Raw genomic sequence first — 57,671 nt, forward strand, 5'->3', positions numbered from 1 at the left:
TGCGGATTGATCCGGATTTCAAGGTTGTCTTTAGAAACGTCGATGCCTGCGCAGGAAAACATAGCCAAACCCTCTTACACTCAAAGGTGAGAGCGCTCTGGCTGGGCTCCACGCTTGTAACTGTTCGAGGTAGGCTCGTTCAACTGTTCGGGCTCAATAACCAGAGTGGAGGGGTGAATGGCAGCGTGGGCTCCCACACGTGCTTTAAGCACTCCGGGCGTTCAGCTTGCCACTCACCGCTCTCATCACCAGTCTAATTCCTGCGCAAGACACAAGCGGGCTTGCTCGCGAAGGGGCCGGTCCAGTCTCCACATAATCTCCACATTCCCCCCATAAATCCCCCACACGGCCCTCCCAGACTCTCCCCATCCAAACAGGGAGAGTCCCATGAACCGCAGCCTGACCATTAAACTCGGGGCCATTGCCCTTCTGATTCTGTTGTTACTGATCCCGCTCTTGATGATCAACGGCATCATCCAGGACCGTCAGCTACTGCGTGACGGGGTGCTCGAAGACATCGCCCGCAGTTCCAGCTTCAGCCAGCAACTGAGCGGCCCGCTGATGGTGGTGCCGTATCGCAAAGTGGTGCGCACCTGGAAGCTCAACGAGAAAACCAACCAGCGCTACCAGGACGTCGGTGAAGAGCGCGGTCGTTTGTACTTCCTTCCAGAACGTTTCGAGCTCGATGGCCAGATCCAGACTGAACTGCGTTCGCGAGGCATTTATGAGGCGCGCCTGTTCCACGCAGAAAACCATATCAGCGGGCATTTCTCGGTTCCGGCGCAATTGGGCATCAAGGAAGACTTCGCGGATTACCGGTTCGACCAGCCGTTCCTTGCGGTGGGCATCAGCGACATTCGGGGCATCGAAAATGCGTTGAAACTGGACCTGAACGGCCAGGCTCTGGACTTCGTTCCGGGCAGTCAGGTGGGCTGGCTGGGTGAAGGCGTGCACGTGACGTTGCCAGCGCTGGACACAAAACAAATCACGGAGCTGGCCTTCGGTTTTGACCTGCGGTTGCAGGGCACCGGGCAGTTGCAGATTTTGCCGGTGGGCAAGACCAGCAAAGTTTCGCTGAGCGCGAACTGGCCGCATCCGAGCTTCATCGGCAACTTCCTGCCGGCCCAGCGTGAAGTCACCGATCAAGGTTTTACGGCCAACTGGCAGACCTCATTCTTCTCCACCAACCTGCAAGAAGCGCTGAGCAGTTGCGTGTCCGGCGGTGGTTGCGAGGCGTACAACGGGCGCAGCTTCGGCGTGAGCTTTATCGATCCGGTGGATCAGTATCTGAAGAGTGATCGGGCGATCAAATATGCCTTGCTGTTCATCGTCCTGACCTTCGCTGGCTTTTTCCTGTTCGAAGTGCTGAAAAGCCTGGCGGTACACCCGGTGCAATACGCGCTGGTTGGCGTGGCCTTGGCGTTTTTCTATTTGTTGTTGCTGTCGCTGTCTGAACACATCGGCTTTGCCTTGGCGTATCTGTTGTCGTCGGCGGGTTGTGTGTTGTTGATCGGATTTTATGTCTGCCACGTGCTGCGCAGCGTGCGGCATGGCCTGAGTTTTTCGGCGGGGTTGGCGGCGTTGTACGGCTTGCTCTACGGCTTGTTGAGTGCCGAGGATTACGCGCTGTTGATGGGTTCGTTGTTGCTGTTCGGGTTGCTCGGGGTGTTCATGGTGTTGACCCGCAAGCTGGACTGGTACGGGATTGGGCAGAAGAGTGCTAAGCCTCTGGCGTTTGATCTGGGGGCGGTGGAATGAGCCGGTCGATAGGGTTGCGTGAGGATCAGCGTCAGGGGGAGGTTTTGGCGACGCTGATTGCGGTGTTGTTTACAGTGGATCCGGTGTGGTCCATTCGCGAGCAAGTCGAATCGTCGCACCGCCGCTCCCACACTAGATCTCCAGTGAGCGCAAAAATTGCAGGCACGGACGATCAAATGTGGGAGCGGGCTTGCTCGCGAAGGGGCCCTGACAGTCAGCGAAGACCTAAACCTTAGGCATCGTCGCCAACATCGAAGGCCGCTGACTCGCCTCAAAGTACCAAGCCGCCAACTGCGGATTCGCCTCGCGCCATTCCAGATCCGGATGGCGCGAGTCGATGTAGCCCAACGCACAGGCAACGCTGATCGCCGCGACATCGAAATGGCTGGTCAGCTCGGCAATCGCGTCTTTTTCCAGCAACGCCAAGCCGCGACGAATCTTGTCGCGCTGGGCATCCAGATACTCGACCCAATGCTTCTGCGGGTCGCGCAGGACCATCTCGTAACGAACCAACACCGACGCGTCCATGATCCCGTCGGCCAAAGAGGCCAGGGTCAGGCGCCGCCAGCGGGCCGAGCCTTCGCGCGGAATCAGCGGGTTGCCGACGTGCTGGTGATCGAGGTAATCGAGGATCACCCGGCTGTCATGGATGACGTTGCCATCGGCCAGGCGCAGGGCGGGGATTTTGCCCAGCGGGTTGTCTTCGTTGAGTGACAGGTCCGGGTTGACCGGCGTGAGCACGCAGTCCTGCAGCGCCACGCGGCCGGTCTGACCGGTCTCGTGCAGCAGCACCATGACTTTACGAACGAAGGGCGATAACGCGTTGTGGTAAAGGGTCATGCTGGGGGCGGACATGGCAACGTCTCGGTCGGTGGCAGTGTCGGGCAGCATAGCGCGTTGACCCGATAGCTCAAGTTCACCCTAACCCTGTGGGAGCGGGTTTGCTCGCGAATGCAATCTGTCAGTCAGTACATCGGCGACTGACACACCGCTTTCGCGAGCAAGCCCGCTCCCACAAGGAGGGCGAATTCAGGCAGCAGGTTGCAATGTGCCTTGTGGGCCAGGAGCGGCCTGAGACTTGAGTTCACGGGCCACGGTCCAGACGATGAACGCCGCCACGATGTCGAAAATCGCCAGCACCACGAACAGCGGGCTGTAGCCGATCTTGGTCACCATCACGCCAAACACCAGGGTAAACGCCGCAGCGCCAAGGTAACCAAACATCCCGCCCATGCCGGTGGCCGTGGCCACTTCATTTTTGCCGAACGAATCGGAGGTGATCGCATACAACGCGCCGGACAGTGTCTGGTGCGCAAAACCACCGATGCACAGCAGCGCAATGGCAGTGTACGGGCTGGCCACCAGGCCGATGCAGGCCGGGCCGATCATGCACAAACAGCCGAACAACATGACCATTTTGCGCGAGGTAAACAGCGACACCTTGAGGTGCTTGTGGAAGAACGGGCTTAGGTAACCGCCGAGTACGCAACCCAGGTCGGCCGCCAGGAACGGTAGCCAGGCGAACATCGCGATCTCTTTGATGTTCATGTGGCGTTCGGTCATCAGGTACAGCGGGATCCACGCGTTGAATGTCTGCCAGGCCGGCTCGGAGAGCATCCTGGCGCTGGCGATGGCGTAGAAGTTGCGGCTGCCGATGATCTTCTTCCAGCTGCCTTTTTTCGGGGTCGCTTCTTTGAAGTGATCTTCCTGGCCGCTGAGGATGTAGTCGCGCTCGGTGTCACTCAGGAGCTTTTGGTCTCGTGGGTGCTTGTAGAGGATCATCCACAGAAAGGTCCAGGCCACGCCCAGGCCGCCGACAATCAGGAACGCCAGTTGCCAGCCGCTGTGCAGAATCGCCCAGACCACCAGAGGCGGCGCCAGCAAGGCGCCAAACGATGAGCCGATGTTGAACCAGCCGATCGCCACCGAGCGCTCTTTGGCCGGGAACCATTCGGTGGAGGTTTTGACCGCTGCGGGCAAGCCTGCCGCTTCTGTCAGACCGAGCAGGCCCCGGACAAATGCCAGTCCTTGCCAACCAGAGGCCAGCGCGGCGAGTGCACAGGCAATCGACCACGCGAAAGCGAAAATCGCGAAGCCCATTTTGGTGCCGATGGCGTCGATGATGTAGCCGGCCACCGGTTGCATCAGCGCATAGCACACCTGCCAGGCGACGACGATGTGCGAGTACTGCTCGGTGGAGATGTTCATTTCGCTCATCAGGGTCGGGGCGGCCACTGAGAGGGTATTGCGAGCCAGGTAGTTGACCATCAGGCCGGCCGTCACCAGACCGACCATCCACCAGCGGATGCCTTTGACTTTCATTGCTTCACCAGGATTATTTTTGGATTTTGGTGTTGAGTCATTTGTTGTAGGTTGTCGTACAACATGCGCCTTTATAGGAGCGCAAGGGTAAAACTGTCAACAAATATGTCAGGGGTTGTGAAGGGAGAAGCGGCGGGAGGGAGAGGGCGTCATCGTATGACTAAGTGAGTAAGCCTAGCCTGTAGGAGTGAGCCTGCTCGCGATGCGGGCAACGCGGTCTTTCAGATAAACCGAGGTGATGCCATCGCGAGCAGGCTCACTCCTACACAGATCAGTGGCGTTGCAAGAGGCCGCGCAGGGCGAAGAAGGCGGGCACGCCCAGGCCGAGCCAGCTCAGGGCATCCCACACGCCATCACCCAAAAGCGCAGCGAACAACCCGGCGGCGCTGAGCAGGGCGATCACTGTGGGGGTGCTGAAGACTTTCCAGAAGTTCGATTGCCGTGGCTTCATGCTTGAGCCTCGGTGGGTTCTAGCACAGGTTTTGCTGCTTTGCGCCGCACCACCCACAGGTAAACCCCGCTGCCGAGCACGATGATGGTCAGCACATCGAGCGTCGCCCACAGGATCTTCATCGGCATGCCGCCGTAATCGCCGAAGTGCAGCGGCTGCGACATACCCATGGCGTCCATGTACCACGGCCGTTCAGCCACGGCGGTGACTTGCAGGGTGCTGGCGTCGATCAGAACCGGTGTCAGCAAGTGCGACGTCAGGTGGGTGCTGCCTTTCATGAACACCGCGTAATGGTGTTCGCTGGAAAACCGCGTGCCGGGGAAGGCGATGAAGTCAGGCGTCATGTCTGGCGCAACTTCTTCGGCGATGTCGAGCAAACGGCTCGCCGGAGCGAGGTGCGTCAGCGGTGGTGCGTCGCGGTACGGTGCGACCATCGCGGTCAGGCTGTCGTTGCGCCAGGCGGCGATCAGCAGGTCGGCGCAGGCACTGATGACGCCTGTCACGCCGACAACCAGCGCCCAGGTCAGCGTCACCACACCGATCAGGTTGTGCAGATCCAGCCAGCGCAGGCGGGTGGATTTGTCCTGGCGCACGGTGGCGAACTTCAAGCGGCGCATGAACGGCAAATACAGCACGGTCCCGGAAACGATGGCGGCCACAAACATCAGCCCCATGAACGCCAGCAACAACTTGCCCGGCAGACCGGCAAACATGTCCACGTGCAGGCGCAGCATGACCATCATGAAACCGCCGTTGGCCGAGGGCATTTCCACGGCTTCGCCGGTGCGGGTGTCGAGCATGAAGGTGTGCGACGAGTTCGGCTCGGTGCCGGCGGTTGCCGCCATGATCGTAACGGCGCCGTTGGGCTCATCGTCTTCAAAACCGAAATACTGCATGACCTCGCCAGGGCGATGTTTTTCAGCCACCTGAACCAACTGCTGCAAATCCAGCCTCGGTGTGTCCGCCGGCATCGACTTCAACTCGGCAGCATCGCCCAGCAGGTGGTCGATCTCGTGGTGGAAGATCAACGGCAATCCGGTCAGTGCCAAGATCAGCAAAAAGACCGTGCAGATCAGGCTGGTCCAGGTGTGGACAAAGGACCAGCGGCGAATTGTTTTACTTTTCATTTCCAGGCCTTCAGAAAGACCAAAGCCGTCCTGAAGAGGACGGCCTGGTTTTGGGGCATGTCAGGTCAGACGATTACCATTTGTAGGTTGCACTGGCGACGACGCTGCGTTGGTCGCCGTAGTAGCAGTAGAAACTGTCGCACGTGGAGATGTAGTCCTTGTCGAACAGGTTGGTAGCGTTCAGGGCCAGGGACGCGCCTTTCAGGGTGTTGTCCAGGCGGCCGAGGTCGTAATGAACGGCGGCGTCGAACACGGTGTAGGCATCGGCCTTGCCCAGTTCGGTGTTGGCCTGGTCGCCGTAGGTATTGCCGGTGTAGCGAACGCCGGCACCAACGCCGAAGCCGTCCAGCACGCCGTTGTGCCAGGTGTAGTCAGTCCACAGCGAGGCCTGTTGGTTAGGCATCAGTTGCAAGCGATTGCCCTTGAAGTCGCCATCCTGCACTTCGGATTTGGCCAGGGTGTACGCGGCGATGAGCTTGAGGTTTTCCGTCACGTCGGAAATCGCTTCCAGTTCCAGGCCTTTGACGTTGACTTCACCGGTCTGGCTGGTGATCGGCGTGGCGCCGACGGTGGTGGTGACCGAGACGTTTTTCTGGGTCAGGTCGTAGATGGCAGCGGTCAGCAGGGTGTTGCTGCCAGGCGGCTGGTACTTGATGCCCAGTTCCCACTGCTTGCCTTCGGTGGGTTTGAACGATTCAGTGGACGAGGCCGCTGCACCGGTGGTCGGCTGGAAGGATTCGGCGTACGACAGGTACGGCACAAAGCCCGAGTCGAATACGTAGCTGATCGCCGCGTTGCCGCTGAAGTTCTTGTCGCGCTCGGTGTTGGTGGCATCGCCCTTGTTGAAGAACTTGGTGCCGGTGTGCACCCAGTCTTCACGGCCGCCGAGGGTCAGGCGCCATTGGTCGAGGGCCATTTGATCCTGCACGTACAGGCCGGTCTGGTAGGTCTTCTGGTCGTAATCGTAGAACGCGGTGGAACGCGCCGGACGCTCGATCGGCAAGCCATGGATCGGGTTGTTGACGTTGATCGGCGGCGCGCTGCCGAAGATCGAGGTGTAGTTGGTGTTGCTGCGCTGGTGGTCAAGACCCAGCAGCACGGTGTGATTCACTTCACCGGTCGCGAAGTCGGCCTGGAAGTTGTTGTCCACGGCGAACTGGCTGATGTCTTCATCGACGCTGGTGGTGGTGCGGTCGACGTTGCCGGCGTCATCCACCTGGAAGAATGGATACGAACCGACGGTGATGGCCTGGAACGACAGGTCCGACTTGGTGTAACGCAGGTTCTGCCGGAATTGCCAGACGTCGTTCAGGCCATGTTCAAACGCATAACCCAGCGCGTAGTAGGTGCGATCGTAATATTCCCAGTCCGGATCACCGAGGTTCTTGTGATGGGAAATATCGCCGAATGGCATGTCGATTTTGGTGCCTTGCACCGGCAGGAACTGGCTGGTGATGCCGGTATCGTCACGGGTGAACTGAGTGAGCAAGGTGAACCGGGTGTCTTCGTCGATGTTCCAGGTCAGGCTCGGCGCGATGTTGTAACGCTTGTTCTCGACGTGGTCGATCTGCGTGTCGCTGTCGCGCACCACACCGCTCAGGCCATAGAGAAACTGACCTTCGTCATCGATCTTGCCGGTACTGGCGAAGTTGATCTGACGCTGATTGTCGCTGCCGTATTGCACCTCGATCTCATGGCTATCCACGGCCGTCGGACGGCGGCTGACCATGTCGAGCAAGCCTCCCGGCGGGGTCTGGCCGTACACCGATGACGCCGGACCGCGCAGCACGGAGAGGCGATCTAGGTTCCAGGTTTCCTGTTTCGGGTTGGCATACACGCCTTTGGGCAGTGGCAGGCCGTCGAGGAACTGAGTCGGTTCAAAACCGCGCACCCGCAACCAGTCTGCGCGGGTGTCGCTGCCGTAGCTGCTGGCGGTGGTGCCGGGCATGTAGCGCACGGCGTCATCGAGGTTCTGGACGTTGCGGTCGTCCATTTGCTCGCGAGTCACGACGGAAATCGAGCGCGGTGCTTCGACCAGCGCGGTGTCGGTCTTGGTGCCGGCGGCGGTGCGTTTGGCGAGGTAGCCGTCTACCGGGCCCCAGGCGCTTTCGGTATTTTCCACACCGATCACGGCGGTTTCCGGCAGGGCCAGTGTGCCCTCGGGAATGGCCACCAGGCTGTAGGTGCCGGCGCTGCTTTGTTCCAGTTGCAGACCGGTGCCGCGCAAGGCTTCACGCAGGGCGGCGGCCGCGTCGAACTGACCTTTCACCGGCGCCGAGGTCTTGCCTGCGGCCAGGGATGGATTCAGCGACAGCGCCAGGCCGGCCTGACTGGCGATCTGGTTCAGGGTGCTGGCCAATGGCGCGGCCGGCAGGTTGTAGGCGTGAACGCTGGAGGCTTGTTCAGCGGCGATCAGCTGAGTGCTGGCCAGAGGGGTGCAAAGGGCAATGGCGATTGCCAGCAAACTGGGGCGCAACAAGGTGTCTAGCGAACGGGACATACGGCGGCTCCTGAATGGAAATATTTCTCAATTGCTTAGGTGCCGGACGAGAATTGAAAAGTGATAGGGCTGGATGAAAATAATTTCGATTCAGTAATTGATTGAGGCTGCCGGCCTCTTCGCGAGCAAGCCCGCTCCCACATTTGATCTCCTGTGACTACATATCTTGTGAACACTGGAGAACTCATGTGGGAGCGGGCTTGCTCGCGAAGGCGACCGCTCAGACACCGCAGGACTTAAGGCTTGGCATCAGCCTTCGCCACCGTCACCCACCACGGTGTGTGCTGTTCGATCTGCACCGGCAGCGTTGGCAACAGGGCGCTCAAGGCTTTATCGGTGTCATGCAGCGGGAAGCTCCCTGTGATCCGCAGGTCGGCAATCTCGGGGGCAATCCCCAGGTGCCCGCGCCGATAACGACCGAGTTCATGCACCAAGTCTTCCAGGCGGGCGTTGTCGACCACCAGCATGCCGCGAGTCCACGCATCGGCGCCGGCATTGACGGCAACAATCGGCCCCAGACCATTGCCGCGCATCAGCACTTGCTGGCCTTCGTGCAGAATCTGTTCTTCAGGACTCGACTCGGGATGCGCCGCGACAGCGGACTTCAACACGCTCAGGCGCGTGCCTTCTTCCTCGCGCTTGACCAGGAACAGCGTCCCGAGTGCGCGCATGCTGCCTTCGCGGGTTTCGACGATAAACGGCCGGGCATCGCCGTGACCGGTCTCGACGAGGATTTCGCCTTCCTGAAGGACGATTCGCCGTTGCTTCTCATCGAAACGGATGTCCACGGCGCTGTGGGTATTGAGGTTGAGCAGCGTGCCGTCCGCCAGGCGCAGGGTACGTTGCTCACCGGTGGCGGTGCGCTGGTCGGCCAGCCAATAGTTGACGGGCAGATATCGATCACCAGCGAACAGGGCCAGCCCGATCACCGCGACAACACTGGCGACGCCGCTGCCCAGTTTGCGAACGCGTCGGCGAATGCTTTCACGCGATTGCAGCAACGCCGTACGGGCCGGGCCGTTGGCAACGCTGAAGCGCTGGTCGAGCATGCCCAATTGGCGCCAGGCGCGGGCATGTTCCTCGTGGGCTGCGTGCCATTGGCTGAATGCTTCGCGCTCCACCGGGCTGCCGGAATCCAGGGATAATTGCCAGGCAATCGCCGCGTCCAGCACTTTGGCCGACACCGGTTTGGAACTGACCGGGCTCATACCGGCTCACCGTACAAGGCGATGTAGCATTGACGAATCCCTTGGGCCAGGTATTGCCGGACACGCGGCACCGAGACGCCGAGTCGTTCGGCGATTTCGGCATGGGTGAGGCCGTCGAGGCGGTTATAGAGAAACGCGGCGCGAGCCTTGCTCGACAGCTGACCCAGCAAGCGGTCGATGGCTTTGAGGTCTTCGAGGATCAACTGCTGCTCCTCGACCGACGGTTGTTCGCCTTCAGGGATCAGCATCAGTTCGGTGAGGTAGGCCTGTTCCAGCGCGGCGCGGCGGAAGTAGTCGAACAGCAGGCCCTTGGCAATCGCTACCAGGAACGCCCGCGGCTCGCGAGGTTCTTTCAGCTCATCGCGGCCCAGCAACCGCACAAAGGTGTCCTGGCTCAGGTCTTCGGCACGTTGCGGGCACGCTACGTTGCGTCGCAGCCAGGCCAATAGCCAACCTCGATGGTCGCGATATAACGCACCAACGAGCTCACTGTGGGGGCTTTGGATTGACGACACGCAGCATCACCGATTGGGAAGTGTTAACTAACGAGAATTGTTCGCGATTGTGGCAGAGGCGGGGAAGGTAAGCAATTGGCGCTGGTCGGGTGGATGGGGCGTTAAGTATCCAGTTCGACGGCGTTATCGTTCATCGCGGGCAAGCCATGCGCCTACGGTGGGGGGCGGTTGATCTGTAGGAGCATGGCTTGCCCGCGATGGGGCCAGAACAATCACTGCATTGTTAGAAGGAAGGCGCATGCTGCCGGCGTTTCCACTGGCTCACCCGCTGCTGCAAGTTCAACGGGCTATGAATCTGCTGCTGCCGCGCGCGACTGAACAGGATCAACGCCAACTCCGCCGTCGCCAACGCGTCGGCACTGGCGTTATGCCGCTCGAACACTTCCAGCTTGAACCAGTCGATCCACTCATCCAGCCCGGCCTCGCGAATCTGCGCCTGCGGGCATAGCAGCGGGGCGATGTCTGCGACATCCAGAAACGGATGGGCCAACTTGTAGCCCAAGTGGTCTTTCAGCGCGCGGCCCAGCATGTGCTGATCGAACGGTGCATGAAACGCCAACACCGGGCTGTCGCCGAGGAACTCCATGAAATCGAGCAAGGCCTGCGCCGGGTCGCTGCCGGCCGCAATGGCGCTGGGGCCGAGGCCATGAATCAGCACACTGGGCGCCAGCTTCATGTCAGCGCATTGCAGCGTGCGTTCGAACTGCTGGCTGAAGTCGATGGCGCCGTCCTCGATCACCACGGCACCAATGGACAACACCCGATCTCTGTTCAGGTTCAGCCCGGTGGTTTCCAGGTCGAGCACCACCCAGCGCTGTTCACGCAGGCTGCATTCACCCAGCTCGGCCACCACCGGCAAGCGCTTGAGTCGTTGCTGCAACTCCTCCGTCAACAGCGGGGTGGCCGGGCGCAGCCATGAAAACAGGCTCATAACTGATACCGCAGGGTCAGGCTGCTTTGCAGACGTTGAGCCTGGCGCAGGGATTCGCGCAGGATCCGTCGGTCCAGATGATTGAGGCTGTCCGGATCGACCCGGTTGGAGTAGGGCAAGTTCTCCCGCGTTTGCAGTTGATGCTGCTGCATGCGGGTTTGCTGGATGAAGTGATACGCCTCTTCATAGGCGGCCCCGTCCAGCGGCTGAATGATTTCCTTGGCCACCAGTTGGCGAAATCGCTCCAGGGTATTGTTGGTCTCGATTCCGTGGGCCAATGCCAGCAAACGTGCGCCATCGACGAACGGTGTCAGCCCCTGCACCTTGAGGTCCAGCGTGGCTTTTTCACCGTTCTTGCGCGCCAGCACGAACTCACGGAAACGCCCCACCGGCGGCCGATTGCGCAAGGCGTTCTCGGCCAGCATCCGCTGGAACAGCCGGTTAGCACCGACCTGATCAAGGATCCCGCGACGCAGTTGCTCGCACCCTTGCTCGTCGCCCCAGACCACGCGCAGGTCGAAGTAAATGCTCGAACCCAGCAGGCTCTCCGGTGTCGCTTCGCGGATAAACGCCGCAAACCGTCGCGCCCATTCGGCCCGCGACAAACACAACTCCGGGTTGCCGGCCATGATGTTGCCCTTGCACAACGTGAAGCCGCAGAGCGCCAGGCTCTGGTTGATCTGCTGGGCAATCGGCAACAGCTTGCCGCGAATCTCGGCGGCATGCGCGGCGTCCCGGGCCTCGAACAGAATGCCGTTATCCTGATCGGTGTGCAGCGTTTGCTCACGGCGGCCTTCGCTGCCGAAGCACAACCAACTGAACGGCACGCCGGGGTCGCCTTTGTCGGCGAGGGTCAGCTCGATCACCCGGCACACGGTGTGGTCGTTGAGCAGGGTAATAATGTGGGTGATCTGCGTCGACGACGCGCCATGGGCCAGCATTCGTTCGACCAGTTGGCCGATCTCGCCGCGCATCAGCACCAGGTTTTCTATGCGCTGGGCACTGCGAATCGTCCGCGCCAGGTGCACCAGATCCACCCGTTGCAGGGAAAACAGGTCGCGTTCCGAGACCACACCGCACAGGCGCTGATCTTTCACCAGGCAGACGTGAGCGATGTGCCGCTCGGTCATGGCGATGGCCGCGTCGAAGGCGCTGTGGTCCGGCGACAGGAAAAACGGCGCCTGGGTCATGTGCCGCTCGATGGCTTCGTTGAAGTCGTTGGTGCCGGCCGCCACCACATGGCGCAGGTCGCGTAGGGTGAAGATCCCCAGCGGGGCTTTGTGTTCATCGACCACGACGATGCTGCCGACCTGTTGCTCGTGCATCAGCGTCACCGCTTCACGCAGCGGCGTCGCCGGGTTGCAGGTCACCGGGTGGCGCATGGCCAATTCGCCCAGGCGCGTGTTCAGCGAGTACTGCGTGCCGAGGGTTTCCACGGCTTTTTGCTGGACTTGCTGGTTGACCTGGTCAAGCAAGCTACTGACGCCGCGCAGGGCAAAGTCGCGAAAGGTGCTGGAAAGCGCGAACAGTTTGATGAACGCCAATTTGTTCAGTTGAAGGCAAAACGTGTCTTCGGCGGCCAAGTGCTCAGTTCGGGTCGCCCGTTCACCCAGCAACGCGGCCAAGGGGAAGCATTCCCCCGTGGTGATTTCAAACGTGGTTTCGGTGCCACCCTTGGCCGTGTGCGGGCGTTCGCCAACGACACGGCCCTGTTTGACGATGTAGAAATGTTCAACCGGGCCATCGGCGGGCTTGATGATGCTGTCGCCGGGGGCATAAAAACGCAGCTGACATTGTTCAACCAGGTACGCCAGGTGAGCGTGTTCCATCTGATTGAAGGGCGGGAAACGCTGAAGGAATTGCAAAGTGCCCTGGATGTTTTGCAATACGGCGGTTTTCCCTGCCTGTGTGAAGGCGTCCGCTTTACTCATAACCATTACCGCAGTCTTTTTGAATTGTTGTTGTCGGATGACGCTGCCATCGTCCGCCCCTGCGTGCGGAGTGCCCATTGGACGTAAGTCTAGGTAGGCGATGCGGGTGTCGGAAGTTAGGAAATGTCTGACACATTTGCGCGAAAAAAACCCTACATTGGGTATAGGAAAATTTTCCGACGAAGTGCACATTGATGGTCTGCTTAGCGGTGTCTGACGATTGAGCTAGGGGATTGAATTGAAACTGTAGAGAACGCCATGTCCGACCAAGATATTTTGAGTGATGCCGAGCGCGAGGCGCTGAGTGCCGTCATGCTCGAACCCGATTTGCCGCCGCAGCGAGTGCTGATCGTCGACGACGATAAAGATGCACGCGAGTTGTTGTCGCAGATTCTTGGACTGGTCGGTATTCGCTGCATGACCGCTGCCAGTGGTGAAAGCGCACTCAAGTTGCTGGTTGCGGAAGAGGAAGTGAAAAAGCCTTCAATCGGTCTGGTGATCACCGACTTGCGCATGGGCAATGTCGATGGCCTGGACCTTATCCGTCAGGTGCGAGAGTCGGTTCGTGCGGCCTTGCCCATCATCATTGTTTCCGGCGATGCAGACGTGAAAGACGCCATTGCGGCGATGCATTTGAGCGTGGTGGATTTTCTGCTCAAGCCTATCGACACCGAGATGTTGTTGGGGCTGGTCAAGCGTGAGCTGGGAATCGAGCCTTGAATCACACATCCCCCCTGTAGGGGTGAGCCTGCTCGCGATGAGGCCGTACCAGTCGATATAAATGTTTACTGACACACCGCCATCGCGAGCAGGCTCACTCCTACAAGGAATCGAATTTGCAAATAAAAAGGCCCTGATCTTTCGATCAGGGCCTTTTTTTTGTCCCGCGTCAGCGACTAGTTACAGGCCATTGGCAGCCTTGAACTCGCGACGACGACGGTGCAGAACCGGCTCGGTGTAGCCGTTCGGCTGTTTCGTGCCTTCAACCACCAGTTCGACCGCCGCCTGGAAGGCGATGTTGCTGTCGAAGTTCGGGGCCAGAGGGCGGTACAGCGCGTCATTGGCGTTCTGACGGTCAACCACCGGCGCCATGCGCTTGAGGCTTTCCATCACTTGCGCTTCGGTGACGATGCCGTGACGCAGCCAGTTGGCGATGTGCTGGCTGGAAATACGCAGCGTTGCACGGTCTTCCATCAGGCCGACGTCGTTGATGTCCGGCACTTTCGAGCAACCCACACCCTGGTCGATCCAGCGCACCACATAACCGAGAATGCCCTGGCTGTTGTTGTCCAGTTCGTTCTTGATCTGTTCTGCAGTCCACTGCGGGTTGACTGCCAACGGAATGGTCAGGATGTCGTCCACCGAGGCGCGCGCACGTTTGGCCAGTTCAGCCTGCCGGGCGAACACGTCGACCTTGTGGTAGTGCAACGCGTGCAGCGCTGCGGCGGTCGGCGATGGAACCCAGGCAGTGTTCGCGCCGGCCAGTGGGTGGGCGATTTTCTGTTCGAGCATCGCCGCCATCAGGTCGGGCATCGCCCACATGCCTTTACCGATCTGCGCGCGACCTTGCAGGCCGGTGCTCAAACCGATATCGACGTTCCAGTTCTCGTAGGCACCGATCCATTTTTCGGCCTTCATGTCGGCCTTGCGCACCATCGGGCCGGCTTCCATGGAGGTGTGGATTTCATCGCCCGTACGGTCGAGGAAACCGGTATTGATGAACACTACGCGTTCGCTGGCCGCCTTGATGCAGGCTTTGAGGTTGACCGTGGTGCGGCGCTCCTCGTCCATGATCCCGACTTTCAGCGTGTTGCGCGGCAGACCGAGTACGTCTTCGATGCGACCGAACAGCTCGTTGGTGAACGCGGCTTCTTCCGGGCCGTGCATCTTCGGTTTCACGATGTAGACCGAACCGGTGCGGCTGTTCTTGCGCGAGCTGTTGCCGTTCAGGCTGTGGATCGCGGCAAGGCTGGTCACCAGACCGTCGAGAATGCCTTCCGGCACTTCGTTGCCGTCTTTGTCGACGATGGCGTCGATGGTCATCAAGTGGCCAACGTTACGCACGAACAGCAGCGAACGACCGTGCAGGCTCAGTTCGTTGCCATCGACACCGGTGTAGGTGCGGTCGGCGTTCATGGTTCGGGTAAAGGTCTGACCACCCTTGGAGACTTCTTCTGACAGGTCGCCCTTCATCAGGCCGAGCCAGTTACGGTAGATCACCACTTTGTCATTGGCATCAACGGCGGCGACGGAGTCTTCGCAGTCCATGATGGTGGTCAGCGCGGCTTCCATCAGGATGTCTTTGACGCCGGCAGCATCGGTCTGGCCGACCGGGGTGCTGGCATCGATCTGGATTTCGAAGTGCAGGCCGTTGTTCTTCAGCAGGATCGCGGTCGGCGCGCTGGCGTCGCCGTGGAAGCCGATCAGCTGAGCGTCGTTGCGCAGGCCGGTGTTGCTGCCGCCTCTAAGGGCGACCACCAGTTTTCCATCAACGATTTTGTAGCCGGTAGAATCGACGTGGGAGCCGGCCGCCAATGGCGCGGCTTCGTCGAGGAAGGCGCGGGCGAAGGCGATCACTTTGTCGCCGCGAACCTTGTTGTAGCCTTTGCCTTTTTCCGCGCCGTCAGCTTCGCTGATGGCGTCGGTGCCGTAGAGCGCGTCGTACAGCGAACCCCAGCGGGCGTTCGAGGCGTTCAGTGCGAAACGGGCATTCATGACCGGGACCACGAGCTGTGGGCCGGCCATGCGGGCGATTTCGTCATCGACGTTTTGCGTCGTTGCCTGGAAATCGGCCGCTTCTGGCAGCAGATAACCGATGTCTTGCAGGAAGGCTTTATAGGCCACGGCGTCGTGCGGTTGACCGGAACGGGATTGGTGCCAGCCGTCGATACGAGCCTGGAAATCATCGCGTTTGGCGAGTAGGGCTTTGTTCTTCGGCGCCAGGTCATGAATGACCTTGTCAGCACCGGCCCAGAACTTATCGGCGGTGAGGCCGGTACCGGGAATGGCTTCGTTGTTCACGAAGTCGAACAGGACTTTGGCGACCTGCAGGCCACCGACTTGAACGTGTTCAGTCATTGCTTGCCTCACTCTGCTCAGCTATTTCGCTTTTCAGCTCTTCAATTTTGACAATGAAGCCTCTGGCCATTTAAACCACAAACCCGTCCGCCAGTACATGCCCTTGCGGGCGGCTGGGTTCGGTCCGATCAACGGCTTGGAGGCCTTGCTGACAGGGCTTTTCAGGGTTGCGAGTGTGCCGGTGGCAGACATCGATCCAACGTTATGTAGTGCGCGCTGCGGCATACTACATGATGAATTGCGCTTGTGAAAATTAGACTAATTACGTCGTTCTGCGACCCCATGACGCATTGCAGTCATGTCGGGGGGCGGGATGTTCTCAAAAAACCATTGGATTGTTCCAGTTAAATATAAAAACTTGTACACATAATCTTCGTGGCGCTGCTATGGCGCTTTGAATTTGTTGGCTGAACGCTGACCTTTTGTGGCGAGGGGGCTTGCCCCCGTTCGGCTGCGCAGCAGTCGTCAGGTGTATCTGGATAAATGCAGGGGGTCGCTTCGCGCCCCAACGGGGGCAAGCCCCCTCGCCACAATGTTCCCCTTGCCTATACTTCTGTTTCTATAACAAAAGAGGGCTGCGCCATGGACCACCTCGTACTCACAGTGTTTGCTCCGGACAAGGCTGGGCAGGTCGAGCGCATCGCCCAGTGCATTGCCGAGCACGGCGGCAACTGGCTGGAAAGCCGTATGTCGCGCATGGCCGGGCAGTTCGCCGGGATTCTTCGGGTGGGGGTGCCGGCCGAGGCCTACGATGAATTGGTCGATGCCCTACAGGCATTGTCCGCTCAAGGCATTCGCGTCCTGATTGCCGAAAGCGGCATCGAACAGTCCTGCACCTGGAAGCCGATCGCAATGGAACTGGTGGGCAACGATCGTCCGGGGATCGTGCGCGACATCACCCGTCTGCTCAGCGAGCAAGGGGTGAACCTGGAAAGGCTGGTGACTGAAGTGCGGCCGGCGCCGATGAGCAGCGAGCCGCTGTTCCATGCCGAGGCGATTCTCGCCGTGCCACTGACCTTGTCGCTGGACGTCTTGCAGTCGCGCCTGGAAACCCTGGCGGACGATTTAATGGTCGAACTGGTGTTGCGCAGCGAGCCTTGACAGGCTTATCCAAGATAAACGTGCACCTGCCTGTGGATAACCTGTAGAGACAGCCCGCCAGCCCACGCCGGCCGGGCCTCTTCAGGATCTGATCAAAAAACCATCAGTTTCAACGAGTTGCGCACAAACGCCGGGGATCACGCTGTGGATAACCTTGGGAAGGATCGATGCAGGCCACGAGGAACGTGGTCTGTAGAGTTTTGTGTGTTTTTTGATCAGCTGCGACGGCGCAGACTTATCCACGCATCAACGCTGTAAACCGCCAGGCCTGCCCAAATAAAGATGAACGCGACCAGTGTGCTGGAATTCAAGTGTTCGTCGAACAGCAGAACGGCTTGCAGCAGCACCAGTGTTGGCGCCAGGTACTGGAGGAATCCCAAGGTTGTGTAGGGTATATGCCGCGCGGCGGCGTTGAAACAGATCAGCGGCACCAGCGTGACCGGGCCAGCGGCGACCAGCCACCAGGCTTCGGAGGTGGTCCAGAACTCCGGTTGCGCACTGGCCGCCGTCGGGTTGAACAGCAGCCATGCGACCGCAATCGGCACCAGCATCCACGTTTCCACTACCAGCCCGGGCAGTGCTTTGACCGGTGCCTGTTTGCGGATCAATCCATAGAAACCAAACGTCAACGCCAGCACCAGCGACACCCATGGCAGGCTGCCGACTTGCCACACCTGTTGCGCCACGCCGACCGCCGCCAGACCCACCGCCAGCCACTGCATGCGCCGCAGCCGTTCGCCGAGGATCAACATCCCCAGCAACACGTTCACCAACGGGTTGATGTAGTAACCGAGGCTGGCCTCAAGCATCCGCCCGTTGTTCACCGACCACACATAAGTCAGCCAGTTGGCCGCGATCAGCGTGCCGCTCAGGGCCAGGATCGCCAAGCGTTTCGGGTTGTCACGCAACTCGCGCCACCAGCCGGGATGTTTCCACACCATCAGCAACAGGGCGCCGAACAACGCGGACCAGAGCACGCGGTGGATGATGATCTCCACGGCGGGCACGCTGGCGATGGCTTTGAAATAGAGCGGGAACAGTCCCCAGATGATGTAGGCACTCAGGCCCAGAATGTACCCGCGACGCGGGTTGGCAGCTTGCATGCAGAATCCTTGCTTAGGCAGCTAACAAAGAGGGGGATTGTAAGGAGATTTCCAGGAATGGTCGCGGACCAATGTGGGAGCGGGCTTGCTCGCGAAGGCGTCAGTACAGTCGACATCATCGGTGAATGACCGTCCGTCTTCGCGAGCAAGCCCGCTCCCACAGGGGATCTGTGGTTGTCAGAAAAGTTTGAGTGGTTCTTCGTTGAGTGCTGCAAGTTGCTCACGCAACGCCAGCACCTGGTCACCCCAATACCGTTCACTGCCGAACCACGGAAAGCTGTGCGGGAACGCCGGATCGTCCCAGCGACGGGCGAGCCAGGCGCTGTAGTGCATCAGGCGCAAGGCGCGCAGCGGTTCGATCAACGCCAGTTCTCGTGGATCGAAATCGTGAAACTCGTTGTAGCCGTCCATCAATTCCGACAATTGGCCGAGGCATTCCTGGCGGTCACCAGCCAGCATCATCCAAATGTCCTGCACTGCCGGGCCCATGCGGCAGTCATCGAGGTCGACGATGTGGAACATTTCGTCGCGGCACATCATGTTGCCGGGGTGGCAGTCGCCGTGCATGCGGATGTTCTGGTGCGGCGTGGCCTTGTAGACCTCTTCGACTCGCTTAAGCAGATCGCGGGCCACGGACTCGTAGGCGGGTAGCAAACTCTTGGGGACAAAGTTGCCTTCGAGCAGGGTGGTCAGCGAGTCGTGACCGAAGTTCTTCACGCCCAGCGCCTCACGGTGCTCGAACGGTTTGGTGGAACCCACGGCGTGCAGGCGACCGAGCAACTGGCCCAGGCGATAGAGTTGATCGAGATTGCCCGGCTCCGGCGCACGGCCACCACGGCGCGGGAACAGGGTGAAACGAAAGCCGTTGTGTTCGTGCAGGCTGGCGCCGTTGTGAATCATCGGCGCGACCACGGGCACGTCGCATTCGGCGAGTTCGAAGGTGAACTGGTGTTCTTCGAGAATTGCTTCGTTGGTCCAGCGCTGCGGGCGGTAGAACTTGGCGATCAGCGGCTCGGAGTCTTCGATGCCGACTTGATAGACGCGGTTCTCGTAGCTGTTGAGCGCCAGAATGCGCGCGTCGCTGAGAAAGCCGATGCTTTCGACGGCATCGAGTACGAGGTCTGGGGTGAGGGTTGCAAACGGGTGGGCCATGCTGACTCCTGCGCGCAGCAGGCTGCCGCGTCCGGCCAAGCATGGTAGCGCAGACGGGGGGGCTTTAGGGGGTGGGCTTGAGATGAGTGGTGTTTGGGAGGCCGCCTTCGCGAGCAAGCCCGCTCCCACATTTGATCGAGGGTGTGTCACAAATAGTGTGAACAACAAGGTCCAATGTGGGAGCGGGCTTGCTCGCGAAGAAGCCAGATCAGGCGCCGACGACCCCGCCATCTTCACGGGAAATCGCCATCACCGAAGACCTCGGCTTGCCATTCGGCAGATGCTCCGGGAACGTCGACCCGCCGTTCTCCCCCGGGTGCTGAATCCCGACAAACAACGTCTTCTGATCCGGCGAGAAACTGATCCCGGTCACTTCACAACCAATCGGCCCGACCATGAACCGACGGATCTCCCCGGTCACCGGGTCCGCACACAGCATCTGGTTGTTACCCATGCCGGCAAAATCACCGGCATTGCTCGAGTCGCCATCGGTGAGAATCCACAACCGCCCGGCCTTGTCGAAGCCCAAGCCATCCGGGCTGTTGAACATGTTCTGCGGCGTGATGTTTGCCGAACCACCCTTCGGCGTGTCGGCGTGGACACCTGGGTTGCCGGCGACCACAAACAGGTCCCAGGCAAAGCTTTTCGAGCCGTGATCATCGCGGTCGGTGCGCCAGCGCAGGATCTGCCCGTAGACGTTCTTCTCGCGCGGGTTTGGCCCGCCCACCGGTTGGCCATCCTCGCCGCGCTTGGCGTTGTTGGTCAGGGTGCAATAGACCTGGCCGTCCTTGGGGCTGACCACGATCCATTCCGGACGGTCCATGCGTGTGGCTTTCACCACGCTGGCGGCGAGGCGTGCGTGGATCAGCACTTCGGCCTGATCGGCAAAACCGCTGCTGGCGTCGATGCCGTTTTTGCCATGGGTCAGCTCGACCCACTCACCTTGGCCTTTCGGATGATCGGCATGGCCGTCGCCGGCGTCGAAGCGCGCTACGTACAAGGTGCCGTGGTCGAGCAGGTCGCGGTTGGCCTTGGGGTTTTTATGGTTGATCTTGTCGCGGCTGACGAACTTGTAGATGAACTCGCCGCGTTCATCGTCGCCCATGTACACCACGGCGTGGCCGTCATGGGTTTCTGCCAGGGCGGCGTTTTCATGCTTGAAGCGGCCCAGGGCCGTGCGCTTGACCGGGGTTGATTGCGGATCAAACGGGTCGATTTCCACCACCCAGCCGTGACGGTTGAGTTCGTTCGGGTTCTTCGCCAGGTCGAAACGCTCGTCGTGCTGGTGCCAGTTGATCTCTTTACTGGCCGCCACCGCGCCGTAGCGTTTTTGTGCTGCGTCGAATTTCTGTTCTGCGTTACTGCTGCCGAAGCAGTCGGTGAAGTTTTCTTCGCAGGTCAGGTACGTACCCCACGGCGTCTTGCCGTTGGCGCAGTTCTGGAAGGTGCCGAGGACATTCTTGCCGTGCGGGTCGGTGCTGGTTTTCAGCAGTTCATGGCCGGCGGCCGGTCCGCTCAGGCTGATCGGCGCGTTGCCGTGAATACGACGGTTGTAGCGCGAGCCCTGGACGAACTGCCATTGGCCATTCTTGCGCTGCACTTCGATCACCGACACGCCTTCGCAGGCCAGCGCCTTGCGCACTTCTTCGGCCGATTGCGGCATGCCGCCATGCGCGTAGAGGTAGCGATAGTTGGTGTATTCGTTATTGATCGCCATCAGCGCCCGGTCTTTTTCACCGGGAAACTCGAACAGGCTCATGCCGTCGTTGTTGTCACCGAACTGGACTTCCTGATGCTCGGCCGTGGCATTGCCACTCGGGTCGAAGGCTGGACCGTTCTTTTGCAGCGGCTGGCCCCAGCTGATCAGCACCGAGGATTTGTAACCGGCCGGCAAAGTAATGGCGTCGCTGGTGGCGGCGGGGATGCTGTCGAAACCCAACAGTTTGCTGGTGCCGGCGCTGACGCTCGCGGCCATGACGCTGCGGCTCAGCAGGTTGCCCCCGAGGAACATGGCGGCACCGCAAAGGGCGCCGGCGCTGATGAAGCCACGGCGGCTGAGGCCGACCATTTTTTCGAGGTCGGTGGACTGGTTTTCTTCTAATAGGCTCACATCAGGCTCCCTGCGGGTTTTTGCAGTCACCTTAGTGAGCCGACATGACGCTTTTGTTTCAGAGCGGAGTGCCCAGCAGGACGTTGGAGGGCGAAAACTGCACCAGCACCGGTTTGTCAGCGGTCAGCCCGTGGGTGTGCAAGTGCAGCGGTTCGGCCAAGGCGCACAGCGTCTGGCCATTGGGCAGGCTGATGCGTACTTCGCTAGGCCCGTCTTCGGCGTCGAGAATTTCTTCGATAACGCCGGCGAGGCAATTGTTGCCGGGTGTTGCGTGTTGCTCGATAGCCAGCACGTCCAGCCAACCGGCCTTGATCAAGGCGACCACCTCGGTGCCGGTTTCCAGCTCCAGGCGCAGGGTGCTGTCGTGGGTGATCTGCGCATCAATATTCAACCCTTCGGCCAGCTCGAGGCGGATCCGGTCGTTGCGCCCCTGAGTTTCAATCTCGACAACCTTGCCGTGCAGTTGATTGCGCGCGCTGGTCCGGAGCATCAGGCGACCGAGCAGGTCCAGATCGCTGGCATCTTCGGCTGCCTCCAGCACTTGGGTCTGGAGGACTTGCAGCTTTTGATAAAGGCGCAACACGCGCAGTCCTTCGCTGGAAAGTTTTGCGCCACCGCCGCCCTTGCCGCCGACGCTACGTTCCACCAGCGGCTTCTGCGCCAGGTTGTTCAGCTCGTCGATGGCGTCCCACGCCGCTTTGTAGCTCAGGCCCGCGCTTTTCGCGGCACGGGTGATCGAGCCTTGTTCGGCGATGTGTTGCAGCAACGCGATGCGCTGCGGACGACGGACAATGTGCTGGGACAACAACGTAGGCAAGGACATGGCGAGGTGCTTTGGATGGTGACAATGATGAAGACGTTGGCCGCTTGCAACTCGGTAGTCAAGTCAGGCGCAAAACCCTGTGGGAGCGGGCTTGCTCGCGAAGGCGGTGGGTCAGTCACATTGACGTTGAATGTGACGGCCTCTTCGCGAGCAAGCCCGCTCCCACACTGGAAAGCATTCAGTCAGCCGTCACCCGGTTTGGGTGTACGGGCCAGGCAGTAGACGTCGACTCGCGCGGCCCCTGCGTCCATCAGCAGCCGGGCAAGGGCTTGCGCCGTGGCGCCGGTGGTCAGCACGTCATCCACCAACGCCAAATGGCGGCCCTTGATCTGCGCGCCGGGTGTCAGGGAGAACGCGTTGCGCAGGTTCTTTTTGCGGGCCTCGGCATTCAAATCCTGCTGTGCGCTGGTGTCTTGAATCCTCAGCAGCAGCGTTTCGTCGCAAGGAATGTCCAGATGGGCGCCGAGCCAGCGGGCGAGCATCGCGGCTTGATTGAAACCCCGTTGACGCAGTCGTTTAGCGGCCAGCGGCACCGGGACCAGTGCGTCGGGTCGATTCAGGTCTTCGTCGAAGCGATGTTGCAGGTATTGCGCGAGAAGATCGGCGAGCAGGCGGCCAAACGGCCACTTTGCCGAATGCTTGAAGCGTGTGATCAGCGTGTCCAGCGGAAAGCTGTACGACCATGGTGCGGCGACTTGTTCGAAGGCGGGCGGTTGTTTCAGACACTGGCCGCAGGTCAAGCCTGTGCCGGGCAAGGGCAGGGCGCAGGTCTGGCAGTGATCGCCAAGCCAGGGCAGTTCCGTTTCGCAGGCCATGCAGATCGGGATGTGCTCCTCGGCCGGTTCAGCACAGAGCAAACAGCGCTGTATGTTTTTTAACCAGATGTAAACCGGTCCATCGTATTGTGGTTGACAGCGCATGAGTCTTCCTTAAATATGCCGAACATCCGTGTCGCGTCTGTGGGTATTCCGTCCCCCCAGCCGCTTGCCAAGCATAAAACAAAGGAAACGCCCATGAGCGCCAGCACCTCTGCAACCCTGCGTCATGACTGGTCTTTGGCCGAAGTCAAAGCACTCTTCGTTCAGCCATTCAACGACCTGTTATTCCAGGCACAGACGGTGCACCGCGCGCATTTCGATGCCAACCGCGTCCAGGTTTCCACACTGCTCTCGATCAAGACCGGCGCCTGCCCGGAAGACTGCAAATATTGCCCACAGTCCGGTCACTACAACACCGGCCTGGAAAAAGAAAAACTGATGGAAGTGCAGAAGGTCCTCGAAGAGGCCGCTCGGGCCAAGGCCATCGGCTCGACCCGTTTCTGCATGGGCGCGGCGTGGAAACACCCGTCGGCCAAAGACATGCCGTACGTGCTGGAAATGGTCAAAGGTGTGAAGGCCATGGGCCTGGAAACCTGCATGACCCTCGGCCGTCTCGATCAGGACCAGACCGTTGCACTGGCCGACGCCGGCCTCGACTACTACAACCACAACCTCGATACGTCGCCTGAGTTCTACGGCAGCATCATCACCACCCGCACCTACGGCGAGCGCCTGCAAACCCTGGCTTACGTGCGTGAATCGGGGATGAAGATCTGCTCCGGCGGTATTCTCGGCATGGGCGAGTCCCTCGACGACCGCGCCAATCTGCTGATCCAGCTGGCCAACCTGCCGGAGCATCCGGAGTCGGTGCCCATCAACATGCTGGTGAAAGTTGCCGGCACGCCGCTGGAAAATGCCGAAGACATCGATCCGTTCGACTTCATCCGCATGCTCGCCGTCGCACGCATCCTGATGCCGCAATCCCACGTGCGCCTGTCCGCTGGCCGCGAAGCGATGAACGAGCAGATGCAGGCCCTGGCGTTCTTCGCTGGTGCGAACTCGATTTTCTACGGCGAAAAACTGCTGACCACCGCCAACCCGCAAGCTGACAAGGACATGCAACTGTTCTCGCGCCTGGGGATTCTGCCGGAAGCGCGCGAAGAGCACGCGGACGAGGTGCATCAGGCGGCTATTGAGCAGGCACTGGTTGAGCAGAAGAGCAGCGAGCAGTTCTATAACGCCGCTGTTTGACCCGACACAAATCCAATGTGGGAGCGGGCTTGCTCGCGAAGACGGAGTGACATTCAACATTGATGTCGACTGTGCAGACGCCTTCGCGAGCAAGCCCGCTCCCACATTGATTGTGTAACTTTCGCACTCTGTGAACTGACCGCCCGAGGCCTGCATGTCTTTCGATCTCGCCGCACGCCTTGCTGCCCGTCGTGCCGAAAACCTCTACCGCCAGCGTCCGTTGCTCGACAGTCCTCAAGGACCGGAAGTGGTGGTCGATGGCCAGCCGTTGCTGGCGTTCTGCAACAACGATTACCTGGGCCTGGCCAATCACCCGCAAGTGATCGAAGCCTGGCGCGCCGGCGCTGCTCGTTGGGGCGTGGGTGGCGGGGCGTCGCATTTGGTCATCGGTCACAGCACGCCGCACCATGAACTGGAAGAAGCCTTGGCTGATCTGACCGGGCGCCCGCGTGCGTTGCTGTTCACCACCGGTTACATGGCCAATCTCGGCGCAGTCACCGCGCTGGTCGGACAGGGCGATACGGTGCTTGAAGACCGGCTCAATCATGCTTCGCTGCTGGATGCCGGTCTTCTGTCCGGTGCGCGCTTCAATCGCTACCTGCACAACGACGCGGTCAGCCTGGCCAAGCGCCTGGAGAAAGCCACCGGCAATACGCTGGTGGTCACCGACGGCGTGTTCAGCATGGACGGCGACATTGCCGACCTGCCGGCGCTGGCCCGCGAAGCCAAGGCCAAGGGCGCGTGGTTGATGGTCGATGACGCTCACGGGTTTGGCCCGCTGGGTGCCAATGGCGGCGGGATCGTCGAGCATTTCGGCCTGAGTCAGGACGATGTGCCGGTGTTGGTCGGTACGCTGGGCAAGGCTTTCGGTACGGCCGGGGCCTTTGTTGCGGGTAGCGAGGAGTTGATCGAGAGCCTGATCCAGTTCGCCCGCCCCTACATTTACACCACCAGCCAACCACCGGCGCTAGCCTGCGCGACACTTAAAAGCCTCGAACTGCTGCGCACCGAACACTGGCGACGTGAGCATCTGAAGACGTTGATCCGCCAGTTCCGCCGAGGCGCCGAGCAAATCGGCCTGGAGCTGATGGACAGCTTCACGCCGATTCAACCGATCATGATTGGCGATGCCGGGCGTGCGGTTCGACTGTCGCAGATGCTGCGCGAGCGCGGTTTGATGGTGACCGCGATCCGTCCTCCGACTGTGCCGGCTGGCAGCGCCCGTTTGCGGGTGACCCTGACCGCCGCTCACAGCGAGGCACAGGTACAACTATTGTTAAACGGACTGGCCGATTGTTTTGCCCAACTGAAACCGGAGCCAAGCCATGCGTGATCGACTGATTCTGCTGCCCGGCTGGGGCCTCGGGATTTCGCCATTGGAACCTTTGGCGGCGGCCTTGCAGGGGCTGGATGAACACCTGCGCGTCGAGATCGAGCCGTTGCCGGACCTGGAGTCGAGCGATCTGGAGGAGTGGCTCGATGAGCTCGATTCCACAGTGCCGCAGGATGCGTGGCTCGGCGGCTGGTCTTTGGGTGGCATGTTGGCGGCAGAATTGGCGGCACGTCGTGGTGATCGTTGCTGCGGCTTGCTGACCCTGGCGAGTAATCCTTCGTTTGTCGCCCATGAGCAATGGCCGAATGCGATGTCTGGCGAGACGTTCGATGCGTTCCTGGCTGGCTGCAAGGCTGATCCGCGCATGACGTTGAAACGCTTTTCGTTGCTGTGCGCGCAAGGCGCCGAGGACCCGCGCGGGTTGTCGAGATTGCTGCTGGGTGGCGCGCCAAACGCTTCTGCATCGATATTGATGAGTGGTCTGGAAGTCCTCGCACAACTGGATACCCGTCAGGCTTTGCAGGCATTCCGCGGTCCGCAACTGCATGTGTTCGCCGGCCTCGACGGCCTGGTCCCGGCCGAAGCGGCGGGGGACTTGCTGGCACTGCTGCCGGATGTCGAAATCGGTCTGATTGAACAGGCCGGCCACGCGTTTCTTCTGGAAGACCCCCACGGTGTGGCGGGGGCGATTCAGGCCTTTTTGCACGAGTCTGGTGATGACTGATTTATCCCTTCACAACCTGTCCGGCGGTTTGCCCGACAAGCGCCAGGTGGCAGCCTCTTTTTCTCGCGCTGCGGCGAGCTACGACAGCGTGGCTGAATTGCAGCGTGATGTTGGCAGCCAGTTGTTGAGCCGCTTGTCCGCAGATTTTGTCCCAGGTCGCTGGCTCGACCTGGGCTGCGGCACCGGGTATTTCAGTCGGGCGCTGGGTGAGCGTTTTCCGGCCGGTCAGGGTGTCGCCCTCGACATTGCCGAAGGCATGCTCAATCACGCCCGGCCATTGGGCGGTGCCACCCATTTCATCGCCGGCGATGCGGAGCGGTTGCCACTGCAGGATTCGACCTGCGATCTGATCTTCTCCAGCCTTGCTGTGCAGTGGTGCGCAGACTTTGAATCGGTGCTCAGTGAAGCGTATCGGGTGCTGAAACCGGGCGCGATTTTCGCGTTTGCTAGTCTTTGTGTAGGGACGTTGTTTGAGCTGCGTGACAGTTGGCGTCAGGTCGATGGCATGGTCCATGTCAACCGGTTCCGCGAGCTGGGTGTTTATCAGCAACTGTGTGCAGCCAGCGGCTTGAAAACCGTCAGCCTGCAAACCCGTCCTCATGTGTTGCATTACCCGGATGTGCGCAGCCTGACCCATGAACTCAAGGCATTGGGTGCGCACAACTTGAACCCTGGGCGGCCGGGTGGTTTGACTGGCCGGGCGCGGATCCTCGGTTTGATCGAGGCGTATGAGCAGTTTCGTCAGGCGGAAGGTTTGCCGGCGACTTACCAGGTGGTCTATGCCGTATTGGAGAAGCCTTTATGAGCGCAGCCTATTTCATCACCGGCACTGACACTGACGTCGGCAAGACCACCGTTGCCGCCGGATTACTGCATGCCGCGCGGTCGGCAGGCTTGAGCACTGCGGCGGGAAAACCGGTTGCCTCGGGTTGCGACGTGACGCCCAAGGGGTTGCGTAACGCCGATGCGCTGGCGCTGTTGGCCGAGTGCTCGTTGCCGTTGACGTATGCACAGGTCAACCCGGTGGCGTTCGAGCCAGCCATCGCGCCGCACCTGGCCGCGCGGGAAGCTGGCGTGGCGCTGACGGTGCAATCGCTGTTGACGCCCATGCGCGAGATTCTCGATATGCAGGCCGATTTCACCCTGATTGAAGGGGCGGGCGGCTGGCGTGTGCCGTTGGCGGATCAGGACAATCTGTCTGACCTGGCGATGGCGCTGGGTTTGCCGGTCATTCTGGTGGTCGGTGTGCGCCTGGGCTGTATCAATCATGCGCTGTTGACGGCCGAAGCGATTGCCCTGGATGGATTGCAGCTGGCGGGTTGGGTGGCCAATATCATTGATCCCAAAACCTCGCGGCTGGAGGAGAACCTCGCGACACTCGCCGAGCGTATCCCCGCACCGTGTCTTGGGCGGGTGCCGAAACTCAAGTCGGTCACGGCTGAATCGGTGGCGGAGCATTTGCAGCTGGATTTGCTGGACTAGGTTTTAGCTATCACAAGGCACTGTGCCATTAGTGTTTTTGTCGGGCGTTTTGCCATCATGTCTGATTCAATGCCCGCTATTGATCCCCTTGCCGGACGAGTTCTCCCATGCAGATTTCAGGTAACACTGCTTTTTATGCGGGTCTGAGCACCATTCAGACCGGGCAGAACCGTGTCGATCAAGCTGCCGGACAGATTGCCAACAACACCATTGAGCGTTCGGTGACCAGCCAGTCTTCCGAGGTTCAGGTGGATCGCCTGCTCTCGGTTGATCGCAGTCAGCGATCCGACCTGACCAGTAATGTCGTCGAGATGGTTCAAGGCAAATTTCAGGTGGAAGCGGGCGCTAAAGTCGCCAAGGCTTCAGACGAAATGCTCGGTACGTTGATCGATACATTCGCCTGATCCCTCGCTGAATCCGCTTCTTGAACGCCGCGACTTTTCGCGGCGTTTTTCTGCGTAAGTCCTTCTCCCTCAACTAATCTTTTCTACACGGCACCTTTGCTTGAGCATCGGTGGTGCGCTGCTGCGTGCCCGGCAAATTGAAGAGTCGAGGACAAACGGCCAAAGATCGACGCTTGACAAGATTTGGGCGTAAACGTATGTTTCAAACAACTGTTTGACCGCCACAACAAATCCACGCGGTCGTTCATTCCCGGTTACATCAGCAGAGGTTTATCGCTATGCCTGACTACAAGGCCCCCTTGCGTGATATTCGCTTCGTTCGTGACGAACTGCTCGGCTACGAAGCGCACTATCAGAGCCTTCCGGCTTGTGCGGACGCAACTCCGGACATGGTTGACGCCATTCTCGAGGAAGGCGCCAAGTTTTGTGAGCAGGTACTGGCCCCGCTGAACCGCGTGGGTGACACCGAAGGCTGCACCTGGAGCGAGTCCGGCGTTAAAACCCCGACGGGTTTCAAAGAAGCCTACAAACAATTCGTTGAAGGCGGCTGGCCTAGCCTGGCGCACGACGTAGAGCACGGTGGCCAAGGCCTGCCGGAGTCTTTGGGTCTGGCTGTCAGCGAAATGGTTGGCGAGGCCAACTGGTCGTGGGGCATGTACCCAGGCCTGTCCCATGGCGCGATGAACACCATTTCCGAACACGGCACGCCTGAGCAACAAGACGCGTACCTGACCAAGCTGGTATCCGGCGAATGGACCGGCACCATGTGCCTGACCGAACCGCACTGCGGCACCGACCTGGGCATGTTGCGCACCAAGGCTGAACCTCAGGCCGACGGTTCCTACAAAGTCTCCGGCACCAAGATCTTCATCTCGGCCGGTGAACACGACATGGCCGACAACATCGTCCACATCGTACTGGCCCGCCTGCCGGACGCACCGGCTGGCACCAAAGGCATTTCGCTGTTCATCGTGCCGAAGTTCATGCCGAACGCGAACGGTTCGATCGGCGCTCGCAACGCAGTGAGCTGTGGTTCCCTGGAACACAAGATGGGCATCCACGGCAACGCCACTTGCGTGATGAACTTCGACGCGGCCACCGGTTTCCTGATCGGCCCGGCGAACAAAGGCCTGAACTGCATGTTCACCTTTATGAACACCGCACGTCTGGGCACCGCGCTGCAAGGTCTGGCACACGCCGAGATCGGCTTCCAGGGCGGCCTGAAATACGCGCGTGATCGCCTGCAAATGCGTTCGCTGACTGGCCCGAAAGCGCCGGAAAAAGCCGCTGACCCGATCATCGTTCACCCAGACGTACGTCGCATGCTGTTGACCATGAAGGCATTCGCCGAAGGCAACCGTGCAATGGTTTACTTCACCGCCAAGCAAGTCGACATCGTCAAGTACGGCGTGGATGAAGAAGAGAAGAAGAAAGCCGACGCACTGCTGGCCTTCATGACGCCAATCGCTAAAGCCTTCATGACTGAAGTCGGTTTCGAATCCGCCAACCACGGCGTGCAAATCTACGGCGGCCACGGCTTCATCGCCGAGTGGGGCATGGAGCAGAACGTTCGCGACAGCCGCATTTCGATGCTGTACGAAGGCACCACTGGTATCCAGGCACTCGACCTGTTGGGCCGTAAAGTGCTGATGACCCAAGGCGAGGCCCTGAAAGGCTTCACCAAGATCGTCCACAAGTTCTGCCAGACCAACGAAGGCAACGAAGCGGTTCAAGAGTTCGTCGCACCGCTGGCTGCACTGAACAAGGAATGGGGCGAGCTGACCATGAAGGTCGGTATGGCCGCCATGAAGGATCGCGAAGAAGTCGGCGCGGCTTCCGTGGACTACCTGATGTACTCCGGTTACGCCTGCCTGGCCTATTTTTGGGCTGACATGGCGCGTCTGGCTGCCGAGAAACTGGCTGCCGGCACTTCCGAAGAGGCGTTCTACACCGCCAAGCTGCAGACTGCGCGCTTCTACTTCCAGCGCATCCTGCCGCGTACCCGCACTCACGTTGTAACCATGCTGTCGGGCGCCAACAACCTGATGGACATGAAAGAAGAAAACTTCGACCTGGGCTACTAAGCCTTCACGCGGTCCTTCAAAAAAACCGCCGCTTCCTCCGGGAGCGGCGGTTTTTTTTGCGCTGAGGTCAGGCCTTGATCACCATGGCGTCGGATCCAGGGGGCCGACGCCAGTCGGGGTGCTCACGCCTTCGCCATTACGTATGAACGGCAGATGCCAGAAGTCGTTAGGCACTACAGGATCGCCAGGCTTGACGCCTTCCGGAAAGATGAACTCAAACACCGGCGCCACATACTGGCCGGCAATCAGTCCATTGGCGACGGTCAGCCTGCCCGCATTTTGGAGGCAACTGTCCACGGCGGTCTGGGACAAGCTCTGCTGTGGAACGCAAAGTGACCGCGCAACGACGCGCAAGGTGCGTGTCGGCTGGCTAAGAAGCCCAGCGGGCGCTTTGGTCGCACGTAATCTGGCGCGTTGTGGCTGAGGACCTGTGTTCTGTGTGGTAATACCACCCGAGGCTCCCAGGCAACTGGTCGCAAGGCCCAGCGCAGGGTTGCATTCACCCGTCATTTCATAGGGTGTAACCCAGCGATTGGTTTGCACACCTGTCGATGGATTGACATCTATCAGATAGATGTCGACCGGGGTCTTGATGTCGGTGGTCGAGGCCTCAAGGAAAATCCGGTCCTGCGTCTCCTGGGCTACTCCGTTGATGGCCGTTGCAGCCGGGTCGGCCGTGCCGACGCCAAATTCCCCGATAGACAGGTAGCTGGGCTGCGAACCAGGCTGAGTGTAGATCCCGATGTTCGCCTCGATCGTGTGTGCAGAGATGAAGTCCGGGAGGCCCGTTGTTGTTGACTTGAATAGGGTACCGGACCAACTGATGAAGTCGCCGACTTCGAAGGGGGCCTGTTGCGTCGGGTCGGGGTCCGTCGCGGTGCGGCTAGCATCGCTGAATCTCTTCATGACGTACTGGCTGCAATAGACCTGCCCCACCGCTGGACCCGAGAGCTCCCCACTGGTCGGAGGCGTGACACCTGCCTGACTGAAATTGCGGCAGTTGTTGGTCGTGGTCGGGGTGACCACTTTTGGCCGGTTTTTCTGTGGGCAGAATGCATCGTCCCCGGAAATCGTGCGCGGCACGCACATCGGGTAGCCGGTTGCGGCATGGATGGTCGGGTTGGCATCATCGACGGAGAAGCGTGGGTCGGGGCTTTGGGGACGGCCAAAACGTCCGCTCGGGTCGTTGATCTGAATAATCGTGGGTTGTGTCGGGTTCCCGCTGTCAACTTCGAGGTTGCCGTTGGTGTAGTCGATCCGGGTGATGAAACCGCTACCCGCGTTGGTTGATTGCTGGGAGACAAAGATCAGCCCGGCAATCTGCTTGTTGGAGATGCTATTGCCTACCACATGAATCTCGAACGAGGGATAGGCTGTAGCTGACTTTCCGAGCGCCAGGGTTCCACCCCTGACGAAGTCGGCCCAGGTCAGGGTGTTGGCCGGCATCTGCATGACGGTGTTGCAAGGAACAGTAATCGTGACGCCGTTTAATTGGACGGTCCCCCCAAAGCGGCCCGGGTCGCTGGTATTGGGGCAATTTGCATTGGTGGAGTCCAGCGTCATGTTCTGGATAAAACCGGTTACGTCAAACCCATGAATCGCAGTCGGGTTTGTAAAAACCGGGTCGGGCAGCGTGGGTGTCGTGAACGGCGAGGGCACACCCGGGGGCTTGGCAGTCCCGCCACCACCGTTTTTAGCAAAAGCAACTCCGCCACCACCAATGGTCAGTGCGACAGCGACGGCACTGGCGAGCAGTGCCTGGCGACTGAAGATGCCGTTGAATCGTTTTTGAGGCAGCGGCGGTATGGCGAGCGTTTTTTCGTACAAAGATAAGCTCATGGCTCACTCCAGTATCTTGCAAGACCAAATGCCGGCCAATCGAGCCCGTAGATCTGCAGATGCGCTGAATCCTGCGCAAGAAAAACGCAAAGCCGTGAGTGTCGAATTCTGGCTCGATCCAGCGGGAAAAGTGCCTGTGTGCGGTCGACACTTGCCGTTCGGATGCTTTCACCTGCGTGCGTCGGCCGGTTATGGACGCAAACGCGAGAGACATTTCCTTGAGCCTGAGGAGTACAAAGCAGTTGTCGTGCCTGTTTTGAAACAATTAGACACAAACAGTCGCCGACGCACTCAGAATGCGGGCTGCGCGGCCAAGGATGGTAGTGCGAATAACACTATCGAATTAATACCCCCGGCATAGGGGGGGACATATACCCAAGTTTGGGAGTGTGTTAAGTGTCGTGCAGTTAGTCACTGGCTGAGTTTTATCATAAGTGCTGAATGAGAAATATTGTCTATATCTACTCCGGGCGGAATAGCAATGCAAGAGAAATGTGTGGAGGGTGTTAGTCATAAGCATTTTTGTATTGATGTTAAATAAAATACATAGCTCACGCAGTGCAGCTAGTACACGCGTGAAGTGGGGGTTTATCATGTAGGTGCTGAGTAAGTGGGCCTGGTGTGCCGCGAAATTAAATTGCGGGCGCCATTAGCTACTGAGTTAGCAATTACTTTGCCAGGGTTTTGCATAGAAGGTTTTTATATATAAGTTACTGTAATTATTGACATTATTTTTTTTGGTTGATGATATTTGGATTGGTGTTGGGGGATATAACCCAGAGGTGGGGGTGGAAGTACACCAAAGTTGAGGAGGGTTTTAGTCGCACTTGAGAGGTGGTGCTATTAACAAAAAATAGCTAACACCTGACAGAAAAAAATATTCGTTTCCGCTTTTGAAATTTTTTGTTACAGCTAGAGTGAAGTTAAGCGCTCTCACCGGCGCGACAAAAAAGTGTTTCTATCAAACCTGAGCCAAGAGTGTACTTTGCCAGTTAGGCTTCTTCTCGCCTGGGCCAACTTCGAGTTGGTGTGGTTATGTGCGCGAGTAGCAAGATTCATGGCCATGAGTTCATCTCGCAACAGGATAACTCCGGAGCTTGGCTACTCCGTACTTAATCGAGAAAGACATCATGGTGAAGCCCTTGAATTACCTTTTCACTATCCGCAGGGCCTGCGCGATCACGGGCGGCCTGATTGCACTCGGTCTGGCGTGCGAGGGCGCTGTCGCCGCATCAGCACCAGAGGTTGTCGCGCCGGTAGTGGATGTACCTTCCCTGCAATCGCTGCACGGCATGACACCCCCTGACCCTTCCGGCACCGAAGGCGGGCGCAAAGTCGACCTGATGACCGACTATGTACTCAATCGCTCGGCGGCGATTCTGCTGGGCAAGGCACTGTTCTGGGACATGGAGATCGGCAGCGATGGTTCGACGGCGTGCGCGTCCTGCCACTTTCACGCGGGTGTCGATCACCGGATCACCAACCAGATCAACCCGGGCCAGGCCAGCACCCATGCCAACGTATCGTCGATCTTCAACAAACCGTTTGTAGCCTCCGATATTCCAGGCGACGTCCCTTCCTACGCGACCTTGTCCGCCGGCAAGGGCGGCCCGAACTACACGCTGAAAAAAACCGACTTCCCGACTCACGTGCTGGCCGATCCACTGGATCGCAACTCGCCGATTGTCTACTCGACCGACGATGTGGTCGGCTCACAAGGGGTATTCGACGCCAACTTCGTCAAGCCGAATCAACCGCGCTTCGACAAGTGCACGCAGCAACCGGACGGCGTGTTCCAGGTCGGCGGTATCAACGTGCGGCGCAGCACCGGGCGCAATGCCCCGACGGTGATTAATGCTGCGTTCAACGTACGCAATTTCTGGGACGGTCGGGCCAATAACGTGTTCAACGGTTTTTCGCCGTTCGGTAATCGCGATCCCGATGCCGGGATTTTCGTCACCAGCGATCGCAGCGGGGTGGCCACCAAGGTTCGGCTGGCACTCAACGATGCTTCTGCCGCCTCGCAGGCCGTGGGCCCACCAGGCAGTCCGGTCGAAATGTCCTGCGGCGGGCGCACGTTCGCCGACATCGGCCGACGCATGCTCGATACGCTGATGCTCAAGCAGCAACGGATTTCCTCCACCGACTCTGTACTGGGCCCCGTTTCAGGCGCCCGTCGCCCGACCTACAGAGAGTTGATCAAGGCCGCTTTCCAGCCTCGGCTGTGGAACGCCACACAGCAGGTTGCGCTCGGTGGCGCGCCCTATACCCAGATGGAGGCCAACTTCCCGCTGTTCTTCGGGCTGGCGATTCAGATGTATGAATCCACCCTGATCTCCGACCAGGCCCCCGTGGATGCTTACTTGCAAGGCAATCAGCAGGCGATGAATGCGCAGCAGGTCCAGGGGATGAATCTATTCCTTGGCAAAGGCAAGTGCATCAGTTGTCACGGCGGTGCAGAACTGACCAACGCCGCCAGCCGGTTGCTGTTCCATCCCCGTGAGCGGATCGAACGGATGCTGATGGCTGACAACCTCACCGCGCTTTACGACAACGGCTTCTACAACACGGGTGTGCGCCCGACGTCGGAAGACCTGGCGCTCGGCGGATCCGACGCATGGGGCAACCCGCTGTCGTTCACCCGCGAATACAACACCCAACTGCAGGGCATCAATGTGCCCGATCCGCTGGAGGTGGATGTGTGCACCTTCGAAGCGCTGCTGAGCGCGGGATTGCCGTGCGACGCGACGCTCAAACCCAATGTGGGCTTCCACGATGCGGTGGATGGGGCCTTCAAAACCCCGACGCTGCGCAACATCGCGCTGACCGGGCCGTACTTCCATAACGGCAGCCGCTCGACACTCAAGCAGGTTGTCGAGTTCTACAACCGCGGTGGCGACCGGCGCGGCTCGGAAGCGAACAACACCAGTGGCTTCGATCATCCGAGTGTGAATCAGCACAACACCTCCAACCTTGATCCGGACATGACCGCCCTGAACCTGACACCTGATGAAGTGGATGCACTGGTCAAGTTCATGGAAGTCGGGTTGACCGATCCGCGGGTGGCCTGGGAGCAGGCGCCTTTTGATCATCCGTCTCTGGTCATTCCACAAGGCCATATAGGTGATGAAAACGCCGTGACGTTGAAGCCCGTCAGCCCGAAAATCACCACCCGACAAGCGGCAGACGCGCTGATTACACTCAAACCGGTGGGTGCGGAAGGGCACCCGGCTACGGAAGGGCCACTGTTGCCGTTCTACAACGATCTCTGATGGACTGATGTGACTGGCCTCGCTGTTTGCGGCCAGTCACGCACCCGCTAAAAAAACCTGACATTTCGCTCAGTAAGTCGACGTTTCTGCCGTTACAGTAGGTGGGCACAATGCCATCTATTGCCATGACGGTCGGAGCTTTACCCTTGCCGCGTTCTTCCGCTGTACATTTCAGCCATTTCCTACCGTCGTTACTGCTTTTACTTGCGGGGCTTGCGGCTGCCTACATCGAGGATCTGAACGTTTTCTTCACCTCGCTGTTCAACGTCCTGCCGACGTTGGTGCTGTTGCTCGGCGGTGCGTATTGCGCGGTTTACCGACGTCAGCGCGAGCTGTTTCTGATGGTCACGGTGTACATCGCCTACTTTTTGCTCGACACCCAGACCGACTATTACCGCGACAACGGCAAAGTCCGTGAAGACGCCGCCGTGGTTTTCCATCTGTGTTGCCTGTTGCTGCCGCTGTTATTCGGTGTATTCGCGGCCTGGCAGGAGCGCACGCACCTGTTTCAAGACATGGTGGCGCGCTTCGCTGTGTTGCTGGCCGTCGGCAGTGTTGCGTTGGGGCTGGAGCAAAGTTACCCACAGGCCTTGCTGATGTGGCTGTCGGAAATCCGCTGGCCGGCGCTGCATGGTGCCTGGATGAGCCTGATCCAGCTGTCTTATCCAGTGTTCATCGCTTCGTTCCTCTTGCTGAGCTGGCAATACTGGCGCAACCCGCGTCCGTTGCACGCCGCTCAACTGGTGGGGTTGCTCGGGTTGTTCTGGGCGCTGCCGAAAACCTTCATTCTTCCGTTTACCCTCAATATCATGTGCAGTCAGGTGATGCTGATGATTGCCGCGGCGGTTGCCCATGAAGCGTACCAAATGGCTTTCCGCGACGAGCTCACCGGTCTGCCGGGCCGTCGCGCCTTAAACGAGCGGATGCAGCGCCTGGGGCGCAATTACGTGCTGGCCATGAGCGACGTCGATCACTTCAAGAAATTCAACGACACCCACGGTCACGATGTCGGCGACCAGGTGCTGCGACTGGTTGCCAGCAAGCTGTCGAAAATCGGCGGCGGCGGTAGGGCGTATCGCTACGGCGGTGAGGAATTTGCGCTGGTGTTCGCAGGCAAGACGCTCGAAGAGTGCATGCCGCACCTGGAAGTCATCCGCGAATCCATCGCCACCTACAATATTCAGCTGCGCAATCAGGACAACCGGCCCCAGGACGACCAGCAAGGTCGTCAGCGCCGCTCGGGTCCGGGTGCTTCAAGTGTGTCAGTCACCGTCAGCATCGGCGTCGCCGAACGTGTGGAGCAGCGCACCCCTGAAAAGGTCCTCAAGTCAGCGGACGAAGCGCTCTACAGCGCCAAGGGCGCCGGGCGGAACTGCGTGGTGGCGTTCGGTCAGACCCGTCGTGGCGCCGTGCGAATGGACGCCGCTGCGGGTTGAGTGATGATGGCGCATTCAGCGTCTGGACTGTGATTGTGAGGCGTGGTGGCCGGCAGTAGGTTTGAAGCATCTGCTGACGGAGAAACGACCATGCCTGCGTACAAAGCTCCCCTGCGCGATATGCGCTTTCTGATCGACCACGTCTTCGACTTCCACAGCAACTACGCTGCGCTCGGCGCTACCGAGGCCAGCCCGGACATGATCAACGCGATCCTTGAAGAGGGCGCGAAGTTCTGTGAGAACGTTCTGGCCCCGTTGAATCGCAGCGGTGACGAAGAGGGCTGCCATTTCGACAATGGCGTGGTGACGACGCCTACAGGCTTCAAGCAAGCTTTCGCACAATACGTCGAAGGCGGCTGGCATGGTCTGGCGGCGGACCCCGCGTACGGTGGCCAGGGCCTGCCGAGTTCGTTGGGGCTGGTGATCAGCGAAATGGTCGGCTCCAGCAACACCTCGTGGGGCATGTACCCGGGGCTGACCCACGGCGCGATGTCGGCGATCCACGCCCACGGCACCGAAGAACAGAAAAACACCTACCTGAGCAAACTCACCGCGGGCCAATGGACCGGCACCATGTGCCTGACCGAAGCCCATTGCGGCACCGACCTGGGCATCATTAAGACCCGCGCCGTGCCTGAGGCCGATGGCAGCTACGCGATCTCCGGCAGCAAGATTTTCATCTCGGCCGGCGAGCACGACATGAGTGACAACATCATTCACCTGGTGCTGGCGAAACTGCCGGACGCGCCGGCTGGCACCCGGGGCATCTCGCTGTTTATCGTTCCAAAGTTCCTGCCCGATGCCGCGGGGGAGGCGGGCGAGCGCAATGGCGTTGCCTGCGGTTCGATCGAACACAAAATGGGCATCAAGGCGTCGGCGACGTGCGTCCTGAACTTCGATGGCGCCAAGGGTTTCCTGATCGGAGAGCCGAACAAAGGCCTGAACTGCATGTTCACCATGATGAACCACGCACGCCTCGGCACCGGGATGCAGGGTTTGTGTCTGGGCGAAGCGAGCTTTCAGGGCGCGATCAAATACGCCAACGACCGCTTGCAAATGCGCTCCCTGACCGGCCCGAAAGCGCCAGAGAAAGCCGCCGACCCGATCATCGTCCATCCAGACGTGCGCCGGATGTTGCTGACCATGAAAGCCTTCAATGAAGGCAACCGCGCGCTGACGTACTTCACTGCGCAGTTGCTGGATGTGGCGCACTTGAGTCCGGATGAAAGCGCACGCCAGGACGCCGAGGACCTGCTGGCCTTCCTGACGCCGATCTGCAAAGCCTTCATGACCGACACCGGGCTGGAAGTGACCAACCATGGCATGCAGGTGTTTGGCGGGCACGGGTTCATTCGTGAATGGGGTATGGAGCAGTTGGTGCGCGACTGCCGGATTGCGCCGATCTACGAAGGCACCAATGGTATTCAGGCGCTGGACTTGCTTGGGCGCAAGGTGCTCGGCAGTCAGGGCAAGTTGCTGCGTGGCTTTACCAAAATCGTCCATAAATTCTGCGCGGCGAACGCTGAGCACCCGCAGCTCGGCAGCTACGTGACGCAGCTCAACACGCTGAATCAGCAGTGGGGCGAATTGACCACCCAGGTCGGCATGGCCGCGATGAAGAATGCGGACGAAGTCGGGGCTGCGTCGGTGGATTACCTGATGTACAGCGGTTACATCATTCTCGGCTATCTGTGGCTGCGCATGGCGCTGGTGGCTCAGGCGCAGCTCGATGCGGGTAGCGGTGATGCCGATTATTGCCAGGGCAAACTCGCGACCAACGAGTTTTACTTCAAGCGATTGCTTCCGCGCACTGCCGCTCATCGGGCGGCCATCGAGGCGGGAAGTGATTGCCTGATGAAACTTCCAGCGGAGTTGTTTGCGCTTTAGTCTTTTAAAATGAGCAACAAAGGAAGCTCGCGTCACTGCGGGCTTTTTTTATGACCAAATGGTCAGTGACTAATCATTACAAAACGGTCATGGGCTGACCCTATGTGTCGTAAAAGTTGTTGGGTTACACTCGGCCCCAACGAATGCACCACTCCTATGAATCACCCGATTAGATCTTGCGAGGTTTGCCATGGCTGACTACAAAGCGCCCCTGCGCGATATGCGCTTCGTTCTCAATGAAGTTTTCGAGGTCTCCAAACTCTGGGCCGAGCTGCCTGCGTTGGCCGAGACCGTCGATGCGGAAACCGTCGAAGCCATTCTTGAAGAAGCCGGCAAGGTCACCAGTAAAAGCATCGCGCCTCTGAGCCGTGCGGCTGACGAAGAAGGTTGCCATTGGGCGGACGGTGCCGTCACCACGCCGGCAGGTTTCCCACAGGCTTATCAGACTTACGCTGAAGGCGGCTGGGTTGGCGTGGGCGGTGATCCGGCCTACGGCGGCATGGGCATGCCCAAGGCTGTTTCGGCTCAGGTCGAAGAAATGGTCAACTCCGCCAGCCTGTCGTTCGGTCTGTACCCGATGCTGACCGCCGGCGCCTGCCTGTCGATCAACGCCCACGCCAGCGAAGAGCTGAAAGCCGCGTACCTGCCGAACATGTACGCCGGCGTCTGGGCCGGTTCCATGTGCCTGACCGAGCCACACGCCGGTACTGACCTGGGGATCATCCGCACCAAGGCCGAACCTCAGGCCGACGGTTCCTACAAAGTCAGCGGCACCAAGATCTTCATCACCGGTGGTGAGCACGACCTGACCGAAAACATCATTCACCTGGTGTTGGCCAAACTGCCGGATGCACCGGCCGGTCCGAAGGGTATTTCGCTGTTCCTGGTGCCGAAGTTCATGGTCAACGCCGACGGCAGCCTGGGCGCGCGCAACCCGGCGAACTGCGGTTCGATCGAACACAAGATGGGCATTCAGGCATCCGCGACTTGCGTGATGAACTTCGACGAAGCCATCGGTTACCTGGTTGGCGAGCCGAACAAAGGCCTGGCGGCGATGTTCACCATGATGAACTACGAGCGTCTGGGTGTGGGTATCCAGGGCCTGGCTACCGGTGAGCGCTCCTACCAGAACGCCGTCGAATACGCTCGCGATCGTCTGCAAAGCCGTTCGCCGACCGGCGCGCAGAACAAAGACAAAGTCGCCGACCCGATCATCGTCCACCCGGACGTGCGTCGCATGCTGCTGACCATGAAAGCCTCGAACGAAGGCGGCCGTGCCTTCTCGACTTACGTGGCCATGCAACTGGACACCGCCAAATTCAGCGAAGACGCGACCACCCGCAAACGCGCTGAAGATCTGGTGGCGTTGCTGACCCCGGTAGCCAAGGCATTCCTGACCGATCTTGGCCTGGAAACCACCGTTCACGGTCAGCAGGTGTTCGGCGGCCACGGTTACATCCGTGAGTGGGGCCAGGAACAACTGGTGCGCGACGTGCGCATCACTCAGATCTACGAAGGCACCAACGGCATTCAGGCGCTGGACCTGGTCGGACGCAAGATCGTCGGCACGGGCGGGGCGTTCTATAACCTGTTCGCTGACGAGATCCGTCATTTCACCGCGACTGCCAGCGCTGATCTGGCGGAGTTCACCAAGCCGCTGAATGACGCCGTGACCACCCTTGACGAGCTGACCGCGTGGTTGCTGGACCGCGCCAAAAACAACCCGAATGAAATCGGCGCGGCGTCGGTCGAGTACCTGCAAACCTTTGGTTATGTGGCGTACGCCTACATGTGGGCGTTGATGGCCAAGGCTGCTTTGGGCAAAGAAGCGCAGGACGATTTCTACGCGAGCAAACTCGGCACGGCGCGCTTCTACTTCGCCCGCCTGCTGCCGCGTATTCACTCGTTGAGCGCGTCGGTGAAAGCCGGCAGCGAGTCGCTGTTCTTGCTGGAAGCTGCGCAGTTCTGACAAATGTGACGTTATGTAAGCATTCTCTTACATAGCGTGCTGCTGTTTTCCCATAGGCGTAGATTGGATCCACAGCTAATCTACTTCACATGGACGTCGCGCAGGAAGCGCAAAGCAACAACACGGACACGTAGGATTCTGCCAGGACGGCGGAGTGAAATGGATGTCAGGGAAACAGTCTGCAAAGCCCCGCTTCGGCGGGGTTTTCTTTTACCGGCAGAAAAGTTTCTAGCTCAGCCCATCAAGGGTTTTCGAGTTGTTCAGACGTTCATCGGGCCCGTTAATCACCTCCTCCAGCAGCGTGCGTAACAAGGCCAGCGAGGTCTGTTGGCGCTGTACGTCGCGGCACACCAATCCGACTTTCAGCGGCACCCGCGGCTCGGTCAGTGGTTTCCACAGCAGTTCGTTGTTGCCGAGCGCCTTTTGCGAGCGTCCGGGCAGCACCGTCGCCAGTCGGGTATGTGGCAGGCTGTCGAGGATCCCCGCCATGTTGTTCAACTCCGCCTGCACCTGTGGGCGCCTGCCGAGACTGGCCAGTTGCGTCTGCCAGATCTGGCGGATCTGGAACTCTTCTCCCAACAACAGCATCGGTAACTCGGCGGCCTGACTCATGGAGACTTTCTTGAATTCGCGCAACGGGTGATCGGCGGGGATGACCAGGGTCAGTTCATCTTCGTACAGCATCACGCCGTGCAACCCTGGCTGACGCGGCGGCAGGTAGCTGATGCCAATGTCCAGCGAGCCGTTAAGCAGTCGTCGCTCGATTTCCAGCCCGGTCAGTTCGTAGATCTGCACCACCAGGTGCGGTTGAGCCTTGCGTACCCGCTCAAGCATCTGCGGCACCAGGCTGGTGTGCACGGTTTGCAGTACACCGATGGCCAATGTGCGCATCGCCTGTCCCTTGAAATTGCCCAATGCCTCGCGCGCCCGCTGCATGCCATCGAGCAGTGGCACTGCGTGGTTGTACAAGGTGTGAGCAGCCAGGGTGGGCAGCAGACGTTTGCTGCTGCGCTCAAACAGGCTCACATCGAGGTTCTGTTCGAGATGGCGGATTTGCTGGGACAACGCCGGCTGAGAGATTGAAAGCCGCTCGGCAGCCCGGCCTACGTGGCCTTCTTCGTAGACCGCGACGAAATAACGCAGTTGCTTGAAATCCATAAGGGATGATTATCGAAAATGCTGGAAAATCGAAATGGCTCAAGGCCAGGCAAGCGCCTAGTCTAACCGCATTCACAAGGCTTACAGGGCCATAGAACGCGATGAATATCGTTTGCGCCGAAGGTATTTACATAGGTAAGGCAAAAAACCTCAATCGGGGTTTTTTCGGATGAATCTGTTCAATTTACGGCGTAATCCGCCGAGTCTTGATGACCTTGCTTCGGACACATTCCAGCCGTCCCACCGCGACCACTTTTCCAGCGAGTATCTGATGCCCAGCGTCGAGCGGCCGAAACAGATTTTCGTGCGTGGCCAAGGCTCCTGGTTGTGGGACAGCGATGACCGCGCTTACCTGGATTTCACTCAAGCAGGCGGGACCAACAGCCTGGGGCACAGTCCTTCGGTGCTGGTGCAGGCGATTTCGCAACAGGCTCAATCACTGATCAATCCCGGATTTGCCCTGCACAATCGCGGCATGCTCAACCTTGCCGGGCGCCTCTGCACCGCCACTGGCAGTGATCAGGCGTACCTGCTCAACAGTGGCCGCGAAGCGTGTGACGCGGCGATCAAACTGGCGTGTAAGTGGGGTCAACGCTATCGCGGCGGAGCTTCGCGCATCATCGTTGCCGGCAACGGCTGCCTTGACCGTCGTTTCGAAACGATGGCGGATTTGCACCAGGTTGCCTTCAATGATCTTGCAGCCATGCATGCAGCGGTCGACGCCCGGACCGTAGCCATCATGCTTGAACCGATCCAGAACGCAGCGGGAGTGAACCCGGCCGCCGAGCATTACCTCAAGGGTGTTGAACGCCTGTGTCGTGAGCTGGGGATTCTGCTGATTCTCGACGAAGTACAAACCGGTATCGGGCGTTGCGGCACATTGATCGCGGAACAGTCCTACGGCGTTCGGGCAGATATCGTTGTCCTCGGCGAAGGGCTGGGTGGTGGCGTGCCGCTCGCTGCGTTACTGGCGCGAGGCAAGGCCTGCTGTTTCGACGTGGGTGACCTAAGCGGTATTCATCATGGCAATGCCCTGATGACGGCTGCCGGGCTGGCGGTACTCGACAGCGTGCAGGACAGGGGTTTTCTCGTGCATGTCAGGGAAACCGGGCAGCACCTGCGTGAAGGCCTCGGGCGCTTGGCTCATCGTTACGGCCACGGCGAATTGCGTGGGCAAGGTCTGCTTTTGGGGCTGACGCTGTCGGACGATTCTGCCCACGCCGTGGTCCGTGCCGCGCTGTACGAAGGCCTGTTGCTCAGCGCTCCGCAACCCGACTGCCTGCGCTTTACCCCCGCACTGACGGTCAGCAACGCCAACATCGACGAAATGCTTCTGCGCCTGACCCGCGCCTTCTCCCGTGTGCGCACCGCGCAATTGCAGTGCCGCAAAGGGATTGCGGTCTGATCAGACCTTTCCCACGCACATTCCAGAACCGTCTCGCGGTAATAACGCATCGCCCCACGTTTGATTCTTTTCGCGTGGGGCGTTTTTTTATCTCTGCGTTTTGCCGAATGCATTCACCGCTTGAGTGGTGACCGGATAAGTGGCTTTTTAAAAGGACCGGCAAGGAATGCCGGTGCCAATGAAACAGTTTTATTAAAAAACTGGTTTTGAAATCTATACCACTGGGTGGTATGTTTTTGGAAGGGATGCCAATGTCACCAAGGTTATTCAAGGCAAAACGCTTTGCGACGCAAGCCGCAAAAGCATGGATCGGTGACGAGGAGCTTCGAGAGGCATTCACTGGAATGCTTAATGGCCAGGCGGACAATCTTGGCGGCGGGGTCTGGAAAAACGCTTGAATGCCAACCGGCATCGTTCGATTGTCCTGGCCAGGGAGGCAATTACTACGTTTATCAGTTTCTGTATGCCAAGAAGGACCAGAACAATATTTGTCAGACAGACCTGATCGCTTTTCGGAAAATGTCGAAGATCTACGAGGGGCTTTCGGATTCGCAAGTCCAGCACTTCCTGGATATCAAGGAGTTTGTGGAGATATTTTATGAGTAAGAAATTCAGAAGTGAGGCGTCAGAATCCATTTACGAATCTGCCAATGCCTTGTTTTCCATCGGTGCAATCAGCAAGACCACCTTGCGCGAGTTCGAAGACCTTTGTCTGGCTCCGGTACCTGAGGCTATTGATGCAGAGCAAATAAAAGCGCTACGTGAACGCAACAACGTCAGCCAGCCCGTATTCGCCCGTTATTTGAACACCAGCGCTTCGACGGTGAAGCAATGGGAGGCGGGGGATAAGCACCCCAGTGGCATGGCGCTGAAGCTGCTGAGCATCGTTCAAAAACATGGCCTGGAAATACTGGCCTGAGGCAATGCACTGAACCCTGACGAACGGCACAGGTCGATTAACTGTAGGGCTCACACGAGCCACTTCCAATCAGGAGCTGCCCCCATGGACTTTATTCGAATCATCATCGCCATTCTGTTGCCGCCATTGGGTGTGTTTCTGCAAGTCGGTTTCGCCGGGGCGTTCTGGCTGAATATTTTGCTGACGTTGTGCGGTTACATTCCGGGGATCGTGCATGCGGTTTATATCATTGCCAAGCGCTGAACTTAGCGTCGTCAGGTAGACCGCTTTCGCGAGCAAGCCCGCTCCCACACTAGATCTTCAGTGAACACGTTATCTACGAACACCTGAGATCAAATGTGGGAGCGGGCTTGCTCGCGAAGGTGGCGCCGCAATTTCAGTACGAGCGCAGACTTCAGTCCCCAAGCTCCATCACCCGCCGATAAAACAACCACTCCTGCTCCAGCGCATGCGCCTGATTGCCCGCCTTGCGAAAGCCATGGCGTTCGTCGGCGTAGTAATGCGCTTCAACCAAAATACCGTTGTCCTGCAGCGCCGTAACCATGTCCCGGGTCTGCTGCGGCACGACCACTGCGTCCAGTTCCCCTTGAAAGAAAATCACCGGCACGCTGATGTTGCTCGCATGCAGCAGCGGTGTGCGCGCAGCGTAGCGCTCGGCGTCCTGTAGCGGATCGCCGATCAGCCAGTCCAGATAATCGCCTTCGAATTTGTGCGTTGCGCGCCCCAATGCCACGGGATCGCTGACACCGTACAAACTGGCACCGGCGCGGAAAACCTTCTGAAACGCCAGCGCGCAAAGAGTGGTGTAGCCGCCAGCGCTACCGCCGCGAATAAACGCTTTTCCACCATCGATCAATCCACGTTCGGCGAGATGGGCGACCACTGCGCAGGCGTCCTCCACATCCACGTCACCCCAACTCAAATGCAGTGCCTGACGATAAGCCCGGCCATAGCCGCTGCTACCGCGATAATTGAGATCGGCCACGGCAAAGCCGCGTTGCGCCCAGTATTGAATGCGCGGATCGAGCATCGGGTAGCACGCCGACGTCGGACCGCCGTGGATGAACACCACCAGCGGCGGCTTTGCAGCACCGGTCATCGCTGGATAGAAGAAACCGTGGGCTTCACCTGAGCCGCTCGGGTAGCGCAGGGTTTGCGGGACGCTGATCTGCTCGGTGGGTAACGGCGCAACGCCGCCGGCTAATACCTTGACCTGTCGGCTATGGCGGTCGATGGCGATCACCGCCGACGAACTGACCGGCGATGCGGCGATGCAATAAATAAATTGCTCATCCAGCGCCAGATAGCGGAAGCGACTGTAGGCGCCGGTGAAATCTTCGGAGGTCTCACCGCAAAGACCCAGTCGGCCAAAACCTTCTTTCGTCCAACTGGCCAGGTATTTGTCTTCACCCAAAGGCAGCCAGGTGCAGCCTCCAAGTTGCCACGGTGCCGGCCCATGATCGGCCGCGGCACAGGGCAACGGGCTCAAACCGTCTGATGACTCCGCCCATGGCTGCCAAAAACCGCCACGGTCCGTCAGACAAAGCAATCGACCGCTGTCATCGAATCGAGGTTGTTGCAGTGATTCCTGAACATCCTCACCAGCCACGCAGCGTGGCACCGCAAACTTACCCTCGCTCTGGCGCTCGGCAACCATCAGCCGCGTCGCGGTCCAGGGCTGTTCCGGCCGGCTCCACTCGATCCACGCGAGGCGTTGCGAGTCTGGGCTCAGGGTCGGTGCTGCGTAGAAGTCGGCACCCTCTGCCAGCAGATGACGCGTGCCGTCCTTCCCATCAATCGCCACCAATCGATGCCGGTCGCGGTTCTCTTCAACCGCCAAAACCTGTCCGTTGGCGGATTGCAGATCGCCATATCGGCACTGACCCGAAGTCAGTACCACAGGCTCGCCTGTGAGCGATTGCCGATACAACTGCTGGTCTGCCTCGTTGACGAAAACGATCCCGTCATCCGTCAGACAAAACGCCCCACCGCCATATTCGTAGACCCGACTGCGCACACTGAAACCCGCGGGTGTCAGGCAGTGTGCCTGGCCATCGCGCCAATGCCAGATCCGGCAGGCGGCGTCTTCAGGCCGGTATTCGTTCCAGAACAGGCCATTGCGACCGACCTGCAACTCGGCAAAGTCGACACCGGCCGCGACCGCTTTAGCGGCGCTGAAGGGCTCAGCTTTTTGCGATGAGGCGTGAGTTTCGTTCATTGCGAAAGGCCAGTTGTTCGATGGTCTGGGTGGCGTGCTCGGCTTCTTCGCGGGCTTTGAGGATCACGCCGTGATGTTCGGATTTGCTGCACACCGGGTCGGCATTGCTCGCATCGCCCGTAAGCATGAACGCCTGGCAGCGGCAGCCGCCGAAGTCCTTTTCTTTCTCGTCACAAGAGCGGCAAGGCTCGGGCATCCAGTCGTAACCGCGAAAGCGGTTGAAGCCAAACGAGTCGTACCAGATGTGCTGCATGCTGTGGTCGCGCACGTTGGGAAACTGCACCGGCATCTGTCGGGCGCCGTGGCAGGGCAGGGCGGTGCCGTCCGGCGTGACCGTCAGGAAGATGCTGCCCCAGCCATTCATGCAGGCTTTCGGGCGCTCTTCGTAATAGTCCGGCGTGACGAAAATCAGCTTGCACGGATGCCCTTCGGCTTCGAGCTTGGCGCGGTATTCATTGGTGATGCGTTCGGCGCGGACCAGTTGTTCCTTGGTCGGTAAAAGACCGACCCGATTGAGCTGCGCCCAACCGTAAAACTGACAGGTGGCGAGTTCGACGAAGTCTGCCTCAAGGGCGATGCACAGCTCGATGATGCGGTCGATCTGGTCGATGTTGTGCCGATGGGTGACGAAGTTCAGCACCATCGGATAGCCATGAGCCTTCACCGCCCGGGCCATTTCCAGCTTCTGTGCAAAGGCCTTTTTCGAACCGGCCAATAAGTTGTTCACCTGCTCATCGCTGGCCTGGAAGCTGATCTGGATGTGGTCCAGTCCGGCCTTCTTGAAGTCACTGATTTTCTGCTCGGTCAGGCCTATGCCGGAGGTGATCAGGTTGGTGTAGAAACCCAGCTTGCGCGCCTCGGCGATCAACTCGGCGAGGTCCTGGCGCACCAGCGGCTCACCACCGGAAAAACCCAACTGCGCCGCGCCCATCTCCCGCGCTTCGCGGAACACTTTGATCCACTGCTCGGTGCTCAGTTCTTTGCCTTGCTCGGCGAAGTCCAGCGGATTGGAGCAGTACGGGCATTGCAGCGGGCAGCGATACGTCAGTTCGGCCAGCAACCACAGCGGCAGGCCGATTTCCGGTTTGGGCGGTAACGTGTCTGACGCAGAATCAGGCAAGTTCGATCCAGTGCTGAGCACGGGCGACCTCCATGAATTGCTCGATGTCTTCACCGAGCTCGGGCACGCCGGGGAACTGCGCGTCCAGTTCGGCAATGATCGCTGCGACATCGCGTTCGCCGTCGATCAAACCGCCAATCAGCGCGGCGCTTTCATTGAGTTTGATCATGCCTTCCGGGTACAGCAGCACATGGCCTTTCTGCGCCGGTTCGTACTGGAAACGGTAGCCGGTACGCCAGGTCGGGGTCTTGCTGCGGTCGAAACTCATAAGGTGATTCCTTTGTGCCAGACCCGTTGTTCGGTCACGCTGTGATACGGCGGGCGTTTCAGTTCGTAGGCCATGCTCATGGCATCGAGCATGCTCCAAAGAATGTCCAGTTTGAACTGGAGAATTTCCAGCATGCGCTCCTGGCCTTCTCGCGTCGTGTAGTGCTGCAAAGTAATGGCCAGACCGTGTTCCACGTCACGGCGCGCCTGGCCCAGGCGAGTGCGGAAATACTCGTAGCCGGTCGGGTCGATCCACGGGTAATGCTGTGGCCAGCTGTCCAGGCGCGATTGGTGGATCTGCGGAGCGAACAGTTCGGTCAGCGAACTGCTGGCGGCTTCCTGCCAACTGGCTCGACGGGCGAAGTTGACGTAGGCATCGACGGCGAAACGCACGCCGGGCAGGACCAGTTCCTGGGAGCGCAGTTGATCCGGGTCGAGGCCTACTGCCTGACCGAGACGCAGCCAGGCTTCGATGCCGCCGTCTTCGCCGGGGGCGCCGTCGTGGTCGAGCAGGCGCTGAATCCACTCGCGGCGGATTTCGCGATCCGGGCAATTGGCGAGGATCGCGGCGTCTTTCAGGGGGATGTTCACCTGATAGTAGAAACGGTTGGCGACCCAGCCCTGGATCTGCTCACGAGTTGCCCGACCGTCATACATCGCCACATGGTAGGGGTGATGGATGTGGTAATAGGCGCCTTTGGCGCGTAGGGCGGCTTCGAATTCAGCGCGGGACATTGGGGTGTCAGTCATTGCGGTTCTCCGGAAAACAACCGGTGGATTCTTTGGTGTCTGGTCTGACGCCTTCGCGAGCAAGCCCGCTCCCACATTGAAATGCATTTCAATGTGGGAGCGGGCTTGCTCGCGAAGAGGCCATTGGCTACAACACAATACTCATGCCGTCATACGCCACTTCAACACCCCGCCGAGCCAGCTCGGCCCGCTCCGGCGAATCCTCATCCAGAATCGGATTGGTGTTGTTGATGTGGATAAGCACCTTGCGCTGCTTGGGCAATTGCTCCAGCACTTCCAGCATGCCACCAGGGCCGTTCTGCGCCAGATGGCCCATTTCCCGACCGGTGCGGGTGCCGACGCCACGGCGCTGCATTTCGTCGTCGTCCCACATCGTGCCGTCCACTAGCAAGCAATCGCTGCCGGCCATGATCTCCAGCAAAGGCGCGTCGACCTTGCCCAGCCCCGGCGCATAGAACAGCTTGCCGCCGGTGCTCAGGTCTTCAACGATCAGGCCGATGTTATCGCCGGGGTGCGGGTCGAAGCGGTGCGGTGAATAAGGTGGCGCGGCGCTACGCAGTGGCAGCGGGGTGAAACGCAGGTTCGGGCAGGCCGCAATGGTGAAACTGCGATCCAGTTCGATCCGGTTCCAATCCAGCCCGCCATTCCAGTGGGTCAGCATGGTGAACAGCGGAAAACCGCTGCTCAAATCTTCATGGACCATGTCGGTGCACCAGACCTGATGCGGACACCCTTCGCGCAGGCTGAGCAGGCCGGTGGTGTGGTCGATCTGGCTGTCCATCAGAATGATCGCGCTGATGCCGGTGTCGCGCAGGGCCCGGCCCGGTTGCATCGGGGCGAAACTCTGGAGTTGGGCGCGAATGTCTGGCGAAGCGTTGCACAGCACCCAGTTCACGCCATCATCGGAAATTGCGATAGACGATTGGGTCCGCGCCTTGGCATTCAGGCTGCCATCGCGAAAGCCGGCGCAGTTCACGCAGTTGCAGTTCCACTGGGGGAAACCGCCGCCGGCGGCGGAACCTAGAATCTGGACAAACATGGCCGCTCCATCATTCGAAAACTGAAAATAAAAACGCCTCGGCGAGCCGAGGCGTTGGCACTGCGATACAAAAAGATTAGCGGCTTGCGAAGTACATGGTGACTTCAAAGCCGATACGCAGGTCGGTGTAAGCGGGTTTGGACCAGGACATGGGAGCGCTCCTTCAGGTGATGGGACAGTTGAGATCTATACATATAGTCCACCTCCAGCTGGAGATGTTCAGATAGTTAGGTTGCTATGTTACTCAAAATTACAGCGCGGTTGCCCGTGAATCTTTGAGAAAGCTAATTGCAGCGCCTGTAATGATCATTTTGTCACTTGCCAAACCGCGCTCGGCCTTGGGCCGCTGGCCAGGCAGCGCCATCCGCCGAGCGCCTGATTCAATCGCTGTGTTGCGGCCAGTAATGCGTCGCGGTCGATCAGCAGAAGTGTTTCAGTCAGGCGCTCCAGATAATCCGACGAGTGGCCAGCCAGTTTGCCCTGCCAGAGCAGTTCGGCGGCCTGAGGGACGGGCAAGGTGTTCAGGTCGATTTGGTCTGCCAGGGATTGACGTTGGACGGTGAACGCCACCTCTTCCATGCCTGCGATCATGCCTGGCAAGTCGCTTAGGAAGTGTTCGATGTGTTCCAGCAAGCCTGCCGGTGCAACGCTCGGTGATTGCACGCCGAACAGAATCCCGGTCTGCCCATGGATCTGGCGCAATGCGCTGAACACGGCATAACCCAGTTGTAATTCGACCCGCAGACGCTGATAGAACGGCGTCTGGCACAGGTGCGCGAGCAGCCGCCAGGCGGCTTCGTCGGTGATGTCCGGCGTGGCCGTCGGACAGAACAGCAACAGCGCGTGTTCGCTGGAGCCGGTGTCGACAGTTGTCCACAGGTGCTGCGAGTTGATCGAGGGCGGCGACGATGGTCGATCCGCAACGCCGGGCACGCGGCTCAGCGCCAAACCCATCGCTGCTTGTGTCTGCGACGACAGGCCAACGGCCAGGCCTTCCCAACGCGCGCCCGCCCAAAGCTGCTGCAAATCCCCTGAGTCAGCGGCGGGTTCAAGGCAAAGACCAGGCAGCGTCTTAAGCAGTTGCTTGATCGGCATCAATGGGGCGCTTGGCGGTTCATCCTGTGAGAGTCCACGTGTTGTCAGCTCTTTCAAAGCGTGTTCGAGGACCGTTGCCATCGATGCCTGTAGCCCCGTCATCTTCAGCAGCCATTCATTGCCTGATGCGCTGAAGGAAAAGTCGATACCCGCCTGACGCGCATCTTCGCGTAATGGCTTCAACTGGTTTTCCAATGTCGACTGAAGACTGGCAAGAGGCGTGAAGTCGAGTCGCCAGCGCAAATAAATCGCGCCTTCATCGGTGTTATCAGGCAGCACCGAACTGAACTGCATCGGGGAGTTTTCGCGACGACTGCGCGAGCGGTCCTGGGCAAACGTGCGCAGGCCACGGTGTTTGCTGGTCTGGCCGCGAATCAGCCCGGCATTGGCCGCGGGCGCTTCGCTGCGTAAAAACGGATTTGGCGGCGGCAGTTGCCATTCGCCGCTGAAGTTATCCACAGCGCCGATTTTGTTCAGGATGTCTTTCAGCGCTACGACGCCCTGCGCGGATAACCCGGTTTCCAGTTGCTCACTGTCCCGTTGGGCCAACTGCAAGGCACCGCTGACTTGCTGCTGGCGTTGCAGCAGGGCGGCGTATTCTTCGCGCAAGCCGGCCCAGTCTTGATGAGAGGCAAAAAAACCCAGCCAGTCGAGAAGCGGTTGGCGAATCACGCTTTCCGATTGAGTGGTGATGAACTCAATGTGCAGCAAGGCTTGCCCGGCGAATTGATACAGCGGCGCAGCTTTCAGGCTGTCAGCCAGGCCTTGTTCTCGCAGTGTCGCCACCAGTCCGCCGGGTTTCGCGGCGTTCAGCCAATGGCACAGAAACGCCAGAGCCTCAGGCGATGACTCAGGTAACGTTTCGAACGCGAACAGAAGATCCAGCCGGCGTTCGCCAGTCTGTTGAAAAGTTGTTTCCGAAGCGTTCATCAGCGCCTCAGGCGCTTGTTGCGGGACTCGTTGCCCAGCGGGAATCTCTTTGCTGAAACGCTGAGCCATCTCACGCAGCTCATCGAGAGTCTGCGGTCCGGCCAGGCTCAGTGTCATCTGCCCGGTCTGATAAAACCGCTGATGGAAATCCTGCAACGCTTGCTGAAACTCAGGTTGCGGCACTGGCAGGCTGTCACGGTTGCCGGCATGAAACCCGCGCAAGGGATGGGTCGATGAAAGCCCATCGAACAAGGCCAATTGCTGTTGCGCCACCGCATCCTTCGACCAGGCGACGAATTCCGCGTGCAGCACTTCCCGTTCCCGCAACTGATCGTCCGGATTCATACGTGGATGAGCGAGCATGTCTGACAGACGCTCCAGCCCATCGGCCAGCATCTGAGGCGGCAGCTCGAAAAAAAAGTCGGTCGTGCGCTCATTGGTTCGTGCGTTTACCTGACCGCCATGACCCTGAACGTAGGCCATCAGCCCTTGCCCGGCAGGAAAGCGCTCCGTCCCCAGAAACAGCAAATGCTCCAGAAAATGCGCCATACCGGGCCACGCCAGCGGCACATCGTGACTGCCCGCCGCAACGCGCAGCACCGCCGCGCAGCGCTTCAAATTCGGGGCATGACGCAGCGTCACCCGCAAGCCATTGGCCAAGGTTTCAGTGTCGGGGCGAGGGTGATTCAGCGCAGGCATGAGCACTTCCAGTACAGAGAAGCGCTAATGCTAGCGGATTACAGGGGATCAGCGCTTGTTAAGGTCGCCGTAAAGCTCGGGACGGCGATCGATCAAGTAGCGATTGGCGGCGCGGGAGTCGGCCATCAACTGACGATCCAGTTCGCCGACAATCAGCGCTTCATCCAGGCCGGCCTGAGCGATGCGACTGCCATCCGGTGCGGCGATGCTGCTCTGGCCGCAGTAGTGGATCTCGCCTTCATGGCCGCAGTAATTGGCGTAGGCCACGTAGCACTGATTCTCGAAAGCGCGGGCGCGGACCGTGACGTCGGCGACGAAGTCGAAGGGAATCATGTTCGCCGTCGGCACCAGGATCAGCTCGGCGCCGGCCAGGGCCAGACGCCGGGCGTTTTCCGGGAACTCCATGTCGTAGCAAATCAGGAAGCCAAGTTTCCAGCCATTGAGCTCCACCAGCGGAAAATCATCCTGCCCGGCGCTGAACATCGAGTGATCGAGGTCGCCGAACAAGTGCGTCTTGCGGTAGTTGCACAACCGCTCGCCGTGGGCGTCGATCAACTGCACGGCGTTGTAAATCTGCCCGTCCTCGGTGCGCTCCGGATAGCCATACAAAATGGCAATCCCGGCCGTCTTGGCAATGCGCGCAATCTGCTGCGCCGACTCACCGTTGTGCACCTCGGCGAGGACGCTGACCGCATCGACGCCGATGTTGTAGCCGGTCAGGAACATCTCCGGCACCACCAACAGATCGGCGCCTTTCGCTTCCAGTGCAAGCTGATGCAGGCGTTGCAGATTGCCGGCGACGTCCAGGGGCAGCGGTGGACATTGGTAAAGGGCTACGCGCATTTCGGATTCCTCTTACTCGGGCAGGGCGATCGGACCGATCTCGTTGAACACATCACCTGGACCCGGGTTCTCGGCGTGAGTTTCACCGCCGAAGTGTTTCATGATGCCCCACACCGCGTTGAGCGAGGTCTGCACCGCGCCTTCAACCCATGCTGGCGTCCACGATACGTCGTCGCCGGCGATGAAAATCCCGCGTTGCTCGGCCGGCATGTCGTCCTGCATGAAGTGCGCATACATGCGCTGGTTGTAGCGGTAGTGGCCGGGCAGGGCGCCTTTGAAAGCACCGAGGAAATGCGGGTCGGCTTCCCACGACACGGTGATCGGATCACCGATGATGCGCGCGGCGATGTCGACTTTCGGGTAGATCTTTTTCAACGCGTCCAATGCCAGCTTCACGCGTTTTTCCACTGGGTGCGGGAGCATCTTCAGCGCGTCGCTCATCCACGAGTACGACAGGCAAATCACGCCGGGCTTGTCGTCGCCGTTATCGAACAGATAAGTGCCACGGGTCAGGCGGTCGGTGAGGGTCATGCTCATCAGGTCGCGGCCGGTTTCCGGGTCCTTGTCCTTCCAGAACGGGCGGTCGACCATCACGAAAGTCTTCGACGACTGCATGTAGCGGGTGCGGTCGAGGGCCATCCACATCTTTTGCGAGAACAGGGTTTCATCGCATTCGATCTGGGTGGTCAGCAGCCAGCTCTGGCACGTGGTCAGTACAGCGGCGTATTCGCGGGTGTCGCCGTTGTTGTCGGTGACCGCAAAACGGCCTTCAGCGGCGTGGGCGATTTTTTTAACCCCGGAGCGCGGCGCGCCTCGGTGCAAAGACTTGAGACTGGTGCCTTCGGGCCAGTGCACGCAGCGTTCTGGCACATGGCGCCAAATGCCTTGCGGGACTTGTTCGACGCCGCCGACGACCAGGTGCTGGTGATCATCGCAGTTGGTCATCACCACCCGGAAAATTTCCAGCATCGAGTTCGGGAAGTCAGAGTCCCAGCCGCCGGTGCCGAAGCCAACCTGACCGAACACTTCGCGGTGATGGAACGACAGTTTGGCGAAGGCTTTTGAGGTCGCGACGAAGTCGTAGAAGGTGCGGTCGTCCCACAGCGGAACCAGGGTGTTCCACAATTCTTTGAGGCGCGGCACGTCACGGTCACGGATCGCTTGCTGGATATCGGCGAACTGTGAACCGGCTTCCAGTGCATCTGCCCAGGCGTCAGCCACTTCCTGGAACAGTGCAGGAAGATCCGCCAGTTTCTGTGCGTAATGGGTTTTGCCTTCGATGTCGATCACCGTGCTGCCCGACGCGGGCGTCAGCGGGTTCGGAAAAGGCTTGGTCTGCAGGCCGAGTTTGTCGACGTAGTGATAGAACGCGGTAGACGATACCGGGAAGCGCATCCCGCCCAATTCGGCGACGATTCCATCGGTCCCGTTGAACGCCTGGGAGCGCAGGCGACCGCCCATCTTCGAGGCTTCGTATACGACGGGTTTCAAGCCTAGTTTCATCAGCTCATAAGCCGCCACCAAGCCTGCGATGCCAGCGCCGACAATCGCCACCTCGGCACCGTGGTTGTGCGCAGGAATGCTGCCCAGGCCAGCCGGGTGTTCGATCCAGTCGTCGAAGGCGAAAGGAAAGTCCGGGCCGAAAATGGTGACTGGTTTCTTACCGTCTGCAGGATGGCGATTGTTCTTGTTCATGGCTGACCTTGCTGGCGACCCGACGCGGGATGCGCGTCTGAGTATAGGAAAAGATGGCAGCCATTCTAGTGAGCGTAGAACACGTTAATAAGACGCAATGTGTCGTCGTTTTGCTAATAAACCAATCATTATGACGACAGAGAATTTCAATCTGACGAAACCCGATCCCTGTAGGAGTGAGCCTGCTCGCGATGAGGCCCTATCAGCCACCCATTAACTCGAGCCTGGCACCTAAACCGGCTGCCCACGATCAATCTTGCTACTCAAAATAATAGAGGTCGTCGTCTTCTCCACCCCATCCACACTGCCGATCTGATCCAGCAACTGATCCAGCTGCTCTGGCGAGTCAGTCCGCAGCCACGCCACATAATCAAATTCACCACTCACTGCGCACAACTGTTGAACTTGCGCCATCGCACTAAGCCGGCGCAGCACTTCCTTGCCCGAGCGCGGTTGTACGGTAATCCCGACGTACGCCTGCAAGCCGCCATCCACCACACGCTGACCGAGGCGCACACCGTAACCGGTGATGACCCGGGCCTTTTCCAGGCGCGCCAGACGCGAGGTGACGGTCGTGCGAGCGATGCCCAATTGGCGGGCCAGCATGGCCACGCTCTCGCGGGCGTTGATCTGCAGGGCGGCGATCAACTGGCGGTCGATCTCGTCAAGAACCGGTGGGCGTGTATCAGGCAAGGGGCGTCTCCAGTGGCGTGGAACAATGGCTGAGCATGTTACAGGCTCGTTTGACAGGACGCTTGTGGGCGATATTCGAACGGGTATTTGTACCGTTCAGAACATTTGCAATTGCGACAAATTGCCATAAGTAACTAGGTAGTACATCATTCCGCGCTTGTCACAAATGGGAAAACTTCCGACATGAATAATTCTGGGGCTGCCGTCGGCGGCAAATGGCTGGTGCGCGGTCTGGGTGTTTTGATTGCCTTGATCGGGCTCGGCCTCGCAGGTGGCGGCGGCTATCTGATTGCGCTGGGCGGCAGCGCTTACTTCTTGCTGATGGGCCTGGCGATGTTGGTATCCGGCCTGATGATTGCCCGTTGCAAGCCGCAAGGCGCGTGGCTGTATGGTCTGGCGTTGTTCCTGACTGCGATGTGGGCAGTATGGGATGCCGGTTTCGACTACTGGCCGCTGGTGTCGCGAGTGTTGACGTTCGCCGTGATCGGTCTGGTCGTTGCGTTGATGTATCCGACACTGGTGCGTGCTTCAGGCGCGACGGTGGGCCGCGGTGCATATGGCCTGGCCGGTATCCTGGGTGTCGGCGTCGTCGCAACGATGGCCTACATGTTTGTGCCGACGCATGTGGTCAAGGCCTCCATCGAACCGGCGGTAACGCCGGTGACGCCGGGCACTGAGCAGAAAGACTGGGCGCATTGGGGCAACACCACGGCCGGCAATCGCTTTGCCGCGCTGGACCAGATCAACAAAGGCAACATCGACAAGCTGCAAGTCGCGTGGACCTTCCACACAGGCGACGTCCCGCAAAGTACCGGTGCCGGCGCTGAAGACCAGAACACCCCGCTGCAAATCGGCGACACGGTCTACACCTGCACCGCCTATGGCAAAGTCTTCGCCCTGGATGCCGACACCGGCGCCCAGCGCTGGAAGTTCGACCCGCAAGGCACTGCGCCGAACTGGCAGCGCTGCCGTGGCTTGGGTTACTCCGAAACTCTGCCGTCCTCGGATACCCAGCCCACTGCCTGTACGAAGCGTCTGTTTCTGCCGACCGGCGATGCCCGCCTGATCGCCATCAATGCCGACACGGGCAAACCCTGCGAAGAGTTTGGCGATAAAGGCACTGTCGACCTGAAGACCGACATGGGCGAAGTGAAACCGGGCTATTACCAACAAACCTCGACCCCGTTGGTCGCCGGTAATGTGGTGATCGTCGGCGGCCGCGTGGCTGATAACTACTCCACCGGCGAGCCGCCAGGTGTGGTCCGCGCCTATGACGTGCGCAGTGGCGAACTGGTGTGGGCTTGGGATCCGGGCAATCCGAACACGACCAAACGCCCACCTGCCGGGGAGACCTATACCCGTGGCACGCCGAACGTTTGGTCGGCCATGTCCTACGACGCCAAGCTCGGTCTGGTGTACCTGCCAACCGGCAACGCCACCCCGGACTTCTTTGGTGGCCAGCGCACGGCATTTGATGACAAATGGAATTCGTCCGTCGTCGCTATCGACGTGAAGACCGGTCAGGTGCGCTGGCACTTCCAGACCACTCACCACGACCTCTGGGACTTCGACCTGCCCGCCCAACCGCTGCTGTACGACGTGCCGGACGACAAGGGCGGCCTGCAGCCAGCCTTGGCGCAAGTGACCAAGCAGGGCGAGATCTTCCTGCTCAACCGCGAAACCGGCGTACCGATCGCCCGCGTCGAAGAGCGTCCGGTGCCACAAGGCAATGTCCCCGGCGAACGTTATTCGCCGACCCAGCCGTTCTCGGTGGACATGCCGTCAATCGGCAACAAGACATTGACCGAGTCCGACATGTGGGGCGCCACGCCGTTCGATCAACTGATGTGCCGCATCCAGTTCAAAGGCATGCGCCACGAAGGCGTCTACACGCCACCAGGTCTTGATCGCGCGTTGCAGTTCCCCGGCTCGTTGGGTGGCATGAACTGGGGCAGTGTTTCGGTGGACCCGAACACGAATTACATGTTCGTCAACGACATGCGCCTCGGCCTCGCCAACTACATGATCCCGCGCAACAAGATCGCCGCCGGGGCCAGTGGTATTGAAATGGGTGTTGTGCCACAGGAAGGCACGCCGTTCGGTGCGATGCGCGAACGCTTCCTCTCGGCGGCCGGCATTCCATGTCAAAAACCACCGTTTGGCACCATGTCCGCCATCGACCTCAAGACCCACAAATTGATGTGGCAGGTTCCGGTTGGCACTGTGCAAGA

Annotated in this window: 45 protein-coding genes and 1 pseudogene (1 of these 46 running past the window's edge); 19 read left to right on the top strand and 27 right to left on the bottom strand. The window is 59.6% G+C overall.

Annotated features, from left to right (window positions below; all coding sequences use genetic code 11):
• Nucleotides 1-387 precede the first annotated feature (387 nt).
• Complete coding sequence (gene creD, locus EAH78_RS29360; RefSeq protein ID WP_140671521.1) at nucleotides 388-1,758, top strand: cell envelope integrity protein CreD; 1,371 nt, start codon at nucleotides 388-390, stop codon at nucleotides 1,756-1,758.
• Nucleotides 1,759-1,983: 225 nt separating this feature from the next.
• Here creD and EAH78_RS29370 read toward each other — a convergent pair whose 3' ends face one another.
• From EAH78_RS29370 to EAH78_RS29410, 9 genes are all read right to left on the bottom strand, one after another.
• Nucleotides 1,984-2,613 (bottom strand): glutathione S-transferase family protein, encoded by a 630-nt coding sequence (locus tag EAH78_RS29370; RefSeq protein ID WP_140671526.1) that lies wholly within the window; start codon nucleotides 2,611-2,613, stop codon nucleotides 1,984-1,986.
• A 174-nt stretch (nucleotides 2,614-2,787) separates the two neighbouring features.
• On the bottom strand, nucleotides 2,788-4,080 hold the full coding sequence (locus EAH78_RS29375) for an MFS transporter (RefSeq protein ID WP_140671528.1): 1,293 nt from the start codon (nucleotides 4,078-4,080) through the stop codon (nucleotides 2,788-2,790).
• A 271-nt stretch (nucleotides 4,081-4,351) separates the two neighbouring features.
• The gene (locus tag EAH78_RS29380) at nucleotides 4,352-4,531 is read right to left on the bottom strand and encodes a hypothetical protein (RefSeq protein WP_140671530.1); all 180 of its coding nucleotides are present in this window, start codon (nucleotides 4,529-4,531) and stop codon (nucleotides 4,352-4,354) included.
• Nucleotides 4,528-5,658, bottom strand: coding sequence for a PepSY-associated TM helix domain-containing protein (locus tag EAH78_RS29385; RefSeq protein WP_140671532.1), 1,131 nt, complete (start codon nucleotides 5,656-5,658; stop codon nucleotides 4,528-4,530). The genes EAH78_RS29380 and EAH78_RS29385 overlap by 4 nt, the downstream gene beginning before the upstream one ends.
• A gap of 73 nt (nucleotides 5,659-5,731) precedes the next feature.
• Nucleotides 5,732-8,158, bottom strand: a complete 2,427-nt coding sequence (locus tag EAH78_RS29390; protein ID WP_140671534.1) for a TonB-dependent siderophore receptor — start codon at nucleotides 8,156-8,158, stop codon at nucleotides 5,732-5,734.
• Nucleotides 8,159-8,394: 236 nt separating this feature from the next.
• Nucleotides 8,395-9,366, bottom strand: a complete 972-nt coding sequence (locus EAH78_RS29395; RefSeq protein ID WP_140671536.1) for a FecR domain-containing protein — start codon at nucleotides 9,364-9,366, stop codon at nucleotides 8,395-8,397.
• The gene (locus tag EAH78_RS29400; protein WP_123433049.1) at nucleotides 9,363-9,881 is read right to left on the bottom strand and encodes an RNA polymerase sigma factor; all 519 of its coding nucleotides are present in this window, start codon (nucleotides 9,879-9,881) and stop codon (nucleotides 9,363-9,365) included. The genes EAH78_RS29395 and EAH78_RS29400 overlap by 4 nt, the downstream gene beginning before the upstream one ends.
• Nucleotides 9,882-10,104: 223 nt before the next feature.
• Entirely contained in the window at nucleotides 10,105-10,812 is a 708-nt protein-coding gene (locus EAH78_RS29405) for a 3'-5' exonuclease (RefSeq protein WP_140671538.1), read from the bottom strand.
• Nucleotides 10,809-12,749, bottom strand: coding sequence for a putative nucleotidyltransferase substrate binding domain-containing protein (locus tag EAH78_RS29410; RefSeq protein WP_140671540.1), 1,941 nt, complete (start codon nucleotides 12,747-12,749; stop codon nucleotides 10,809-10,811). The genes EAH78_RS29405 and EAH78_RS29410 overlap by 4 nt, the downstream gene beginning before the upstream one ends.
• Before the next feature lie 252 nt (nucleotides 12,750-13,001).
• Here EAH78_RS29410 and EAH78_RS29415 point away from each other — a divergent pair, with 252 nt between their 5' ends.
• Nucleotides 13,002-13,463 (top strand): response regulator, encoded by a 462-nt coding sequence (locus EAH78_RS29415; protein ID WP_140671542.1) that lies wholly within the window; start codon nucleotides 13,002-13,004, stop codon nucleotides 13,461-13,463.
• 180 nt (nucleotides 13,464-13,643) lie between these two features.
• Here EAH78_RS29415 and EAH78_RS29420 read toward each other — a convergent pair whose 3' ends face one another.
• Entirely contained in the window at nucleotides 13,644-15,821 is a 2,178-nt protein-coding gene (locus EAH78_RS29420; protein ID WP_140671544.1) for a malate synthase G, read from the bottom strand.
• Between the two features lie 582 nt (nucleotides 15,822-16,403).
• Between EAH78_RS29420 and EAH78_RS29425 the strand changes: the two genes are divergently transcribed.
• Complete coding sequence (locus EAH78_RS29425; RefSeq protein ID WP_027926687.1) at nucleotides 16,404-16,922, top strand: glycine cleavage system protein R; 519 nt, start codon at nucleotides 16,404-16,406, stop codon at nucleotides 16,920-16,922.
• Between the two features lie 215 nt (nucleotides 16,923-17,137).
• Here EAH78_RS29425 and rarD read toward each other — a convergent pair whose 3' ends face one another.
• The 5 genes from rarD to EAH78_RS29450 form a co-directional block, all read right to left on the bottom strand.
• A complete protein-coding gene (gene rarD, locus EAH78_RS29430; RefSeq protein WP_140671546.1) occupies nucleotides 17,138-18,025 on the bottom strand; it encodes an EamA family transporter RarD in 888 nt (295 codons plus the stop codon).
• A gap of 177 nt (nucleotides 18,026-18,202) precedes the next feature.
• On the bottom strand, nucleotides 18,203-19,177 hold the full coding sequence (locus EAH78_RS29435) for a serine/threonine protein kinase (RefSeq protein WP_123433055.1): 975 nt from the start codon (nucleotides 19,175-19,177) through the stop codon (nucleotides 18,203-18,205).
• A gap of 208 nt (nucleotides 19,178-19,385) precedes the next feature.
• A complete protein-coding gene (locus EAH78_RS29440) occupies nucleotides 19,386-21,287 on the bottom strand; it encodes a PhoX family protein (protein ID WP_140671549.1) in 1,902 nt (633 codons plus the stop codon).
• Nucleotides 21,288-21,345: 58 nt separating this feature from the next.
• Nucleotides 21,346-22,110 (bottom strand): TOBE domain-containing protein, encoded by a 765-nt coding sequence (locus tag EAH78_RS29445; protein ID WP_140671551.1) that lies wholly within the window; start codon nucleotides 22,108-22,110, stop codon nucleotides 21,346-21,348.
• Nucleotides 22,111-22,292: 182 nt separating this feature from the next.
• Nucleotides 22,293-23,030, bottom strand: a complete 738-nt coding sequence (locus EAH78_RS29450) for a ComF family protein (protein WP_140671553.1) — start codon at nucleotides 23,028-23,030, stop codon at nucleotides 22,293-22,295.
• Between the two features lie 93 nt (nucleotides 23,031-23,123).
• On the opposite strand from EAH78_RS29450, the gene bioB reads away from it, so the two are divergent.
• From bioB to EAH78_RS29485, 7 genes are all read left to right on the top strand, one after another.
• Nucleotides 23,124-24,179: a biotin synthase BioB gene (gene bioB, locus EAH78_RS29455; protein ID WP_140671555.1), complete on the top strand. Its 1,056-nt coding sequence runs from the start codon at nucleotides 23,124-23,126 to the stop codon at nucleotides 24,177-24,179.
• Between the two features lie 154 nt (nucleotides 24,180-24,333).
• A complete protein-coding gene (gene bioF / locus EAH78_RS29460) occupies nucleotides 24,334-25,512 on the top strand; it encodes an 8-amino-7-oxononanoate synthase (RefSeq protein WP_140671557.1) in 1,179 nt (392 codons plus the stop codon).
• Nucleotides 25,505-26,236, top strand: coding sequence for an alpha/beta fold hydrolase (locus tag EAH78_RS29465; RefSeq protein WP_140671559.1), 732 nt, complete (start codon nucleotides 25,505-25,507; stop codon nucleotides 26,234-26,236). Before bioF ends, EAH78_RS29465 begins: the two co-directional genes overlap by 8 nt.
• On the top strand, nucleotides 26,229-27,041 hold the full coding sequence (bioC, locus tag EAH78_RS29470; RefSeq protein WP_140671561.1) for a malonyl-ACP O-methyltransferase BioC: 813 nt from the start codon (nucleotides 26,229-26,231) through the stop codon (nucleotides 27,039-27,041). The genes EAH78_RS29465 and bioC overlap by 8 nt, the downstream gene beginning before the upstream one ends.
• Nucleotides 27,038-27,718 carry a dethiobiotin synthase gene (gene bioD, locus EAH78_RS29475; protein ID WP_140671563.1) on the top strand — a complete coding sequence of 227 codons (681 nt, stop codon included), beginning with the start codon at nucleotides 27,038-27,040 and terminating at the stop codon, nucleotides 27,716-27,718. The genes bioC and bioD overlap by 4 nt, the downstream gene beginning before the upstream one ends.
• A gap of 107 nt (nucleotides 27,719-27,825) precedes the next feature.
• Entirely contained in the window at nucleotides 27,826-28,122 is a 297-nt protein-coding gene (locus EAH78_RS29480; protein WP_140671565.1) for a pyrroloquinoline quinone biosynthesis protein PqqE, read from the top strand.
• Between the two features lie 278 nt (nucleotides 28,123-28,400).
• Nucleotides 28,401-30,206, top strand: coding sequence for a phenylacyl-CoA dehydrogenase (locus EAH78_RS29485; protein WP_140671567.1), 1,806 nt, complete (start codon nucleotides 28,401-28,403; stop codon nucleotides 30,204-30,206).
• A gap of 78 nt (nucleotides 30,207-30,284) precedes the next feature.
• Here EAH78_RS29485 and EAH78_RS29490 read toward each other — a convergent pair whose 3' ends face one another.
• Nucleotides 30,285-32,045: a hypothetical protein gene (locus EAH78_RS29490; RefSeq protein ID WP_140671569.1), complete on the bottom strand. Its 1,761-nt coding sequence runs from the start codon at nucleotides 32,043-32,045 to the stop codon at nucleotides 30,285-30,287.
• Nucleotides 32,046-33,175: 1,130 nt separating this feature from the next.
• Here EAH78_RS29490 and EAH78_RS29495 point away from each other — a divergent pair.
• The 4 genes from EAH78_RS29495 (at nucleotide 33,176) to EAH78_RS29510 (ending at nucleotide 40,609) form a co-directional block, all read left to right on the top strand.
• The gene (locus EAH78_RS29495) at nucleotides 33,176-35,317 is read left to right on the top strand and encodes a cytochrome-c peroxidase (RefSeq protein ID WP_140671685.1); all 2,142 of its coding nucleotides are present in this window, start codon (nucleotides 33,176-33,178) and stop codon (nucleotides 35,315-35,317) included.
• A gap of 146 nt (nucleotides 35,318-35,463) precedes the next feature.
• Nucleotides 35,464-36,753, top strand: coding sequence for a GGDEF domain-containing protein (locus tag EAH78_RS29500; protein WP_140671571.1), 1,290 nt, complete (start codon nucleotides 35,464-35,466; stop codon nucleotides 36,751-36,753).
• A 90-nt stretch (nucleotides 36,754-36,843) separates the two neighbouring features.
• The gene (locus EAH78_RS29505; RefSeq protein WP_140671574.1) at nucleotides 36,844-38,640 is read left to right on the top strand and encodes an acyl-CoA dehydrogenase C-terminal domain-containing protein; all 1,797 of its coding nucleotides are present in this window, start codon (nucleotides 36,844-36,846) and stop codon (nucleotides 38,638-38,640) included.
• Nucleotides 38,641-38,830: 190 nt separating this feature from the next.
• Nucleotides 38,831-40,609, top strand: coding sequence for an acyl-CoA dehydrogenase C-terminal domain-containing protein (locus EAH78_RS29510; RefSeq protein WP_140671576.1), 1,779 nt, complete (start codon nucleotides 38,831-38,833; stop codon nucleotides 40,607-40,609).
• A gap of 228 nt (nucleotides 40,610-40,837) precedes the next feature.
• Here the strand turns inward: EAH78_RS29510 and EAH78_RS29515 are convergent, their stop codons facing one another.
• Nucleotides 40,838-41,767: a LysR family transcriptional regulator gene (locus EAH78_RS29515; protein ID WP_140671578.1), complete on the bottom strand. Its 930-nt coding sequence runs from the start codon at nucleotides 41,765-41,767 to the stop codon at nucleotides 40,838-40,840.
• A gap of 169 nt (nucleotides 41,768-41,936) precedes the next feature.
• Here EAH78_RS29515 and EAH78_RS29520 point away from each other — a divergent pair, with 169 nt between their 5' ends.
• The 4 genes and pseudogenes from EAH78_RS29520 (at nucleotide 41,937) to EAH78_RS29535 (ending at nucleotide 44,334) form a co-directional block, all read left to right on the top strand.
• The gene (locus EAH78_RS29520) at nucleotides 41,937-43,172 is read left to right on the top strand and encodes an aspartate aminotransferase family protein (protein ID WP_140671581.1); all 1,236 of its coding nucleotides are present in this window, start codon (nucleotides 41,937-41,939) and stop codon (nucleotides 43,170-43,172) included.
• Between the two features lie 251 nt (nucleotides 43,173-43,423).
• Nucleotides 43,424-43,778 (top strand): annotated as a pseudogene (locus tag EAH78_RS29525) (type II toxin-antitoxin system RelE/ParE family toxin).
• On the top strand, nucleotides 43,771-44,091 hold the full coding sequence (locus tag EAH78_RS29530) for a helix-turn-helix domain-containing protein (RefSeq protein ID WP_140671583.1): 321 nt from the start codon (nucleotides 43,771-43,773) through the stop codon (nucleotides 44,089-44,091). Before EAH78_RS29525 ends, EAH78_RS29530 begins: the two are co-directional and overlap by 8 nt.
• A gap of 84 nt (nucleotides 44,092-44,175) precedes the next feature.
• Nucleotides 44,176-44,334: a YqaE/Pmp3 family membrane protein gene (locus tag EAH78_RS29535; protein ID WP_007904205.1), complete on the top strand. Its 159-nt coding sequence runs from the start codon at nucleotides 44,176-44,178 to the stop codon at nucleotides 44,332-44,334.
• Between the two features lie 151 nt (nucleotides 44,335-44,485).
• Here EAH78_RS29535 and EAH78_RS29540 read toward each other — a convergent pair whose 3' ends face one another.
• The 10 genes from EAH78_RS29540 to EAH78_RS29585 form a co-directional block, all read right to left on the bottom strand.
• On the bottom strand, nucleotides 44,486-46,309 hold the full coding sequence (locus EAH78_RS29540; protein WP_140671586.1) for a S9 family peptidase: 1,824 nt from the start codon (nucleotides 46,307-46,309) through the stop codon (nucleotides 44,486-44,488).
• A complete protein-coding gene (gene pqqE, locus EAH78_RS29545; RefSeq protein ID WP_170219189.1) occupies nucleotides 46,275-47,429 on the bottom strand; it encodes a pyrroloquinoline quinone biosynthesis protein PqqE in 1,155 nt (384 codons plus the stop codon). Before pqqE ends, EAH78_RS29540 begins: the two co-directional genes overlap by 35 nt.
• The gene (gene pqqD / locus EAH78_RS29550) at nucleotides 47,422-47,697 is read right to left on the bottom strand and encodes a pyrroloquinoline quinone biosynthesis peptide chaperone PqqD (protein WP_007947819.1); all 276 of its coding nucleotides are present in this window, start codon (nucleotides 47,695-47,697) and stop codon (nucleotides 47,422-47,424) included. The genes pqqE and pqqD overlap by 8 nt, the downstream gene beginning before the upstream one ends.
• On the bottom strand, nucleotides 47,694-48,446 hold the full coding sequence (gene pqqC / locus EAH78_RS29555; protein WP_140671590.1) for a pyrroloquinoline-quinone synthase PqqC: 753 nt from the start codon (nucleotides 48,444-48,446) through the stop codon (nucleotides 47,694-47,696). Before pqqC ends, pqqD begins: the two co-directional genes overlap by 4 nt.
• Nucleotides 48,447-48,573: 127 nt before the next feature.
• Nucleotides 48,574-49,485 (bottom strand): pyrroloquinoline quinone biosynthesis protein PqqB, encoded by a 912-nt coding sequence (pqqB, locus tag EAH78_RS29560; RefSeq protein ID WP_140671592.1) that lies wholly within the window; start codon nucleotides 49,483-49,485, stop codon nucleotides 48,574-48,576.
• A 76-nt stretch (nucleotides 49,486-49,561) separates the two neighbouring features.
• Nucleotides 49,562-49,636 carry a pyrroloquinoline quinone precursor peptide PqqA gene (gene pqqA, locus EAH78_RS29565; protein ID WP_009045898.1) on the bottom strand — a complete coding sequence of 25 codons (75 nt, stop codon included), beginning with the start codon at nucleotides 49,634-49,636 and terminating at the stop codon, nucleotides 49,562-49,564.
• Nucleotides 49,637-49,791: 155 nt separating this feature from the next.
• The gene (pqqF, locus tag EAH78_RS29570; RefSeq protein ID WP_140671594.1) at nucleotides 49,792-52,209 is read right to left on the bottom strand and encodes a pyrroloquinoline quinone biosynthesis protein PqqF; all 2,418 of its coding nucleotides are present in this window, start codon (nucleotides 52,207-52,209) and stop codon (nucleotides 49,792-49,794) included.
• 48 nt (nucleotides 52,210-52,257) lie between these two features.
• The gene (locus EAH78_RS29575; RefSeq protein ID WP_140671597.1) at nucleotides 52,258-53,052 is read right to left on the bottom strand and encodes a carbon-nitrogen hydrolase family protein; all 795 of its coding nucleotides are present in this window, start codon (nucleotides 53,050-53,052) and stop codon (nucleotides 52,258-52,260) included.
• Between the two features lie 12 nt (nucleotides 53,053-53,064).
• Nucleotides 53,065-54,747 carry a flavin monoamine oxidase family protein gene (locus EAH78_RS29580; protein WP_140671599.1) on the bottom strand — a complete coding sequence of 561 codons (1,683 nt, stop codon included), beginning with the start codon at nucleotides 54,745-54,747 and terminating at the stop codon, nucleotides 53,065-53,067.
• Between the two features lie 231 nt (nucleotides 54,748-54,978).
• Nucleotides 54,979-55,440 carry an Lrp/AsnC family transcriptional regulator gene (locus EAH78_RS29585; protein ID WP_008067391.1) on the bottom strand — a complete coding sequence of 154 codons (462 nt, stop codon included), beginning with the start codon at nucleotides 55,438-55,440 and terminating at the stop codon, nucleotides 54,979-54,981.
• 183 nt (nucleotides 55,441-55,623) lie between these two features.
• On the opposite strand from EAH78_RS29585, the gene EAH78_RS29590 reads away from it, so the two are divergent.
• Nucleotides 55,624-57,671 carry the 5' portion of a glucose/quinate/shikimate family membrane-bound PQQ-dependent dehydrogenase gene (locus tag EAH78_RS29590; protein WP_140671601.1) on the top strand. 307 nt of this gene lie beyond the right edge of the window, so 2,048 of the gene's 2,355 nt are visible here — the first part of the coding sequence; the start codon lies at nucleotides 55,624-55,626; its stop codon lies beyond the right edge, outside the window.

Origin of the sequence: Pseudomonas arsenicoxydans (assembly GCF_006438915.1) — a bacterium.
Taxonomy (GTDB): Bacteria; Pseudomonadota; Gammaproteobacteria; order Pseudomonadales; family Pseudomonadaceae; genus Aquipseudomonas; species Aquipseudomonas arsenicoxydans_A.

Excerpts from the sequence above, each read along its gene's own strand:
- creD (WP_140671521.1), top strand. The coding sequence starts at position 388 with ATGAACCGCAGCCTGACCATTAAACTCGGGGCCATTGCCCTTCTGATT.
- EAH78_RS29370 (WP_140671526.1), bottom strand. The coding sequence starts at position 2,613 with ATGTCCGCCCCCAGCATGACCCTTTACCACAACGCGTTATCGCCCTTC.
- EAH78_RS29375 (WP_140671528.1), bottom strand. The coding sequence starts at position 4,080 with ATGAAAGTCAAAGGCATCCGCTGGTGGATGGTCGGTCTGGTGACGGCC.
- EAH78_RS29380 (WP_140671530.1), bottom strand. The coding sequence starts at position 4,531 with ATGAAGCCACGGCAATCGAACTTCTGGAAAGTCTTCAGCACCCCCACA.
- EAH78_RS29385 (WP_140671532.1), bottom strand. The coding sequence starts at position 5,658 with ATGAAAAGTAAAACAATTCGCCGCTGGTCCTTTGTCCACACCTGGACC.
- EAH78_RS29390 (WP_140671534.1), bottom strand. The coding sequence starts at position 8,158 with ATGTCCCGTTCGCTAGACACCTTGTTGCGCCCCAGTTTGCTGGCAATC.
- EAH78_RS29395 (WP_140671536.1), bottom strand. The coding sequence starts at position 9,366 with ATGAGCCCGGTCAGTTCCAAACCGGTGTCGGCCAAAGTGCTGGACGCG.
- EAH78_RS29405 (WP_140671538.1), bottom strand. The coding sequence starts at position 10,812 with ATGAGCCTGTTTTCATGGCTGCGCCCGGCCACCCCGCTGTTGACGGAG.
- EAH78_RS29410 (WP_140671540.1), bottom strand. The coding sequence starts at position 12,749 with ATGGTTATGAGTAAAGCGGACGCCTTCACACAGGCAGGGAAAACCGCC.
- EAH78_RS29415 (WP_140671542.1), top strand. The coding sequence starts at position 13,002 with ATGTCCGACCAAGATATTTTGAGTGATGCCGAGCGCGAGGCGCTGAGT.
- EAH78_RS29420 (WP_140671544.1), bottom strand. The coding sequence starts at position 15,821 with ATGACTGAACACGTTCAAGTCGGTGGCCTGCAGGTCGCCAAAGTCCTG.
- EAH78_RS29425 (WP_027926687.1), top strand. The coding sequence starts at position 16,404 with ATGGACCACCTCGTACTCACAGTGTTTGCTCCGGACAAGGCTGGGCAG.
- rarD (WP_140671546.1), bottom strand. The coding sequence starts at position 18,025 with ATGCAAGCTGCCAACCCGCGTCGCGGGTACATTCTGGGCCTGAGTGCC.
- EAH78_RS29435 (WP_123433055.1), bottom strand. The coding sequence starts at position 19,177 with ATGGCCCACCCGTTTGCAACCCTCACCCCAGACCTCGTACTCGATGCC.
- EAH78_RS29445 (WP_140671551.1), bottom strand. The coding sequence starts at position 22,110 with ATGTCCTTGCCTACGTTGTTGTCCCAGCACATTGTCCGTCGTCCGCAG.
- EAH78_RS29450 (WP_140671553.1), bottom strand. The coding sequence starts at position 23,030 with ATGCGCTGTCAACCACAATACGATGGACCGGTTTACATCTGGTTAAAA.
- bioB (WP_140671555.1), top strand. The coding sequence starts at position 23,124 with ATGAGCGCCAGCACCTCTGCAACCCTGCGTCATGACTGGTCTTTGGCC.
- bioF (WP_140671557.1), top strand. The coding sequence starts at position 24,334 with ATGTCTTTCGATCTCGCCGCACGCCTTGCTGCCCGTCGTGCCGAAAAC.
- EAH78_RS29465 (WP_140671559.1), top strand. The coding sequence starts at position 25,505 with ATGCGTGATCGACTGATTCTGCTGCCCGGCTGGGGCCTCGGGATTTCG.
- bioC (WP_140671561.1), top strand. The coding sequence starts at position 26,229 with ATGACTGATTTATCCCTTCACAACCTGTCCGGCGGTTTGCCCGACAAG.
- bioD (WP_140671563.1), top strand. The coding sequence starts at position 27,038 with ATGAGCGCAGCCTATTTCATCACCGGCACTGACACTGACGTCGGCAAG.
- EAH78_RS29480 (WP_140671565.1), top strand. The coding sequence starts at position 27,826 with ATGCAGATTTCAGGTAACACTGCTTTTTATGCGGGTCTGAGCACCATT.
- EAH78_RS29485 (WP_140671567.1), top strand. The coding sequence starts at position 28,401 with ATGCCTGACTACAAGGCCCCCTTGCGTGATATTCGCTTCGTTCGTGAC.
- EAH78_RS29490 (WP_140671569.1), bottom strand. The coding sequence starts at position 32,045 with ATGAGCTTATCTTTGTACGAAAAAACGCTCGCCATACCGCCGCTGCCT.
- EAH78_RS29495 (WP_140671685.1), top strand. The coding sequence starts at position 33,176 with ATGGTGAAGCCCTTGAATTACCTTTTCACTATCCGCAGGGCCTGCGCG.
- EAH78_RS29505 (WP_140671574.1), top strand. The coding sequence starts at position 36,844 with ATGCCTGCGTACAAAGCTCCCCTGCGCGATATGCGCTTTCTGATCGAC.
- EAH78_RS29510 (WP_140671576.1), top strand. The coding sequence starts at position 38,831 with ATGGCTGACTACAAAGCGCCCCTGCGCGATATGCGCTTCGTTCTCAAT.
- EAH78_RS29515 (WP_140671578.1), bottom strand. The coding sequence starts at position 41,767 with ATGGATTTCAAGCAACTGCGTTATTTCGTCGCGGTCTACGAAGAAGGC.
- EAH78_RS29520 (WP_140671581.1), top strand. The coding sequence starts at position 41,937 with ATGAATCTGTTCAATTTACGGCGTAATCCGCCGAGTCTTGATGACCTT.
- EAH78_RS29530 (WP_140671583.1), top strand. The coding sequence starts at position 43,771 with ATGAGTAAGAAATTCAGAAGTGAGGCGTCAGAATCCATTTACGAATCT.
- EAH78_RS29535 (WP_007904205.1), top strand. The coding sequence starts at position 44,176 with ATGGACTTTATTCGAATCATCATCGCCATTCTGTTGCCGCCATTGGGT.
- EAH78_RS29540 (WP_140671586.1), bottom strand. The coding sequence starts at position 46,309 with ATGAACGAAACTCACGCCTCATCGCAAAAAGCTGAGCCCTTCAGCGCC.
- pqqD (WP_007947819.1), bottom strand. The coding sequence starts at position 47,697 with ATGAGTTTCGACCGCAGCAAGACCCCGACCTGGCGTACCGGCTACCGT.
- pqqC (WP_140671590.1), bottom strand. The coding sequence starts at position 48,446 with ATGACTGACACCCCAATGTCCCGCGCTGAATTCGAAGCCGCCCTACGC.
- pqqB (WP_140671592.1), bottom strand. The coding sequence starts at position 49,485 with ATGTTTGTCCAGATTCTAGGTTCCGCCGCCGGCGGCGGTTTCCCCCAG.
- pqqF (WP_140671594.1), bottom strand. The coding sequence starts at position 52,209 with ATGCCTGCGCTGAATCACCCTCGCCCCGACACTGAAACCTTGGCCAAT.
- EAH78_RS29575 (WP_140671597.1), bottom strand. The coding sequence starts at position 53,052 with ATGCGCGTAGCCCTTTACCAATGTCCACCGCTGCCCCTGGACGTCGCC.
- EAH78_RS29580 (WP_140671599.1), bottom strand. The coding sequence starts at position 54,747 with ATGAACAAGAACAATCGCCATCCTGCAGACGGTAAGAAACCAGTCACC.